This is a genomic window from Streptomyces sp. NPDC007025 (genome assembly GCF_042869455.1).
Taxonomy (GTDB): Bacteria; Actinomycetota; Actinomycetes; order Streptomycetales; family Streptomycetaceae; genus Streptomyces.
This window is the reverse complement of sequence record NZ_JBIAFT010000013.1, coordinates 172293-228267: the sequence shown is the minus strand read 5'-3', so window position 1 is coordinate 228267 and position 55975 is coordinate 172293. Positions and strand designations below refer to the sequence as shown.

The following is a 55975-nucleotide window of genomic DNA, read 5'->3' as shown; positions in this document are numbered from 1 at the left end:
CGGCGCGGAGCCGCGGGCAACCGCCGGCGTCTGAGCGGAGCCCGCCCGGCGGTCCGTCCGCCCCGTCGGACGACCGGGCCGGTCCGGCCCGCCGCGGAACCGGTTCCCGGCCCGCCGCCCGGCGGGCCGGACCGGCCGGTGCCGCCGGCCGCCACGGGCGCCGCGTTCCGGCGGGCCGGGGCCGCGGGAGCCCCGTCAGTGTCCGGTGTCGCGCTCCTCGTGCGCGGAGGGACCCTCCTCGTCCGCTCCGGGGAGCGCGGGACCGTAGAGATCGCTGTAGGACGGAAAGACACCGCCCGGCCCATCCACCCCTTCCGCGGCCCGCACGGCCTTGACCACGGCCCGGACCACCACGTCGGCGCCCGCCGCCAGTACCTCGTTGAACTCGCCGGTCCCCAGTTCGCGTGCCCCGGTGGCCAGGGCGAAGACCGTGTCGCCGTCGTGCATCAGGTGTACCGGGCGCACCGCCCTGGCCAGGCCGTCGTGGGCACTTCCGGCCAGCCGCTGCGCCTGCGCGCGGGTGAGTGCCGTGTCCGTTCCCAGCACCACGAGCGTGGTGTTCAGGGCGGGCCGCAGTGTCCCCGCCACCCGCCGGTCGGTCTCCTCCTTCGCCTCCGAGCGCAGTATCTCGGCCTCGGCGTGCTCGTCCTCGGACGGGATGTGCGGCAGACCGTCGGCCAGTTCGCCGTAGAGCACGCCCGTCGCCGGGTCCGTCGCCGACCCCGCTGCGTTCAGCACCACCAGCGCGCCCACCACCGCCCCGGAGGCCAGCCGGGTGCTCGCCGTGCCCGTGCCGCCCTTGAGGCCGCCGACGACGGCTCCCGTCCCGGCACCGACACTGCCCTCGGCCACCGGCGCCCCCGGCGGTGTCGCCGCGGCCGCTTCCACCGCCTCGCGGCCCAGCTCCGCATCCGGCCGGGCGGTCCAGCGGCCCCCGCGCCCCAGGTCGAAGATGACCGCCGCCGGGACCACCGGCACGACCTGCGCAGGGTCGGCTCCCACCCGCACACCCCGGCCCTGCTCCTCCAGCCAGCTCATCACGCCCGTGGCGGCGTCCAGGCCGAACGCGCTGCCGCCGCTGAGGACGACGGCGTGGATGCGCTCCACCAGGTTCCGCGGGTCCAGCGCGTCCGTCTCCCGCGTGCCCGGGGCCCCGCCCCGGCAGTCGACCCCCGCGACGGCGCCCTCGTGCGGGGCCAGCACCACGGTCGTCCCGGTGAGCCAGCCGTCCCCGTCGCGCTGGGCGTGGCCCACGCGCAGGCCGGGGACGTCGGTCAGCGCGTCCCGGATGCGGGTCGGCTGCTCCTGCGCGGGGTGCGGCTCCTGGCCGCCGTGAGTCTCCATGGGGCATCAATACCAGCAGCCACATGCGACGGCCGTACGCTTGAGCCATGAGCGTCGACCCGCACTCCTCCGACCGGCCCGGCACCCCGCGTGAAGCGGCGGCCTCGCTGGTCTTCGACGACCCGCTGACCCGTCCCTCCGCGGACGACACCGACCGGGGCTGGGGCGAGGGCGCGGGCAGCGGCTCGGCGGGAGCCAGCGGTGACCTCGCGCGCTTCCTGGACGAGAAGCCGCCCCACCATCTCTGAGCCCGCTCCGCCACGCCGCGGGAGCGCCGACGGGTCGCGGCCGTCCGCCGGACGCCGTGCTCCTCCGTCAGACCGTCGCCGCCCTCCGGGCCGCGGTCCCGGGCCGGGCGGTGGCCGCCCCTCGGGGAGCGGTGGTCCGCCGGGGAGCTGTGGCCCTCCGCGCGGCAGCCCCGTCCCGGACGGCCACCGTCCCGCGGACAACGGGGGCTCCGGCTGTCCGCAGGGCGGCGCGGCGTTTCCTTCGCGGTCTCCGGCGCTACTTGCGGGTGCCGGCGCCCCCGTCGCGCTGGGGGCCGACCGGGCTGTCCGCAGCGGTGACCGCACCGGCGGACGCAGGGCTCTCCGCGGAATCGCTCCCGTCTCCGCGCTGGGCGAGCAGGGCATCGCGGATCTCGGTGAGCAGCTCGACCTCGGTCTTGGCCGCCTCCGCCGGAGTGGTCTCCTCCGGAGCCGCCTTGCCCGCCCGGCGCTCGTTGAACCTGTTCATCGGCAGGATCATCAGGAAGTAGACGACCGCCGCCGTGATCAGGAAGGTCAGCGTTGCGCTGAGCACCGGACCCCAGTTGATCGGGATGCCCGAGGTCACCTCGCCCGTCGGACTGACCTCGCAGGGGCCCTTCAGGCAGGAGCGGTACTTGTCCAGGTCCTTGGTCCCGATGGCGCCGACCAGGGGGTTGATGAAGCCGTTGACGACGGCTTCGACGATCTTGCTGAAGGCTGCTCCGATGACCACGGCGACGGCCAGTTCGACCACGTTGCCGCGCATCAGGAACTCCCTGAAGCCGGTCAGTACGCCCTTCTTCTCGGGTGCGGGGGTGTCGTTGCTCAACGGACTTCCTCTTCCAGAACCAGATGACGATGCTGACTGCGAGCGGGAGACCGAGGGCGCACGGAACCGGCAGCGCCCGCGGACGGGACCGGCTGCTCGCCTGCCCTCGCGCCCACGGGTTCATGCACGGCCGGTCCCGCTGCCTCCGAAGCAGCGGGGACGACGGACGGCTCAGCACAGCGTCACCGCCAACCGGGACTTCGCCGCGGCGCCCGCGAGCGCCGCCGCTGTCCGCCGGGTGACGACGACGACGATCAGCGCCCCCTCGGCTCCGTCGCCCGAGACAGTGTCCCGGTACTCGGGCACCTGAGCCACTCGGACATGTGTGGCCACGACACGGGCGGAAGCGCTCTTGGACGTGCTCGCCAGCACATCGATCCGATCACCGGGGCTCAGCAGCCGGACCGTCGCCGCGTCGGCGATCCGTACGGGAGCCGAGACGGGGGCTTCCCGCACCTCCTCGCCCGTGCCCGTTCTCCCGGCGCTCCGCCGTTCCGCTGCCGGGCCGGAGCCCGCCGGACCGGTCCCGTCCCGTGGTGGCGGACCGCTGTCCGTCGCGGTGAGGGCGAGCGCGGCTGCACCGGCGGCGAGCGCGGCCGGGAGGAACCGGCGCCGCCCCGGCCTGCCGAGGCGCGGGAAGCGAGTGCCGTGCCCGGCCCGGACGGGCGGGAAGTCGGGCACCGGAGCGCGCAGGCAGGTACGGAGAGGAAGATCCTCCGGGAAGGGCTTCCGGGATCCGGGCAAGACATTCACCACCAGCCGGCACAGGGGAGAAGAGCCGCCTGTTCACGGCCTTCGGTGACAACCCTGGCCGCTGGGCCGGAATCCCGCCGGCAGGCCCGAAATCCTGTGGATGACCGCGCAGTTGTGGAAAATTCCGTCCCCCTCCCGGGGGACGGAAGCGGTCAGGGGAGCGTGATGCCGGGCTCCATCCCGCCCAACGCCGAGCCGCACTCGCACTTGCGTTCGTCGGCGGCGGGCAGTTCGCTCACCGCCTCGAAGAGCACCTCTCGCAGTCGGCCGATGTTCTCGGCGAAGACCTGCAGCACCTCCTCGTGCGAGACGCCCTCCCCGGCCTCCGCACCCGCGTCCAGGTCCGTGACCAGGGCCAGCGAGGAGTAGCACAGCTCCAGCTCGCGAGCCAGGATCGCCTCGGGGTGCCCGGTCATGCCCACGACCGACCAGCCCTGAGCCGCGTGCCAGCGGGACTCGGCGCGGGTCGAGAAGCGCGGGCCCTCGACCACGCACAGCGTGCCCCCGTCCACCGCCTGCCAGCCCCGGGCGCGGGCCGCCCGCAACCCGGCCTGGCGGCCCGCCTCGCAGTAGGGGTCCGCGAAAGCGACGTGGACGACCCGGGGAACGCTGCCGTCGGGAAGTTCCTGACCGTCGAAGAAGGTCTGCTGCCGGGACTTGGTGCGGTCCACCAACTGGTCCGGCACCACGAGGGTGCCGGGGCCGAACTCCGGCTGCAGGCCGCCCACCGCGCACGGCGCGATGACCTGGCGCACGCCCACCGAGCGCAGCGCCCACAGGTTGGCGCGGTAGTTGATCCGGTTCGGGGGCAGGTGGTGGCCGCGGCCGTGGCGCGGGAGGAAGGCCACCCGGCGGCCGCCGGTCTCTCCCAGGAAGAGTGAATCGCTCGGCGGCCCGTAGGGCGTCTCGACGGTGACCTCGGTCACCTCGTCGAGAAAGGAGTAGAAGCCGGAACCGCCGATGATGCCGATCTCTGCCTGTTCGCTCATGCGGTCACCCTAAGGGCGCACGCCGGATGCGGGGCAGAGGGCCGGGCTCGCCGACGGAGGCGTGCTGCCAGAGCCCCGTGCCGTCCGGCGCCGACTCCGGGGCGGGTGGCGGAGCCGCGGCCCTGGGGGGCCGCGGTGGCGGTCGGGCCGAAGCGTCGGCTCAGGCCGAAGTGGACGCCTTGCTGCCGCTCTTGCTCTCGCTCTTCCCGGAGGACTTCGTCTCCGAGGAGGACGAGGAGGAGCCGGACGACGAGGAGTCCGAGGAAGAGGACGAACCCTTGGTCTCGCCGCTCTTCGCGGTCGAGTCCGAAGAAGAGCTGTTGGCGGCCGGGCTGCTGCTCGACGAGGACTTGCGGCTGTCGTTGCGGTAGAAGCCGGAGCCCTTGAAGACGATGCCGACCGCCGAGTAGACCTTCTTGAGATGGCCCTGGCAGCCGGGGCACTCGGTCAGCGAGTCGTCCGTGAACTTCTGCACCACCTCGAGGCCCTCGCCGCACTCGGTGCACTGGTACTGATAGGTCGGCACGTTCTTCCTCCTGGCACTCTCACTTGTTGAGTGCTAACAACGCTCCATAGTGCAGCATTCCCGCGCGTCAGTCCACCGCGACTGTCGTTCGGTGACCCAGCCCACGTGCCGCGACCAGTCCGCCGTGGGCGGGGTGCAGCGCCTTGCGGAAGGCCAGCAGCACCAGCAGCGCGAGCCCGGTGCCGACCAGCGGGGTGAGGAACCCGGCTCCGGCTCCCGCACGGTCCGCGAGCTGGCCCGCCACTGTCGAGCCGGTCGCCTGGCCCAGCGCGACCGCCCCGGTCAGCCAGGTGAACGCCTCGGTGCGGGCACCCGCCGGGACGAGCGACTCGATCAGGGTGAAGCAGGTGATCATGCAGGGCGCCACACACAGTCCGGTCAGCGTGCCCAGCGCGCCCAGCGCGACCGCCCAGGGGGCGAACTGCGCGGCCAGGGCCAGCAGCGCCGCGGCCGCCACCAGCGCGGGGTAGGCGGTCAGCAGCCGGGTCTGCGGCCCGCGCTTCCACCGGACGGTACCCACCGCGACAGCGGCCAGCATGTTGCCCGCGGCGAAGACGCCGTACATCAGACCGTTGGCGCCCGGACGGCCGATCGCCTCGGTGAACGCGGTGAGCGAGACCTGCATACCGCCGAAGACCATGCCGATACCCAGCAGCGCCGCGACGAGCACCCGTGCCCCCGGCGCCGCCAGTGCGGACGGCCGGCCGTCCGCGCCCTGTCCGCGCGCGGTGTCCGCGCCCCGCCCGGCCGGGCGCCCGGCGGTCGACGGAACCGGCTGCGTACGGCGCTGCGCGGCGAAGACCAGTCCGCCCACCAGTGAGATGGCCGCCTCGGCCGCGAGCCCCGCGGCCGGGTGCACTCCGGTGCACAGCGCCGTGGCCAGGACCGGGCCGACCACGAAGGTGAACTCGTCCGTCACCGACTCGAAGGCGGCGGCCGTCGTCATCAGCGGGGATCCCTGCAGCCGCGCCGCCCAGCGGGCCCGCACCATCGGGCTGATCTGCGGAGCGGTCGCACCGGCCGGTACGGCAGCCACGAAGAGCGCCCACAGGGGGGCGTCCAGGAGGGCGGCGGCGATCAGCGCCCCGACGGTGAGGACGTGCAGGAACGCCTGCGGGACCAGGACCGCGCCCTGCCCGAACCTGTCGGCGAGCCTGCCGCTCTGCGGCGCCAGTACGGCCATGGCGATGCCGGCCGTCGCCGACACCGCGCCTGCCCGGCCGAAGGATCCGGTGGTGTGCTGGACGAGCAGGACGATGCTGATGGTGAGCATCGCGTAGGGCTGGCGGGCCAGGAAGCCCGGCAGCAGAAAGGACCAGGCTCCCTCGGTCCGCAGCAGTTGTCCGTATCCGGGACGCCGGGAGGAGCGCTCGGAGTGCCGGTTCCCGGTGTTCTCGTCGGTCCGTGCGGTGTCGGTCTCGGTGGCCGGGGATTCCACGGCCGGGCCTTTCTGCCGCCTGGTAGCGCGCTCAGGGTGACGCGCCGAGAGCTGTCCTCTCGCGCAGGACCGGGGTAGATACCCGGTCCGGTGCAAGGGTGGGCTTCCGGACCGTGGCCGCCGAGCGGTCGCGCCAGCTCTGCATCAGGCAGAGTCGGGGTGAATCTTTACCTTGTGAGGATAACGGTCGGCGGCGGTGTTCCGTAACACGAGGCGCAGACCGCGGACACACGGCACGGCCCGCGGTTGCCCTCGACGGCACGACGGCATGAGCCCTCAGCGCCGACCAGCCCGCAGCGGTGCACCGTCACCGGCGCACCGCTGTGCTTCCTCCGGAGCCCAGCCAGCCGGCGAGCTTGCCGCCGCGGCTGACCGACAGCAGCCGCCGTTCGGCCGCGTCCCGGACCCGGTCGGTCGTGACGACCAGGAGCTCGTCGCCGTGCCGCAGCACCGTGGAGGGCAGGGGGACGAAACTCTCGCCGTCCCGCACCACCAGGGTGACGGCGGCGCCCGGCGGCAGCCGCAGCTCGGTGACCTCGACGCCGTGCATCCGGGAGGACGGCGGGATGGCCACGGACAGCAGATGCCCGCGCAGCCGCTCCAGGGGCGCGGATTCGATGTCGAGGTCGGCTGCCTCGTCCCGCTCGTTCAGCCGCAGCTTCCGCGCCAGCCAGGGCAGAGTGGGCCCCTGTAGGACGGTGAAGACGACGACCAGCACGAACACGATGTTGAAGATCCGCTGGCTGCCCTTGACCTCGGCGACCATCGGGATGGTCGCCAGCACGATGGGCACGGCGCCTCGCAGCCCGGCCCAGGTGAGCAGCGCCTTGTCCTGCCAGGGCAGGCGGAAGCGGTCCAGGCACAGGAAGACGGACAGCGGCCGGGCGACCAGGGTCAGGGCCAGTCCGATCAGCACGGCGGGCCAGAAGTCCTTCCACAGCTGGTGCGGGGTCACCAGCAGACCGAGCAGGACGAAGAGGCCGATCTGCGCCATCCAGGCCACCCCGTCGGCGAAACCCCGCACGGCGGGCCGGTGCGGCAGTTTGCCGTTGCCCAGGATCAGCGCGGCCACGTAGACGGCCAGGAAGCCGGATCCGTGCGCCATGGCGCCGCCCGCGTACGCCAGGAAGCACAGGGCCAGCACGGCGATGGGGTAGAGGCCGGAGGCGGGCAGCGCCACGTGGCGCATGCCGAGTTCGCCGAGTTTGCCGACGATCAGTCCCACCACCAGCCCGATGCCGAGTTCCAGGAAGATCTGCCCCAGCAGGAAGTACCAGGTGTGGTGCTCGGAACCGAGCGAGGAGAAGGTGACGACCAGCAGCACGACGGGGGCGTCGTTGAAGCCGGATTCGGCTTCCAGGATGCCGGTGAGCCGCTTGGGCAGCGGCACCCTGCGCAGTACGGAGAAGACCGCGGCGGCGTCCGTGGAGGAGACGACGGCGCCCATCAGCAGGGATGCCTGCCAGTCGAGGCCGACCAGGTAATGCGCGGCCAGGGCGGTGACGGTCACGCTGACGGCCACCCCGAACGTCGAGAGCACGGCGGCTGCGGGCACGGCGGGCCGGATGTCGCGCCACTTCGTACCGAGCCCGCCCTCGGCGAGGATCACCACAAGGGCGGTGTATCCCAGGGTTTGGGTCAGCGCGACGTCGGAGAAGCCGAAGCCGATGCCGTCCTGCCCTATCGCGATGCCTATCCCCAGGTAGACCAGCAGGCTGGGCAGCCCGCTGCGGGAGGAGAGCCGGACCGCGACGACGGCGATGAGCAGGACGAGGGCGCTGAAGAGCAGGAGCTGGTTGAGGCTGTGGACGGTCAGGGCACGGGTCCTCTCTGGCCGGGGCTCTCTCCTTGAGTGCACGAGTCGGGTGCTCCGGACGCGGGGAATCGGCGCCGGGGCGGGGTTCCTTGAGTGGGCGAGCGGGTGCGCGCGATGGTTCTGACGGCCTCCTGACGCTTTCCTGACGTGTTCTTAACGCCTCGACCATGGCGGGGCCGCTGCTCCCGGACCGTTGTCCGGCAGCGGCTAGTTCGTTTGGGTAGCTAACAATTTACCATTACTTGAATATGCCCCGGCGGGAATCGGCTGAGGGTGACTCGCTGTCCGGGCGCGCCGACGGTCGGCCTATGGTTGCTCCGTACGGACCGGGCCCGTCCGGTCCCCCGTAACGGTCCACCCTGCCCCGCTAAGGACAGCGATGCCCGCCAAGAAGACCTCGCGACGCGCCCGCCTCATCGTGATCGTCGTCGTGCTGCTGCTGGTGGCCGGCGTCGGCGGCGGCACCTACTGGGGCATCAGCACCGTCCGCGACTCCTTCCCGCAGACCACCGGTTCGCTCAAACTCAAGGGTCTGGCCGCACCGGTGAGCGTCAAACGGGACGGCAGCGGCATCCCGCAGATCTACGCGGACAACGCGAAGGACCTCTTCCTGGCGCAGGGCTACGTCCAGGCGCAGGACCGCTTCTGGGAGATGGACGTACGCCGCCACATGACCTCCGGGCGGCTCTCGGAGATGTTCGGCGACGGGCAGGTGGAGACGGACGCCTTCCTGCGCACCCTGGGCTGGCGCCGGGTGGCGGAGAAGGAGTACAAGCAACTCCCCGAGGAGACCCGGGACTACCTCAAGGCGTACTCCGCCGGGGTCAACGCCTACCTCAAGGACCACAAGGGCTCCGCGCTCTCCGTGGAGTACGCGGCGCTGGACCTGGCGGGCGAGGACTACCAGCCCGCCGACTGGAGCCCGGTCGACTCGGTCGCCTGGCTCAAGGCGATGGCCTGGGACCTGCGGGGCAACATGTCGGACGAGGTCGACCGGGCGCTGATGACCAGCCGCCTGGACAAGGATCAGATCGAGGACCTGTACCCGGAGTACCCCGTCGACCGGAACAAGCCGATCGTGGGCCAGGGTTCGGTCGACCCCGCCACCAAGAAGTTCGACCCGAAGGCCGAGGCCGACGAGGCCGGTTCGGGTACCGGCACCGGGACGGGCACCGGCTCCGGAACAGACGCCGGAGGCACTGAGCAGCCCGCTGCGGGCGCCGGCGGCGGCACGGGGACCCCCGGGGCCTCCGGGGGCTCCGATGGCGCCCAGGGGGCCGGCGAGGCGGCTGAGGGCGCCACCACGCAGATGGGGGCGGTGGCCGACAAGCTGGACGAGATCCCCGGGCTGCTCGGGCCGAACGGCAGCGGCATCGGGTCCAACTCCTGGGTGGTGTCCGGCAAGTACACGACCACCGGCAAGCCGCTGCTGGCCAACGACCCTCACCTGGCGCCGCAACTGCCCTCCGTCTGGTACCAGATGGGCCTGCACTGCCGCTCGGTGGACAAGTCCTGCCCCTACGACGTCTCCGGCTTCACCTTCTCCGGCATGCCCGGTGTCGTCATCGGCCACAATCAGCGCATCTCCTGGGGCATGACCAACCTCGGCGCCGACGTGACCGACCTCTACCTGGAGAAGGTCCGCGACGGGAAGTACCTCTACGACGGCAAGGAGGTCCCGTACCGCACCCGTGAGGAGACCATCAAGGTCGCCGGCGGCAAGGACCGGACCATCACCGTCCGCGAGACGAACAACGGCCCGATCGTCTCGGACCGCAACAAGGAACTGCGCAAGGTCGGCGACACGGCCCCCGTGGGCAACGCGGCGCCCGACCGCGGCGACGGCTACGCGATCTCCCTCCGGTGGACCGCGCTGGAGCCCTCCAAGACCATGGACGCGGTCTTCAAGCTCAACCGGGCCGCCGACTTCTCCGACTTCCGCGCGGCGGCCCGCGAGTTCGCCGTCCCCTCGCAGAACCTCATCTACGCCGACACCAAGGGCAACATCGGGTACCAGGCCCCCGGCAGCATCCCGGTGCGCGGCAAGGGCGACGGACGTTACCCGGCGCCCGGCTGGGACCCCCGCTACCGCTGGAAGGGATACATCCCCCAGCGCGCCCTGCCGTGGGAGTACAACCCCGAGCGCGGCTACATCGTGACCGCCAACCAGGCCGTTGTGGACCGCGAGAAGTACCCCTACCTGCTCACCGACGACTGGGGCTACGGAGCGCGCAGCCAACGGATCGACGACCTCGTCCAGTCGAAGATCAAGGACGGCGGGAAGATCTCCATGGACGACATGGAGACGATGCAGATGGACAACAGCAGCGAGATCGCCAAGCTGCTGGTGCCCTACCTGCTGAAGATCGAGGTCCGGGACAAGTACGTCCGGAACGCGCAGAAACTGTTGGAGGGCTGGGACTACACCCAGGACTCCGACTCGGCGCCCGCCGCCTACTTCAACGCCGTCTGGCGCAACCTGCTCAAGCTGGCCTTCGGTGACAAGCTCCCCAAGGCGCTGCGCGTCAAGGGCGACTGCCTGTACGTCGCGCCCTCCGACGACTCCGGCCCGGTCGACGACCTCAGCGGCAACCAGCGGCTGGTGCGCGAGTGCGGGCAGCGCTCGGCGGACTCCGCGCAGCCCGACGGCGGGGACCGCTGGTTCGAGGTCGTGCGCAAGCTGCTCAAGCAGTCGGACAGCGAGTGGTGGAAGACCCGCGACACCTCGGTGCGCAGGGGCGACAAGAACCGCGACGACCTGCTGGCGCACGCCATGAAGGATGCGCGCTGGGAGCTCACCTCCAAGCTCGGCAAGGACATCGACACCTGGAGCTGGGGCAGGCTGCACCGGCTGATGCTGAAGAACCAGACGATCGGCACCAGCGGCCCCGGATTCATGCAGTGGCTCCTCAACCGCGGCCCCTGGGACCTGGGCGGCGGTGAGGCGGCCGTCAACGCCACCGGCTGGAACGCGGCCGGCGGATACGACGTGATCTGGGTGCCGTCGATGCGGATGGTCGTCGACATGGGCGACCTGGACAACTCGCGGTGGATCAACCTCACCGGCGCCTCCGGGCACGCCTACAACGCGCACTACACCGACCAGACCGACAAGTGGGCCAAGGGCGAGTTCCTCAAGTGGCCCTACAGCGAGAAGGCGGTCGACAAGGCGACCGAGGACCAGATGGCGCTCACGCCCTGACGTGTCCACAATGGTGGCCCGGCACGCACCGCGCGTGCCGGGCCACCGTCGTGCGGTCGGGGCGGTCGAGGGGGCCGGCGCCCCGCCGTGGCCCGACGGTGCGCTGGGCCCGCCCGGTCCGCCTGGCCCACCCGGGCGGGTCGCCCCGGGCCGGTCGCCGGCCGCGGGGTGGCCCGGTCAGCCTTCCGCGCCCCCGAAGTGGTGCACGCCGCTCGGGGTCACGGCTGTCGCCACCCGCCGGTCGTGCTCCTCGCCGTCGATACGGTCGACCAGTTCGCCGTCGTACAGCAGCACCGCGCACACCGGCTGCGCGCCGCAGGCCGCCAGCCGGGCGAGCACCCTGTCGTAGCAGCCCGCACCCCGTCCCAGCCGCAGTCCGCCCCGGTCCACGGCCAGCCCCGGCAGCAGGACCGCATCGGCCTGTGCGACCGCTTCGGGGCCGAGCCGCGGTCCGGACGGCTCCCGCAGTCCGCGCCCGGCCGGGACGAGCGTCCCGGGGCCCCCGTGGACCGCCCAGTCGAGGTCGTCGTCCTCGCGCAGCACCGGCAGCAGCACGCGCACGCCGCGTGCGCGCAATGCCTCCAGCAGCGGACCGGTGCCCGGCTCGCTGCCCACTGACGCGTACGCGGCGACGGTCGCCGCGGTGGAGAGGCCGGGCAGCTCCAGTACATGCCGGGCCAGCGCGTGCGCGGCCGCATCCAGGTCACCGGGGGTCAAGGTTTTCCTCACCCGCAGGACAGCGCGGCGCAACGCGTGCTTACTACCGTCGCCGACAGTCTCCGGCTCGCCCATGGAGCGTCCTTCCCTTCCGCGCGCGAAACGCAACAAACCCAACAAACGCGATAAACGCCGTGGACGCTTATCTTTCCCATCAAGTGACCGGTTATGGTGCGGGACATGACTACTCCCCGCTCACGGATCACCAAGGCAGTCATCCCCGCCGCCGGCCTGGGCACGCGCTTCCTGCCCGCGACGAAGGCCACACCCAAGGAGATGCTCCCGGTCGTCGACAAGCCCGCGATCCAGTATGTGGTCGAGGAGGCCGTCACGGCCGGTCTCTCGGACGTGCTCATGGTCACCGGACGCAACAAGCGTCCCCTCGAGGACCACTTCGACCGCAATTACGAACTGGAGCAGGTCCTGCGGGACAAGGGCGACGACGGGAAGCTCGCCCGGGTGCAGGAGTCCAGCGACCTGGCCACCATGCACTACGTCCGCCAGGGCGACCCGCGTGGCCTGGGCCACGCCATCCTGTGCGCAGCCCCGCACGTGGGGGACCAGCCCTTCGCCGTCCTCCTCGGCGACGACCTGATCGACCCGCGCGACCCCCTGCTCGCGCGGATGATCGAGGTGCAGGAGGAGCGCGGCGGCAGCGTCGTGGCGCTCATGGAGGTCGATCCCGGCAGCATCCACCTGTACGGCGCCGCGGCCGCCACCGCCACCTCCGACCGCGACGTGGTGCGGGTCTCGGACCTGGTGGAGAAGCCCCCGGTGCAGGAGGCGCCCAGCAACCTGGCCATCATCGGCCGCTATGTGCTGGACCCGGCCGTCTTCGAGGTGCTCGGCAAGACCGAGCCCGGCAGAGGCGGCGAGATCCAGCTCACCGACGCACTGCAGACCCTCTCCAGCGACGAGTCCGTGGGCGGCCCGGTGCACGGCGTCGTCTTCGACGGGCGCCGCTACGACACCGGGGACAGGGCGGACTACCTGCGTGCCATTGTCAGGCTTGCGTGCGAACGTGAGGACCTGGGCCCGGAGTTCCGGGAGTGGTTGCGTGGATACGTCACCGAGGAGATGTAAGTCGTGAGCAAGACCTGGTCGGTCGAGGAGCACCTGGAGGACATCCTCCGCAGCGTCCGCCCGCTGGACCCCATCGAGTTGAACCTGCTCGACGCGCAGGGCTGCGTCCTGGTCGACGACGTCGTCGTCCCCGCCGCGCTCCCGCCGTTCGACAACAGCTCCATGGACGGCTACGCGGTACGGACCGCCGATGTCCGGGGTGCCAGTGAGGAGTTCCCCGCGGTGCTCAGCGTGGTCGGCGACATCGCCGCCGGGAGCTCCGGACTGCCCGTCGTCGTCTCCGGTGAGGCGGCCCGCATCATGACCGGCGCGCCGCTGCCGCCCGGCGCGGAGGCCGTCGTCCCGGTCGAGTGGACCGACGGCGGCACGGGCGGCGGCCCCGCGGACGCCATGGCCGCGCACAGCGCCGCGCCGGAGGGCGCCTCGGGCCAGGTGCGCGTGCACCGTCCGGTCGCCGCCCGTCAGCATGTACGGGCCAAGGGCAGCGACGTCGAGGCGGGCACTGTCGCGCTCAGGGCCGGCACCGTTCTGGGGCCCGCGCAAGTCGGTCTGCTGGCGGCCGTCGGGCGCGGCTCGGTGGTGGTGCGTCCGCGCCCCCGGGTGGTCGTCCTCTCCACCGGCAGCGAACTCGTCGCACCGGGTGAAGCGTTGGGCCCCGGACAGATCCACGACGCCAACAGCTTCGTGCTGACCGCCGCCGCACGCGCGGCCGGAGCCATCCCCTACCGGGTCGGTGCGGTGGCCGACGACGCCGAGACGCTGCGCGCCACCATCGAGGACCAGCTCATCCGGGCCGACCTCGTCGTCACCAGCGGCGGAGTGAGCGTCGGCGCCTACGACGTCGTCAAGGAGGCGCTCTCCCAGGTGGACGCCTTCCGCGGCGGCGAGGAGGAGGACGGCGCGGACGATCCGGCGCGCGACACGGTGGAGTTCCGCAGGCTGGCGATGCAGCCGGGCAAGCCCCAGGGGTTCGGTCTGATCGGGCCCGACCGCACGCCCATCCTCACTCTTCCCGGCAACCCGGTGAGCGCCTATGTCTCCTTCGAGTTGTTCGTCCGCCCGGCGCTGCGTCACCTGATGGGCCAGAAGCCCGTCCGGCGCCGCACCGTGCGCGCCCGGCTGGCCGGGGGCACCGCGCTGACCTCTCCGGAGGGGAAGCGGCAGTTCCTCCGCGGCGACCTCACCCCGTCCGCCGAGCGGGACGGCCTGGGCACGGTCCGCGCGGTCGGAGGCTCCGGCTCCCACCTGATCGCCGCCCTCGCGCACGCCGACGCGCTGATCGACATCCCGGAGGGGACCGGCCGAGTCGCCCCCGGTGACGAAGTGACCGTCGTTCCCCTGGACTGACCGTGGCAGGACGCGGCAGACCGCGCACCGGCCGCTGCCGGTACCGTGTCCGGGCACAGCACAGGACCGGGAGAACCATGACCAGCGCTCAGCAGCACCTCACCCACGTCGACGCGTCCGGGGCCGCGCGGATGGTCGACGTGTCCGAGAAGGACGTCACCGCGCGCTCGGCCCGTGCCACCGGGCGGGTGCTCGTCGCACCGCAGGTGGTCGCGCTGCTGCGGGGCGAAGGCGTGCCCAAGGGAGACGCTCTGGCGACCGCCCGGATCGCCGGGATCATGGGCGCCAAGAAGACTCCGGAACTCATCCCACTGTGCCACCCGCTCGCCGTCTCCGGGGTCGAGGTCGACCTGTCGGTCGCCGACGACGCCGTGGAGATCGCCGCCAGGGTGCGGACCACGGACCGCACCGGTGTCGAGATGGAAGCGCTCACCGCGGTCACGGTCGCCGCACTGACGGTCGTGGACATGGTGAAGGCCGTGGACAAGTCCGCGGTCGTCACGGATGTCAGAGTGGAGGAGAAGGCGGGTGGAGCGTCGGGGAACTGGGCGCGGCAGCCGCGCGCCGACGAGGTCGGCGAGGAGGGCGTATGAGCGGTCCCGGGCACCGCGGGAGCGGGTCGGCCCCGCACGGCCGCGGAGAGGAGACCGCTGCCCACCGTCACGGGGACGGGACCACCGTGCACGACTCCGGTGGCGAGGTCACGCCGCACGCCCACCGTGCGTCCCACGGCCCCGCCGCGAGCGCTGCCGCGTCGGTGCGGCCGTACCGCGCGCTCGCGGTGACGGCCTCCAACCGTGCTTCGGCGGGCGTCTACGAGGACAAGGGCGGGCCGCTGCTCGTGGCGGGTCTGGAAGCCATGGGGTTCGCCGTGGACGGGCCGCAGGTGGTGCCGGACGGCGAGCCCGTCCGCGAGGTGCTCCGGGAGGCGGTGGCGGCGGGCTACGCCGTCGTCCTGACGACCGGCGGCACCGGCATCTCCCCGACCGACCGGACTCCCGAGATGACGCGTTCCGTCCTGGAGCGCGAGATCCCCGGTATTCCGGAGGCCATCCGTGCCGAAGGGGCGGCGAAGGTGCCCACGGCGGCGCTCTCGCGCGGTGTCGCGGGGGTGGCTGACCGCACCCTCGTCGTCAACCTCCCGGGCTCCACCGGCGGTGTCAAGGACGGGATGGCCGTTCTGGCCCGCCTGTTGCCGCATGCCGTCGACCAGATCCACGGCGGCGACCATCCCACCGAGCCGGGCCGTCCCACCGAGCCGGACTCCCCGCGGCGGTCCGGCGGGCACAGAGGGGACGACGCCCGCTGAACGCCCCATGGCCGGTCGAGCTGGCGGACGGTCCCACGACCCTCCGCCCCATAAAGTCGCGCGACCAGCGCGCCTGGCGGGAGGTCAATCAGCGCAACCGGGACTGGCTGCGTCCCTGGGAGGCCACGATTCCGCCCGCGCCGCCCGGCCAGCTGCCGCCGCGTCGCCCCACTTTCCGCCAGATGGTGCGGCATCTGCGCACCGAGGCGCAGGCCGGCCGGATGCTGCCGTTCGTGGTGGAGCACGAGGGGCGGCTCGCCGGGCAGTTGACCGTGGCGGGTATCACCTGGGGCTCCATGTGCTCCGGCCATATCGGCTACTGGGTGGACCGCGCGGTGGCGGGACGGGGCGTCATGCCCACGGCGGTGGCGCTGGTCGTGGACCACTGCTTCCGCACTGTCGGATTGCACCGTGTCGAAGTCTGCATCCGCCCCGAGAACCTCCCCAGCCGTCGCGTGGTGGAAAAGCTCGGCTTCCGGGAGGAAGGAATCCGGCCGCGCTATCTGCACATCGACGGCGCCTGGCGCGACCACCTGGTGTTCGCCCTGACAGTGGAGGAGGTCCCGGAGGGCCTGCTGACCCGCTGGCACCGGTCGAGGCCCGGCCACTCCACTGAAATAAAATAGACGTTCGATTTGTGGGGTCGGTCGGGGAGACGGGATTCCCGCGCCCGCGCGTTCCGGCCATTTCTCGGCCGATTCCGCATAGTCCCGGGCCGTCGGTCATAAAAAAGTTCGACGGATCGGCCAGATCGTGCAACACGCCGGGCTGTTTGGCAGATGGGCTCACGTAATCCCCTCTACCGTGTGAGGGTGAGCAGCAGTGGCCTCATCTACGCAGTCATCGTCGGGGCCTGGGCCGCCTACTTGGTGCCGATGTGGCTTCGTCGCCAGGACGAGTTGAACGAAGCCCGTCCGACGGAACGCTTCAGCACCGCCATCCGGCTGCTGTCCGGCAAGGCCGGTATGGAGCGCCGCTACGCCAGAGAGGCGGAACGGCGCCGCGTCCGCGAGGGGTGGGCGGCCGACGACCCGTACGCACGGAGAGCCGGCGCCGAGCACGAGCCCGGCTCCTCCGCCGCGTACGGCTCCGGCGGTGACGCGTACCGGAGCGACCCGGACGCCGCCACCGAGCAAGCGGTGGACGTCCGGGCCTTCGCCGACCCCAAGACCATGGTCGGCGCCCCCGGCGCCGAAGCGCTGACCGAGGTGCACGCTCACCCGGAGGGCCGGCCCGCCGGAACGGTCCGCCCCGGCAGCCGGAGCGGCCATCCGGGCACCGCCGCCGCGCACCGCGACCACGACGTTCCGGAGGACGCGGCCGTGGCGGCAGGGTCCGGGACGGCTCCGGCGCGGTCACCGGGCCGCCCCTCGGAGCAGTCGGGGGAGGCCCGGTACGACCAGCAGGGCGCCGACCGGACCGGACCGGACCGCTCCCGCACGAGCGCGGCCGAGCGGGCGGGGACGGCACGCTCTCGGACCGCCGACCCGCGGACCGCGCAGGGAGCGGGACGGCGGGCCAAGCAGGCCAAGCGGGCCAAGCTGCTCGCGCGGCGGCGGCGCACGACGATGCTGCTCTTCCTCGCGTTCACGGTGGGCACGGTCGTGGCGGCAGTCCGCGGACTCGCCCTGCTGTGGGTGCCCGCCGTCCCCGCCGTCCTGCTGAGCGTCTACATCGTCCATCTCCGCGTCCAGGAGCGCCGCCGCTTCGCCTTCACCATGGACCGGCGCCGGGCCGAAGCGGCGGCGCGCAGTCTGCGCGCCCAGCGGCCGTACGACGACGCCGGACCATCCGAGCGCCGCCGGGCCGAGGCGCTGCACACCGACACCGAGCCGGGCCTCCCGGTGCGTACGGAGGGCGACGGCGCCACCGGCCGCCAGGGCCGGCGTCACGGCGAAGAACAGCATCCCCGTGAGGAGCGCCGCCCCCGGGCCGGCGGCCCCCCGGCGGATGTGGCGCCCCGGCGCAGACCCGAGCACAGCGGCGCACGTCCGGAAGCCCCCGCCGCTGACCGCGCGGGTGCGCCCCCGGAGGCCCGGGCCCGGGCCGAACAGCAGGAGGCGGCGGAGCGCCGCGCACTGGTCGAGCAGACCGACCACGCCGAGTGGGTCGACCAGCAGCGCGCACGGGACAGGGACTCCTCCGAGGGCGAGGGCTGGGAACCGGTGCCCGTACCGCTGCCCACCTATGTCAGTGCCCCCGTCGCACCCCGTGCGACGCGCGGCGTCGACCTGGAGGCTCCCGACGCCTGGAGCTCGGCCCGCTCCAGCAGCGTCCCCGCCGCCGAGCCGCACCCCGCCGCCGAGGACGGAACCACCGCCGACCGCGACCGCACACCCCTCTTCGACCAGTACGAAGGCGAACAGCGACCCCGCGCCGCCAACGAGTGAGTCCGCCGTTGACGGTTCCGCGGGAGGCCCGGGAACGGATTTCCTCCCGTCCCGGCGAGGGTGCTACTGTTTCCTCTGTCGCAAGGGCCTGTGGCGCAGTCCGGTAGCGCATCTCGTTCGCAACGAGAGGGTCAGGGGTTCAAATCCCCTCAGGTCCACAGCACGTCAGAACCCCTGTCGGAGTCATCCGGCAGGGGTTCTTCGCGTTGTGCGGCAGCGAAGGGTGGTGCCGCTCCCGGAGCGGGTGGAAACGCGGTCGTGGCCGACTGGGACGGTGAGGTAGAACGGCCGGCATGACGGTCTTCTACTGCACGAAGTGCGGTGCCCAGCTCACGCAGGACCTTCAGAAGCTTCCTGCTGTTCCCGACGCTTCCGTGAGCGACCGGGACCGCGACCGCAAGACCTGGCTCGCGCCCTCGACCGTGCCGCGCGGCCACTACGCCATCGACCCCGAGCCATGGGGAGCACCCTTCGTGGCTCCGGACCCCCGGCACCCGAAGCCTTCCGGAAGCCGCCCCCTCCTCATGCCGCACGACATGACCCGCACGGTGTCCGCAGGGCCCCGGAATACCGTCGTCGTTCATCCAGATGATGTGTCCACCGTCCGGTTGACCGGGGCCTCGACTGTCCACTGGGGGTGCTGTGGGCCGCTCGGCACCGGAGGTCGCAACATGGCATGTGCCTGCGGAACGCTCCTGGCCACCCTCGCGGCGGACTGCATGGGTCCCCACGAACTGCATCTCGATCCGATCCGCGTGTATGCCTACACCCCCGACCCGCCTGGGTGATCACCGGTCGCTCGGGCGCCGCAGCGATGTCCTCCGGGACGGTCACAGGAATCGGGCGCCTGCGAGCGCGCACGAGACCCCTCCCGCTCTGCTTGCTCGGGCAGGATCTCCGGTGCTTCCGGGGGTGGTTCACAGGCGGGGTGCCGGACGAGCCTGCGGGTGGCGTCCGTTCTCGCGGACGACGTGACCAGCCGGCCGGTGAGACGTGGCCCGGCCCGTCGCTCAGGGGAGGCGGCTGGTCGGTGGCCAGGGTGTTCATGGCCGGCCGGAGGACGCGGGCGGCCACCGCCGCCGGCCCGCCGGGGACGACGATGTCGCGCCACGTGACGGCAGTGGTGGCGCCGGGGGGCCGGGCCTCGTCGGTATACACGTCGGAACCCCTGGTGGGGTGCGGTGGCTTGAAGGAGCCGGCCGGTGACACCGCCCGGTGGCCCTGTGTCCCCGGTGAGCGGTGCCGTGCGGTGCGGCAGCCCGGTCCCGGGACCCGGACGGCCTCTGCTCTGGAAGGCCCGGCTTCCGGGAGGCCCGGTCAGGGGTGCGGGCGCGCAGAGGGAGCGGGGTCAGGCGTTCGTCGTGTCCTGCGGCGTGCGGGTGCGGGTGCGGAGGAAGAGCGCGGCCAGGACGGTGCCGAGGAGGACGAGTGCGGTGTTGACCGCGATGGCGGTGGCGACTCCGTGGTGGATCGCGGTGGCGGTGGTCGCGCCCGAGGTGCCGGCGGTGACGACGGCGGACATGACCGGCGTGCCCATGGTGATGCCGACCTGCTGGGACATCGACGCGAGACCGGTGGCCAGCCCCTGTTCGGCATCCGGGAGGCCGCTGGTGGCGGTGACCATGAAGCCGACGATGACGAGCATGTTGCCGACGCCGCCGAGGAATGTGGCGGGCAGCAGCAGGCCCAGCGCGGCGCCGGTGGTGGTGCCCAGGAAGAGGAGGGCGGCGGTGGCGACCGCCTGCAGCAGGCCGCCGCCGATCAGGGCGGTCAGGGTGGAGGTCCGGGCGATGGCCTTCGGCGCGACGAGTCCGCCGAGGACGGTGCCGATGCCCAGGACGCCGAAGGTGACGCCTGCGGCGAGCGGTGTGAAGCCGAGGGTCTTCTGCAGGTAGAGGGTGAGCAGGTAGACCAGCGAGGTCTCGGTGGCGAAGGCGAGGAGCCCGAGCACGTTCCCCCAGGCGACGTTGCGCCGGCCCAGGACCCTGGGCGGGACCAGCGGCTGGGCCACCCTGCGCTCGATCACGAAGAACGCGGCCAGCAGCGCGGCGCCCGCGGCGAGGCCGGCCACGGCGTGCGGGGCGGTCCAACCGTGCTCGCCGGCCTGGGTGAGGCCGTGGACCAGGGCGAGCAGACCGCCGGTGACCGTGAGGGCGCCGGGCAGGTCGAGCCGGGGCCGGGCGGCGGGTGCGGGCTCCCGGATGACGGCGGGCGCGACGAGGACGACGGCGAGCGCGACGGGGACGTTGAGGAAGAACGCCCAGCGCCAGGAGAGCAGGTCGGTCAGCACCCCGCCGAGGACGGCGCCGGTGGTGAATCCCGCGGACATGAGAGCGCCGTTGATGCCCAGCGCCTTCTGCCGCAGCGGGCCCTCGGGGAACGCCGTGGTGAGCAGGGAGAGCCCCGCGGGTGTCGCGGCGGCCGTGGCCAGGCCCTGGGCGACGCGGGCGGCCAGGAGCACCCCCGGGCTGGTGGCCAGGCCGCCGACGAGGGAGGACAGGCCCAGCAGCGCGAGGCCGGCTATGAAGATCCTCTTGCGGCCGACCAGGTCGCTGATGCGGCCGAAGAAGAGGGTGAAACCGGCGGCGGCGAGTGCGAACGAGGTGGCTATCCACTGCAGGTCGGCGAGGGGGAAGCCGAGCCCGTCGCCGATCGCGGGCAGCGCGACGTTCAGGATCGAGAAGTCGACGGCCAGCATGAACTGGGCGACCAGGAGCACGGCCAGGACCACCCTCAGCCGCCCGGTGAGCTGCCGGGGCGTGGCCGTCGGCTCCGGCACCGCCCTGACGTCGGGGGCGGCCGGCGTGGTCGACTCCGGTTTTGTTGTGGGCATGACAGGACTTCCTTCCAGGCGACCGCTGTGGTCGACGGTGCGGCGGAGGTGCGGTGCGTCAGGGGTGGGATGGCGAGTCACTGTAACGGGACTTGCGTTCCGTTATGACTGCGAAGGTAGCACGAGAAAGGCTTTAACGGAACTGTCGTTCCGATAGGGGCTCGGTGCCCCGGGAGCGCGCTGACCCGGTCGGCCGGTGCGCGGGCGGACGGTCGCCTGGGTCGCGACGGCGCCTGCCCGCCGGGCCGCAGCCACTGGGGCGGCAGTGGGCGGTCCGGACTCGGAGGGCTTCCGCCCGGGCGGTGGCCCACGAACCGCGGGGGTGCGGCGGCGCAGGGGTGCGCAGGGTCGGCGGTTCGCCGCCGGGGTCGACGATGCCGCGACCACCGGTCGGCGGGCCGTGGGGTCAGCCCGCCGACCGGTGGCGATTGGTGCCGCGCGTGGGGCGGGCGTGCCGGGAGGGATGTGTGGGGACCGGGGGGAGGTCGAGCTGTCGGACGAGCTGATGGAAGCAGAGCAGCGCCGTGATGGGCGGCAGACCGGCCACCGCGATGCCCGCCGGGGTCGGCGGGGCGTCGGCGACGCACAGCAGGGAGGCGACGGCGGCGAAGAAGAGGACGACGAGCCAGGAGTGCACCGTACGGCGGCGGTAGGCCCGGGTGCGCAGAATCGAGAGCGTGGCCGCGACCCAGGGGGCGTAGATCAGCAGCGGCCAGGCGTGCGCGACCCCCGGGGGCGCCGACTCCTGGGCGAGGTCGTAGAGCGACGGGTAGGACGCCTTGGCGCCCAGGAAGCTGACCAGGAGGACGATCATGGCGGTGAGCGTGACCGAGAAGGCGCTCAGGACCCGCCGCCAGCTCAGTTCTCCCCGCTGTTGCTGCTGCTTCGCCCGCTCCAGGGGACGTTCCTTGCGGTGCCGGGCCCGGGTGGCCGCACCGGAGGAGTCCGCCAGGCGCTCCTGCTCGACAGTGTCGAGGAATCGGGCGAGTTCGGCGTCCAGGTCCGCGTGGTGGTCGGTCTGCTCGCCGCGCTCGGGGTGCGGCGAGCCGAAACGGGTGAGCCCGAGGGTCCCGGTGTCGGTGGGGTCCAGTCGCACGGCGTTGTCGTTCCTGACCGGCGCGGCCCCCCAGGTGTGGGCCGGGTGCACATCCGGTTCAGCCGGTTTTCTCTGCCCGGGGAAGCCGGTGTCCGGATCAGGGGGTACGTAGGACGTGTACGAGTGCGACGTCTCGGTCAAGACTGAACTCTCTTCTCTGCGGGCAGGTTCAGACGACTGTGTCGAGGCCGGTCCCGCACGCGCATGACGCCCTTGGTGGTGACCGACGCCGCGTCGCCCCGGTCGTCCGCGCCGACCAGCGAGGGCGGATGACGGAGATGACCGTCTCGGGTACATCCCGGTCAACGAATGCTCCAGCCGGCGGAAACCCCTGTGTGCAGTACTCAGACTTATGAGTATGCGGTTTTCCGCACGTATGTCACTCCTGCGTGGAGCAGCGAGAAGAGGGTGAGATGTGCAGGATGTCGTTTCACCGGATTTTCGACCGCGCTATGCGGCGCGTGGTCTCCTCGTTCGCCGTGGCGCATGCGCGATTCCGCCGGGCAGGAAGAGGAGCCGGCGGCAGCTCTTCCGGACGCCGGTAGCCTGGGGCTCCGCCGTCCGAGAGAGCTGCCGCCCCATGACCGAACCGTCCGCCGCGCGTGACGCGTACACGCACGAAGAGCGAGCGCACGACGGCCGCGACGTCGGTCATGCGCACGACCGGCCCGCGCGGCGCGGGCCGACGCCCCGCGACCCCTGGGGGGCCCTGGTCGAGGTGGTGCGGTGCCCCGTCTGCGGCGACTCCCTGGCAGTGGCGGAACGGTCGCTGCGCTGCCCGAACCGGCACACCTTCGACATCGCCCGGCAGGGATACGTCAGCCTGCTCTCCGGGGCCAAGCGCACCGCGAACGCCGACAGTGCGGCGATGGTGCTGGCCCGCACGGCCTTTCTGGAGACCGGGCACTACGCGCCGCTGACCGGAGCGCTGGCTCGGATCACCGCCTCGCTCGGCCCTCCCGCGGAGGGCGCAGGGGACACGGTGCTGGACGCCGGTGCGGGCACCGGGCACTACCTCGCCGCCGTCCTGGAGGCCCTGCCCGGCGCGGTGGGACTGGCGCTCGACGCGTCGCCCCACGCGCTGCGCCGGGCCGCACGGGCCCACCCGCGCGCGGGCGCGGCCAGTTGGGACGTCTGGCGGCCGTTCCCGGTCCGGGACGGCTGCGCGGACGTCGTGCTGAACGTCTTCGCACCGCGCAACGGCGCGGAGTTCCGCAGGGTGCTCAAGCCCCGCGGGGCGCTGCTGGTGGTCACGCCGACCGGGCGGCATCTGCGGGAACTGCGCGGCGCGCTGGGCCTGCTGGAAGTCGACCCGGACAAGGCGGAGCGCCTGGAGCGCACCCTGTCCGGGCACTTCGCACCGGAGCGTACCGAGGCTCTCGAGTACCCCCTCGACCTGTCCGCCGCGGACGTGGCGAACCTCGCCGCCATGGGGCCGGCCGCGCGGCATGTCGAGCCGGAGGAACTGCGGGGGCGGGCCGCGGCACTGGGGGAACGGGTGCAGGCCACGGCGTCGTTCGGCATCTCGGTGTACCGGCCGGTTCCCACCGCCGGGTGAGCCGTTCCGCCCGCACCCGTCCGCCCCCCGGTGTGGGGAGCGGCTGACCGCCAGGCCCCCGGTTCCGCCACGCCCCCGATCCGCCGCTCCCCGGGGCCGTCGCGCTCCGGTCGGCCGCTTCCCGGTCCGCCGCGTCCCCGCCCGCCGCGCGGTGGCGTCCGCTAAGCGGCCCGCGGTGCTCCGGCTTCCCCGGGGGCGTTCGCCGCGGCCCGCTTGAGGCGATCGGGGGTGGCGGCCAGGACGTCGTCGAGCAGACCGCGCGAGGTGTGCAGGGCCTCGATCTCCGCGGTCATCCGGTCGCGTTGGGCGAGCAACTGCCCCACCAGGTCGGGGCAGGTCGGGACGAGGCGATCACCCTCGTCCCGCAGGCACGGCAGGATCTGCGCGATCGCCGAGGTCGACAGCCCCGCCGTCAGCAGGCAGCGCACCCGGCGCACCGTGTCGACATCCGTCTCGCTGTACTCGCGGTAGCCGCTGGGCAGCCGCTGCGGGCTCAGCAGACCCTGCTTCTCGTAGTAGCGCAGCAGCCGCTCGTGGACGCCGGTGCGGCGCACCATCTCCTTCATCCGCATGGCCGATCCGCCCCCTCGAAGCCGCCGGAGGCATCCCGCCCCGGACGCGGCTTGACTCTGACACTGATGTCGGAGTTTAGCTTCTGGGACATGACCGAGAAGCACACCGCGGCTGCGGCCGCATTCCCGTCTCTGGACGTACACGTACAGGGCAGCGGCCCCGCGCTGCTGCTCGCACACGGCGCGGGCGGAGGGATCGAAGCCAACTTCGGGCACGTACTGGACGATCTGGCGTCCGATCACACGCTGATCGGACCGCACTATCCGGGTGCCGGAGGCACGCCCCGGGCGGCGGAGCCGCTCGACCTGGACACGCTGGCGGACGCCGTCGTGCAGGCCGCGGTCTCGCGGGGGCACGAACACTTCACCGTGCTGGGGGAGTCCCTGGGGACGGTGGTCGCTCTGCGGGCCGCGGCGCGGCACCCGGAGCGGGTGACCGGGCTCGTGCTGACCGCCGGGTTCGCGGTGGCCGACCCGCTCCTGGAGTTCGCCGCCGCCCTCGTCACCCGCCTGGGGCGGGCCGGGGAGTGGGACGCGGTCGCGCGCGTCGCCACCCAGGCCGCGCTGTCGGACGGCGAACTGGGCGAACTCACCGCCGAGGAGCTGGAGGGCGCCGTCGCGGCGACCCGGGAGGGGCTGCCGCCGGGCATGGTGGACCACTTCGACCTGGTGCACCGGGTCGATGTGCGCGGCGACCTCGCGGGCATCCGGGTGCCCGCGCTGGTGGCGGTGCCAACCGGTGATCGCCTCGTGCTGCCCGACAGCTCCCGCAGGCTCGCCGCCGCCCTTCCGGGCGCCGCCCTGGTGGAGATTCCGGGCGGCGCCCACGTCCTGGGCGAGCAGGACCGCAAGGTGTGGCTCGGGCATGTGCGGGAGTTCCTCGCCGGGCTGCCGGAGGGCGCAGGGCGGCCCGCTCAGCAGCCGCCGCAGTTGTAGTAGGTGACGTCCCAGTGGTTGCCCTCGCGGTAGTAGATGTTGCCCGAGGCCGACTTCCACTTGGAGCCGCCGATGGAGGTGAAGGCCCCGGTGATGTAGCTGTCCAGGCAGCTCGAGAGGGACATGTCGAGCTTGTAGCCGTTCCAGTGGCTGTAGGTGCCGGAGGCGTGCCCCGTCTCCGTGCCGCCGGTCAGCCGGACGGCACAGCCGGACGCCCTCTTGAGGGTGACGGCGCCGTCCGCGGTCTGCGACCGGAGCCCCTGGAACGAGGTGCAGGTGGGGTTGTTCCGGTCCGAACAGCCGCCGCTGGACGTCCAGGTGATCCCGGCGGACCGGAAGATGGACGTCGCCTGGGAGTGTGTCAGCTTCGCGAGGAGCTGCGGGCTCCCGGCGGCCCGCGCAGGGCTCTGTGGGGGCGCGGGGGACGCCTGCGCCGCCTGCGCGTTCACCGGCGCGGTCAGCGCCAGTGCGGCGGCCGCGGCGGCGCCGAGGAGTCCGGTCCGAGCGTGGCGAGTGGGTCTCATGGGTGCCTGCCTTCCCGAGGGACGGGGTGGGGGGTGCACGACTCGCGGAGTGTCGGGGGCGGTGGTCGGGCGTCAACGTAGCGGCATGGCAGGGGCATGTAAACAATGTCTCCGACTGGTCCGGCCATTGGCGTTCAGGGTGTCCCGGGGAGCACGCTCCGGGCGCCGCGGGGAGGCGGCAGGCCCGTTCAGGGCAGCAGCTTCAGCCCCACCGCACCGCCGACGATCAGCAGCAGGCACAGCAGCCGCGCCGCGGAGACCGTGTCCCCCAGCACGGCCATCCCGTAGACCGCCGTACCGACGGCGCCGATCCCCACCCACACCGCGTACGCGGTGCCCAGCGGAATCTGCGAGACAGCGTACGACAGGCCCGCCATGCTGGCCGCGAGCGCGACCAGGAAGAGCACCGAGGGCCACAGCCGGTGGAACGTGTCCGACGCCTCCAGAGCGGTAGCCCACAGCGTCTCCAGGCACCCGGAGACGATCAGCACGCCCCACGCCAGGCCCATCCGGTACTCCCTCGCTCCGCGCGCCCTGCCGATGCCACCCGCCCGGCCCCGGTGCACCTGTCGGCGTCGCCGGTGCCCGGGGCGTCGTGCCGCCCCGTCGCCCTGTCCCGCCCCGCTAGCGCCGCCACCAGTGCGTCTCGCGGCCGCTCGCCCGCTCCTTCTCGCCCTCGCCGAAGCGTCCTGTCTCGTGGCCGGTGGTCGCGGATCCGGTGGGCGCGTCGGAGGCGTTGGGACACGACTGGGGCTTCGAGAGGATGTCCTCCTCGACCTCCTGCCGCACCGCGGCTGCGAGATAGTGGCTGACACCCGGTCCCAGCGCCTCCCGCACCGCACCGGTGGAGGTCTCCTTCACATCGGCCACCACCACCGTGCTCGCGGGCGGGATCTCCGCGGTGAGCTCCTCCAGCCCCTCGTTCGTCTCCACGACCCGGCGGGCGTCGTGGCCGCCGCCGATCAGGCCCCCGGTGGTGAAGCCGAGCAGGGCACCCCGCGGCCCGCCCACCAGGCCCACCAGCGCACCGACGAGGCTGCCGACGGCGAACCCCGCGGCGCCGCTGATGTGGTCCACCTCGCCGAGGATCTCGGCGTGCCCGTTCGGGTCCCGGCTGATCACCCGGGCCTCCCGCAGGTCGAGCGCGCCCCGGCTGTGCGCGCGCTCCAGCGTCTCCAGCGCGTGCTGTGCCGCCCCGGTTCCCCGGTCGGTGAAGTCGGCGCACACGATGTATTCCGTCATACGACCCACGATCCGCGCTCTCGCGGGCTCCGGCATCCCCAGTCCGGCAGCACCCGCGCGACCTGCGGATTCGCCCCGACGGCAGCCCTCGCGGCCCGGATCCTCGGCCGGTCCCGTCCGGTGTCGCGCTCCGCCGCGCGATCCGTACGGTGCTGCGACTGGCACCGGCGGGGTGCGGCGGGTGAGGGTGACCCCATGAGCGTCGCGTTCCTCTTCCCCGGCCCGGACTCGCTGCGGGCCGGCATGCTGCACCGGCTGCCGGACACGGCCGCCTCGGCGACCGTGCTGGCCGAGGCCGAGTGGGACCATCCGGGAGGGGTCGCGGAGCTGGACACCGCCGAGGCGCTGGCCGGGTCCGAGGTGGCGCGGCACGTGAGCCTGCTGGTCGCCGGGGTGGCCGGTGCCAGAGCGCTGGTCGAGGACGAGGAGGTCCTCCCGGCCGCCGTGGCGGGCCACGGGCTCGGCGGCTACGCGGCGGCCGTCGTCGCGGGACTGCTCACCTTCCCGGAGGCGCTGCGGGCCGTGCGGCTGCGTGCCGAACTCGTGGAGCGGGCGGCGGAGCCCCCGCACGATCTGGGCATCCGGATGGCACAGCACCTGGCCACGGTGCCGCGCCGTAACCACGCGCTGCCCTACGTGGCCGGCACCAGCGGTCTGTGTCTGCACGGCGACGCCAACGGCGTCTTCGACGACCTGGCCCGCTCCGTCGCGCTGCCGGTCCGGCACGAGGCCGTCACGGCGGCCCTGCGGGGGACCGGCGCGGACCGGTGGATCGAACTGCCGCCCGGTCGGGCACTGACCGCGCGGCTGGCCGGGGGCGGCGCCGACGCCGTGGGGCCCGGGGTGCGGGTCGTCTCGGTCGAGGAGATCGGCATCGCGCAGGTCGCCGACTTCGCCAGAGGGGTGACCGGGGACGTGACCGGGTTCGGGGATGTGACCGGAGAGGGTGCTGCGCCCGCCTGTTGACCGGGCTGTCGGACGGCCCTGCGGGCTCCGGTGCGGTCAGTCGGTTCCGCGCAGCGGCTTGACGAAGCAGCGGCTCTCCGTGTGGAACCGGTAGTGGCCGAACTTCGCCGGGGCCGGAACATATCCCGATGACGTGTACAGCGCGATGGCTTCCGGCTGCTGCAGCCCCGTCTCCAGCACCACCCGGGTGCGGCCCGCCTCCCGGGCGTCGTCCTCCAGCAGCGCCAGGATCCGGCGTGCGAGGCCCTGGCCGCGCACCTCGGGCACGACGAACATCCGCTTGAGCTCGGCGTCGCCGTCCGCGTAGTTCTCGTCCTCCTCATCCGGCCCGTGCGCGGCGTCCCGCGCGCGCCAGGCGCCGGTGGCCACCGGCCGCTGCTGCGCGTCGTAGGCCAGCAGATACAGACCGCGTGGCGGCTGGAACATCGACGGATCCAGTGGCGTCGCGTCGCCTTCCGGATCGCCGTAGCGCAGCGCGTACTCCTGGAGCACGAGGTCGCTGAGCTTCCGGGCGTCCGGGTGGTCGTAACCGACGGGAACGATCTGCATGCGGGCATCGTAGAGCGGACGGAAGCGCGAGGGGGCGGCCGGTCGGCCGCTGCGGCGGGCCCCTCCCGGCACCTTCCCTCCGCAAGAGGCAGCGCAGTGCCTTGCCCCCGGGCGGCCGGTGGGGCGCATCGGCTGGTCATGTCCCGATCACGCCTGCTCCGTGTCGTCGGTCACAGGCCGGGCAGCCCTCCGCCGAGGGCAGGCGCCGGAGGCGCGGGGCGGCGACAGCGGCACGTCGGTCGCGGGCTGCACCGGCATATGGTGCGACGGATGCGCGTACCGATGAGGAGCATGTTGTGCACAAGGTGAGCACGGTCAACGTGAACGGATTGCGGGCCGCGGCGAAGAAGGGGTACGCGGAGTGGCTGGCGGCCACCGACGCGGACGTGGTCTGCCTCCAGGAGGTCCGCGCGGAGCCCGAGCAGCTGCCCGAGGCGGTGCGGTACCCGGAGGGATGGCACGCCTTCTGGGCACCGTCCTCCGCGAAGGGCAGGGCCGGTGTGGCGCTGCTCACCCGCCGGGAGCCCGACAGTGTGCGGGTCGGCTTCGGCGCACCCGAGTTCGAGGAGTCCGGCCGGTACCTGGAGGCGGACCTGCCCGGTCTGACGGTCGCGAGCCTGTATCTGCCCTCGGGGGAGGTCGGCACCGAGCGGCAGGACGAGAAGGAGCGCTTCATGGCGGCGTTCCTGCCCTACCTGCGCGATCTGCGGGAGCGGGCGGCGGCGGCCGGGCGTGAGGTGCTGGTCTGCGGCGACTGGAACATCGCCCACCAGGAGGCCGACCTGAAGAACTGGCGCGGCAACAAGAAGAGCTCCGGGTTCCTGCCCGAGGAGCGCGCCTGGCTCTCCCAAGTCCTCGACCCGCAGGACGGCGGCTGCACGGATGTCGTCCGGGCGCTCCATCCGGATGTCGCGGGGCCGTACTCGTGGTGGTCGTACCGGGGCCGTGCCTTCGACAACGACACGGGATGGCGGATCGATTACCACATGTCCACACCGGGCCTGGCCGAGCGCGCGGTGAAGGCGTATGTGGAGCGGGCCGCCACGCACGCCGAGCGGTGGAGCGACCATGCGCCGGTGACCGTCGACTACGGGGTCTGAGCCGGCTGCTTCCAGAACCGGTCTGCGCCTCTCCCGGGCGCCCGCCGGGTGCTCGTGACACCGCGACGTGGCCGGGGCTTCGGCGGGTGCCGTGGTCTTGTGCGGCCGGTGCGGGCCGGGCCACCGTGGAGCCGGTGGGGCGAGGGCCCCGCCGTCCCCAGGGGAGGCCGCCATGGACGCTGCCGCGGAGTGCGGAGCCGAGGACGGAACGGGAACGGACGGGACGGGGGCGGGTGCCGGTGCCGTCGCCTTGCCCGCCACCCGGATCGGTGACGGTGCGCATCATGTGATCGCCGTACACGGCTGGTTCGCGGACCGGCGTGCCTATGCGCCGGTGCTCGACGTGCTCGACCGTGCCACGTTCAGCTATGCCGTTCCCGATCTGCGCGGCTACGGCGAGGCGCGGGGCATCCCGGGCGCCTGTACGGCGGGTGAGGCCGCGCGGGACGTGCTGGCGCTGGCGGACGCGCTCGGCTGGGAGCGGTTCTCGCTGGTCGGGCACTCGATGGGCGCGGCCGTGATGCAGCGGGTGGTGCTGGCGGCACCCGGGCGGGTGCGGCGGATGGTGGGGATCGCGCCGGTGCCGGCGAGCGGGGTGCCGCTGCGGGGCGAGCAGTGGGAGCTGTTCGCGGAGGCCGCGCGGCGCCCGGCCAACCGCAGGGCGATCATCGACTACACCACGGGCAACCGCCGCCCGGACGCCTGGCTGGATCTGATGGTCGAGCGGTCGGTCTCGTGCACCGATCCGGCCGCGTTCCGCCGCTGGCTGGACTCCTGGGCCCTGGAGGATTTCCACGGGGAGGTGCGGGGGTGCCGGGTGCCGGTGCGGCTGGTGGTCGGGGACGGCGACCCGGTGCTGTCGGCCGAGGTGGTCCGCACCACATGGCTGCGCTGGTACACGGCCGCCGAACTCGTGGAGCTGCCCGCGGCCGGTCACTATCCGCTCGACGAGACGCCGCTGGAGACCGTGCGGGCGGTGGAGGACTTCCTGCGCGCCGACGGGCAGCCCGGCGGGGGCCCGGACGGCGGCCCCGGCGGCCCCGGCGGAGTCCGCGTCCCGCGCGGGCGGGAGGGCGCGTGAGCGGCGCCGCCCCGGACCCCGCCCTACCGGCTTCCGGCGCCCCGGACCCCGGCGTACCGGTCTCCGACCGGGACGTGTTCGATCCGCGCCGCTACGCGAGCGGCCTGCCGCACGAGGTGTTCCGCGCTCTGCGGGACGGCGAGCCCGTGGCCTGGCAGGTGGAGTACGAGGTGCTGGGCTGGCCCGCGGGGCCGGGGTTCTGGGCGGTGACGCGGCATGCGGACGTGCTGCGGGTGCTGGGTTCGCCCGGTGACTTCTCCTCGTACGAGGGCGCCACCCAGATCCGCGATCCGGCGCCGGGGGATCTGCCGTTCATCCGCCGGATGATGCTCAACCAGGATCCGCCGGCCCACAACCGGCTGCGCACTCTGGTCAGCCGCGCCTTCACCCGGCGCCGCGTGGAGCGGTTCGAGGCCCGGGTGCGGCAGCGGGCGCGCAGACTCCTGGCGGGGGCGCTGAGGCAGGCGCGGGAGCGGGGGAGCTGCGATCTGGTGGCTGCGGTCACCGACGATTTCGCGCTGCTGAACCTCGCGGACCTGCTGGGGGTGCCCGCCGGGGACCGGGGGCTGCTGCTGGAGTGGACCGAGCGGATCATCGGCTACCAGGACCCGGATCAGGCCCGTGCCGTGCTCGGTCCGGACGGCCGTCCGGCCGATCCGCGCTCGCCGGCCATGCTCCAGGAGATGTTCGACTACGCGCGCGGGTTGGCGGCGCACAAGCGGGCGCATCCGGCGGACGATGTCATGACCGCGCTGGCACACGAGTTGACGGGTGCCGAGTTGGAGATGTTCTTCTTCCTGCTGACGGTCGCGGGCAACGACACGGTGCGCAGCGCCGCCCCGGGCGGGTTGCTCGCGCTGGCGCAGCATCCGCGTGCCCAGCGCACCCTGCGGGAGCTGGTGCGGGCCGGGCAGGTGCAGGCACAGGCGGTGGCGGTGGAGGAACTGCTGCGCTGGCACACCCCGGTGCTCAGTTTCCGGCGCACCGCGGTCCGGGATCTCGAACTGTCGGGGCGGCGGATCGGTGCGGGCGAGAAGGTGGTGGTCTTCCACGCGTCCGCCAACTATGACGAGCGGGTATTCGAAGCGCCGCACACGCTGGATCTGGCCCGTGCGCACAATCCGCACGTGGTGTTCGGTGCGGGTCCGCACGTGTGCATGGGCGCCCATTTCGCGCGCCTCCAGTTGCGCGTTCTGCACCAGGAGGCGGCGCGGCTGCTGCCGCCGTACGAGCTGCTGCCGCCGGGGGAGGGGGCCGGGCAGGTGCGCCGGCTAGTCTCCAACTTCATCCACGGGATCAAGGCACTGCCGGTCCGGCTGTCCGGTGCCTAGCCAGTCCTCCAGTTCGGCGCGTACCCGCCGGTCCAGGGCCAGGCCCAGTTCCGCCTCGACGATCTGTTTGGCGGTCGGTGCCAGCTGGGTGAGCAGGTCGTTCAGCTCGGCCGGGTCGGTGGACTGCTGCCGGGGCAGCAGGTGGGTGCGGAAGAGGCGGGCGAAGGTGGCGGCGATCTCGTCGGTCTGGGTGCGCAGTTCGCGGGCCGCGGCCAGTACATCGGCCAGCGGGATGCCCTTGGTCACCAGTTCGGCGGAGCCGTCCAGCAGGCGGCGGCTGGTGTGGACGAACTCGTCGCCGTCGACGGCCACGTAGCCGAGGTCCAGGGAGTCGGCCAGGTTCTCGGGCGTGACCTCGCCCTGGAAGCGGTCGGCGAGTTCCTCCGGGGTGAGCCGGACGGGGATCTCTTCGGAGAAGGGGGTGACCAGCGCGCTGTCCAGGCCCATGACCTCGGCGGCGGTGCGGACGTCGCGGCCCTTCTCGAAGGCGTCGAGGAGGTCGGCGATGCCGCCGAGGGTGTGGCCGCGGGCCAGCAGCGCGGTGATGCTGCGCAGCCGCGCGAGGTGGTGCTCGTCGTACCAGGCGATGCGGCCCTCGCGGCGGGGTGGTGGGAGGAGTTTGCGTTCGCGGTAGAAGCGCAGGGTGCGGGTGGTGATTCCGGCGGCTTCCGCCAGTTGGTGCGCGCGGAACTCCCGCTGCCCGGTGGTCGGCCCAGCGGCCGGGTCCCCGGCGGGTGGACCGGCTCCGTCCGTCGTGTGTTGCTCGTTCGCGCTCGCCACGCCCCCAGCCTAGGCGGACGCCGGGGACGTCCGCCTCGGTGCGACCGTCGGTAACTTTCCTCGCGTCGACCCCTACCCATGAGTATGCGACTGCCCTACTCTCAAGACTGTGCCAGTGATTACTGGCACGGTTTGGGGTCCGCAGTGCGCGAGCGCGACAGGACGCGACACCCACGACGCAGCACGTGACAGATCCGGGAGGCGGCGGCATGGCGGCCGAGCACGAGCAGGAACACGTACGGGTGGCGGTGATCGGCACGGGGTTCGGCGGCCTGGGAGCCGCAGTGCGGTTGCGCCGCGCGGGGATGACGGACTTCGTCGTCCTGGAGCGCCGGGAAGCCGTCGGCGGCACCTGGCACGACAACACCTATCCGGGATGCGCGTGCGACATCCCCTCGCACCTGTACTCCTTCTCCTTCGCGCCCAACGCCGACTGGCCGCGCAGCTTCTCGCCCCAGCCGGACATCCGCGCCTACCTGGAGCAGGTCGCCGACACCTTCGGGCTGCGCCAGCACATCCGCTTCAACACCGAGGTGCAGCAGCTGAGCTGGGACGCGGAGGAGCTGCACTGGCGGGTGGAGACCTCCGCCGGCACGCTCACGGCCGACCTGGTCGTCTCCGCCACCGGCCCGCTCTCCGAACCCAAGCTGCCCGACATCCCCGGCCTGGACTCCTTCGAGGGGAAGGTCTTCCACTCGGCCACCTGGGACCACGACTACGACCTGCGGGGCAAGCGGGTGGCGGTGGTCGGCACCGGTGCCTCGGCGATCCAGATCATCCCCGCCATCCAGCCGGTCGTCGGCGAGCTGACCGTCTTCCAGCGCACCCCGGCCTGGGTGCTGCCGCGCAACGACCGCCGCATCAGCGCCACCGAGCGGAAGCTGCACGCCCGCTTCCCCGCCACCCAGAAGCTGCGCCGCTTCGCGCTGTGGGGCGTACGGGAGCTGGAGACGCAGGTCTTCGCCAACTACCCGAACCTGCTGCCCGCCGTGGAGAAGATCTCCAAGCTGCACATGAAGCGCGCGGTCAAGGACCCCGAGCTGCGCCGCAAGCTGTCGCCGGACTACCGCGTCGGCTGCAAGCGCACGCTGCTGTCCGACGACTACTACCCGGCGCTCGCCCAGCACAACACGCACGTCGTCGACTCCGGCCTCAAGGAGGTCCGCGGCAACACGCTGGTCTCCGCGGACGGCCGCGAGGTGGAGGTCGACGCGGTGGTCTTCTGCAGCGGCTTCCACGTCTCCGACATGCCGCTCGCCCACCTGGTCAAGGGCGCCGACGGCGAGACGCTCGCCGAGGCCTGGGCCGAGGACGGGATGAACGCGCTGCGCGGGACGACCGTGGCCGGCTTCCCCAACTTCCTCTTCGTCATCGGGCCGAACACCGGCCTGGGCACCAGCTCGATGGTGCTGATCATCGAGGCGCAGCTGAACTACCTGGTCGACTACGTGCGGAAGCTGGACACCCTCGGCGGCGGTGACAAGGCCGCACTGGACGTCCGGCCGATCGCGCAGCACACCTACAACGCCAAGCTGCGCGAACGCATCGCCTCCAGCGTGTGGGAGACCGGCTGCACGAGCTGGTACCTGGACGCGCAGGGCCGTCCGGTGGCCGTGTGGCCCGGCACCACGGCCGAATTCCGCAAGGCCACCCGGGAGGTGTGGCTGGAGGAGTACGAAGTGCTGCGCCCCGGCGGCGCGGGTGCGGCCCGCCGCAAGGCGCCGCTGCTCGCGGGGAGCACGAGCCGGGGCGCGGCCACCGGCGCCTTCCACGCGGCGGAGGACATGCCCACTGCGGCGCGGAGCGGCAGTGCCGCCCCGGCCCGCCGCGACACCGCGGAGGACGTGCGATGAGCCGCATTCTGAACGGACCCACCGGGCGCTACGCGCCGCCCGCGCCCGCGCGCGAGCTGACGGCGCGCTCCGGGGACGGGGTGCGCTTCCCCGTCGAGGTGCACGGTCGGGCCGGCGACCCCGCGGTCGTCCTCGCCCACGGCTGGACCTGTTCGACGCTGTTCTGGGCGCCGGTCATCCGGGACCTGACCGCGAGCGGCCACCGCGTCGTGGTCTACGACCAGCGCGGGCACGGCCGCAGCCCGGCCCCCGCGACCCCGATGGCGTGCAGCACCGCCATGCTCGCCGACGACCTGTGCGCCGTCCTGGAGGCGGCGCTGGAGCCGGGGGAGCGCGCCGTCATCGGCGGCCACTCGATGGGCGGCATGACGATCATGGCAGCGGCGGGCCGGCAGCGGCTGCGCGAGCACGGCGCCGCGCTGCTGCTGTGCAGCACCGGAGCGCAGCACCTGACGGGGCAGGCACGGGTGCTGCCGTTCCGTTCGGAGCGGGTGCGCGCGGTCGCGCACCGCGCCCTGCTGGGCTCGGCCGCGCCGCTGGGTCCCGTCACCCCGCTGACCCGCAAGGCCCTCGCCTACGGCACGCTCGGGCCCCGGCCCGAGCGGGACGCCGTCGAGGCGACCGCCCGCATCGTGCACGCCTGCCCCACCCGGGTGCGGTCGGCGTGGGGCGGGGTGCTGGCCGGACTCGACCTGGCGGCCAAGGTGCCGCACCTGGACGCGCCCACCGCCGTCGTCGCCGGGACCCACGACCGCCTCACCCCGCTCCCGCACGCCCACCGGATGGCGGCCCTGCTGCCGGACTGCACAGGCGTGCACCAGCTCGAAGGACGCGGGCACATGACGCCGCTGGAGGAGCCCGGGACGGTCGCCGAGGTCCTGGCGGGGCTCGCCCGGGACCACCTCGCCACCGCCGGGCGCACGGCGAAGCCGTCGAAGAAGAAGGAGAAGAGCGCATGAGCAGGGTCGCACTGGAGGGGCAGGTCGCCGTCATCACGGGCGCGGCGCGCGGCGTGGGAGCGCTGCTCGCCCGGAAGATGGCGGCACGCGGCGCCAGGATCGCCCTCGTCGGGCTGGAGCCGGACGAACTGGAGCGGGTGAGCGCGTCCCTGCACACCGAATCGGCGCACTGGCACGCCGACGTCACCGACCACGAGGCGATGGCCCGGGTCGCACGCGAGGTCAAGGCGCACTTCGGGAAGGTCGACATCGCCGTAGCCAACGCCGGCGTGGCCGCGGGCGGGCCGTTCATGGACTCCGACCCGGTCGCCTGGCGCCGGGTCATCGAGGTGAACCTCATCGGCGGCGCCGTCACCGGCCGGGCCTTCCTGCCCGTACTGCAGGAATCGCGCGGCTACTTCCTGCAGATCGCCTCGCTCGCAGCGATCACCCCGGCGCCGATGATGACGGCGTACTGCGCCTCCAAGTCCGGCGTGGAGGCGTTCGCGCACAGCCTGCGTGCCGAGGTCGGGCACAAGGGAGTCGGGGTCGGCGTCGGCTATCTGAGCTGGACCGACACCGACATGGTGCGCGGCGCGGACGCGGACGAGGTGATGCGCGACGTACGGCAGCGGCTGCCGTGGCCCACCAACAAGACCTACCCGCTGGGCCCGGCCGTCGACCGGCTCGTCGCGGGCATCGAGCGCCGCTCCCCGCATGTGTACGGACAGTGGTGGTTGCGCGGGATGCAGGGCATCCGCGGCTATCTCGCCCCGTTGATCGGCGGTCCGCTGGGGCAGCGCGAGATGAAGGCCGTCGCCGCCCGGCTGGAGTCCTCCGGCGGGGTGGCCACCGGGCTCGTCGGCGCGGGCGGAGAGGCGGACGAGAAGGCCCGCGCGGAGCGCTGACACGCTTGGGGGCGCTGTCCCGGCATGCCGGGGCCGTACCGGCATCCGGACGTGCCGCGGCTTCCTGCCGCCGTCGCGGGGGCAGGAAGCCGTGGCATGCCGAGGCGGTGCCTGAGCAGTGCGCCACCGGGCCCGCGGAGATTGCCGTCGGGCAGGGGGTGGGCCGCCCGCTGGCTCAGTGGTTCTTGTCCTTCCACTCCTGGGCGCGCTGCTGGGCCTTGTCCTTCAGCTCCTGCGCCTTGTCGGTGGCGTCCTGGCCACCGCTCTGCTTGCGGTCGCCGCCGTGCTTGCGGTCGCCGCCGTGCTTGTGGTCGCCGGACGTGGACTTGCCGCTCTTGTGCCGGAGCTGCTCGGCCTTGGACTTGAACTGGTCTGCGAGACCCATCGTCACTCCTTCGGACGTGTGTACGCACGGGCACTTTCCACCCTGCCACGCGATCCCATAAGCCGCATGGCGCACAAAACCGGTATCGCCCCTGTTCCGGTCAGGGGCGCGGCGGGAGCGGGGGACGGGAGCGGTCGGGGACGTCCCCGTACCCGGGCGGAGTCCGGGCGGGGTGCCTCTCCAGCAGGTCGAGGGCGGTGCGTACGGCGGTGCCCAGCACGGAGCTGCGCCCCTCGGCCCAGTCCAGCGGAGTCCGCAGCACCTCGATGTCCGGCTCGACCCCGCGGTTCTCCACCGACCATCCGTATCCCTCGAACCACGCGGCGTTCATCGGCACCGTGATCACGGTGCCGTCGCCGAGCCGGTGCCGGCCCGTCATCCCGACGACGCCGCCCCAGGTGCGGGCCCCGACGACCGGACCCAGGCCCAGCAGCCGGAACGCCGCGATGATCATGTCGCCGTCCGAGGCGGTCGCCTCGTCCGCCACGGCGACCACCGGGCCCCGCGGCGCGTCGCCGGTGTAGGTGACCGGTTGCGCGTCGCGGGTGAGGTCCCAGCCCAGGATGGTGCGGGTGAGCTTCTCCAGCACGAGTTCGCTGATGTGCCCGCCCGCGTTGCCCCGGACGTCGACGATGAGCGCGGGCCGGGAGACCTCCAGCCGCAGATCCCGGTTGAACTGCGCCCAGCCGGAGCCGCCCATGTCGGGGATGTGCAGATAGCCGCAGGCGCCGTCGCTCAGCTCGCGGACGACGTCCCGGCGCCGGGCCACCCAGTCCTGGTAGCGCAGCGGACGCTCGTCGATCAGCGGGACGGCCGCGACCCGCCGCGGCCCCGCCTGCCGGAGCGTCAGCTCCACGGTGGTGCCGCCCGCCGCCGCCAGCAGCGGCGCGGGGCCGGCGACCGGGTCGACGGGGCGCGCGTCGACGTGGGTGAGCACCGCGCCCTCCCGCACCGGGGAGCCCGCCAGCGGGGAGCGGGCCCGGGAGTCGGAGGAGTCGCCGGGCAGGATCCGGGCCAGTTGCCAGTCGCCCTCCGGGGTGTGGATCAGATCGGCGCCCAGGAAGCCGAGGGGGCGCTGGTAGTGCGGCGGTCCCTCGTCGCGCCGCGCCGGGGTGACGTAGGCGTGCGAGGTGCCCAGTTCGCCGAGCACCTCGCGCAGCAGGTCGGCGAACTCGTCCGGGGTGGCGACGTGTTCGACCAGCGGCCGGTACTGCTCCAGGACGGCCGTCCAGTCGACACCGCTCATGCCCGGGTCCCAGAAGTAGGCCCGCACCAGCCGTCCCGCCTCCGCGTACGCCTGCCGCCATTCGGCCGCCGGATCGACGTCGTGCAGGATGCGGCGCAGGTCGATGAAGGTGGTGGTGTCCGCGTCGGCCCGCTGGTCGGCGGGGACCACCCGCAGCAGCCCCTCGTCGTTGACGACCAGCCGGGTGCCGTCGCCGCTGGGTGCGAACCAGTCGATGTCGCCGGTGAGTTCGGTGCGCTTGGCGGTGGTCGGGTCGAAGTGCTCCAGCGTCGGGCGGCCGGAGGTGTCGGCCGGGTTGGCGAAGGTCTCGCCGAGCGCGCCGGAGATCGGGTAGCGCAACCAGATCAACCCGCCCCCGGCCACCGGGCACAGCGCCCCGTACTTCGAGGCCGTCACCGGGAACGGCGTCACGCGGCTGGCGAGTCCCTCCGCCTCCACCAGCACCGGAGTCCCGCCGCCCGCCTCCTCGCCGTCCTGCCGGTCCTGCGGGTCCAGCCCGCCCGCGGCCGGCCGCCCTTCCGGGGTCAGCGCGAACGGGGAGAGCGTCGCGGAGGAGAGCGGCACCAGGTACGGGCGGCAGCCCAGCGGGAAGGAGAGGTCGCCGGTGTGCACGTCGTACACCGGATCGAAGCCGCGCCAGGACAGGAACGCCAGATAGCGGCCGTCGCGGGTGAAGACGGGCTGCTCGTCCTCGAACCGCCCGTCCGTGACGTCCAGGACCGGACACTCGCCCGCTGCGGCGCCGTTCCGATCGGCGACCTTCGCGATCCGGATGCAGGACAGCGAGCGGCCCACCCCCGGGTGCGCCCAGGCCAGCCAGCGGGAGTCGGGGGAGAAGGCCGGATCGTGCACCGGGCCGTTGGCGGACCGCACGACCTCGCTGATCGCGGGCTCCGGGACCGCCGCGTCCGGGACCGCCCCGTCCGCCCCGTCCGCCTCGTCCGCGCCGGGGGCTGCCGTGCCGTCGCCGTCCCCGCCGTCCCCGCCGGTCCCCGCGGGCTCCGCGGCGGCCTGCGGGGTCTCCTCCGGACCGGGCACGTCGACCAGCAGCAGCCGTCCGTCGTGCGTGGCGACGGCCAGCCGCTCGGCGGACGGCGCGGCGACCAGCTCCCGCACCCGCCCCAGCTGTCCGGTGGCGATCCGGTAGGCGGGCCGGGGGCGGGAGGCGCGGGGCAGATCGGCGATCTCGATCGCGTCCTCGCCCTCCGCGTCGGTGACGTAGGCGATCCGCCCGGTGTCGCCCAGCATGGTGGGCAGCCGCACCCGGACCCCGGGGGCGTCCGCGAGGGCCCGGGCCGGGCCGTCGCGGTGGGTGAGCCAGTACAGACTGCCGCGTACCCCGACCGCGCCCGCCCGGCCGGTGGGGTCGACGGCCAGCGAGGTGACATGCGCGCCCGCGGGCACCTGGTAGGGGCGGCGCCCCGCGCGCTGGCTGCCGGTGCGGACGTCCAGGCGGCGGGGCCGGGCCGCGTGCGCGAAGTCGTCGACCAGCCACAGCTCCCCCGCGCACTGGTAGACCACCCGCCGCCCGTCGGTGGCCGCGTGCCGGGCGTAGAACGCGTCGTGATCGGTGTGCCGCCGCAGGTCGGTGCCGTCCGGGTTGCAGGAGTAGAGATTGCCGACGCCCTCGTGGTCGGAGAGGAAGGCGATCCGGTCCCCGACGAGCAGTACCGAGTCCAGGTGCCCGTCGAGGCCGGGCAGCAGCCGCTCCCCCTGGAGCCACAGCCGTCCTGTGGCGCCGCCCCGGTACCGCTTCCAGCTCGCGGGCTCGTGCGGCGGCGTCCCGGTCAGCAGCAGCGTGCGGCGCTCGCCCCGCTGCTCGGCCACCGCGATGTCCGACACCGGTCCCCACGGCAGCCTGCTGCCCGGGCAGGAGGAGTCCGGCCGGCCCGCGGGCGGTCCGTCCGGGCCGTCGACCGGGACCCGGTAGGCCCAGGCCCGGTGCGCGAAGGGCTCCCCGTGCGAGGCCACCGCCAGGACGTCGCCCTCCGGGGTCCAGCCCCGCACCCGGGTGTCGGTCGCGCCCCAGTAGGTCAGCCGCCGGGACGCGCCCCCGCGGACGGAGACCAGGTGGATCTCCGGGTCCAGGCTGCGCCAGCTGACGTAGGCGATGCGCTCCCCGGCCGGGCAGAAGCGGGGGTGGCTGATCCGGGTGCGGTCCACCGTCAGCCGCCGGGCCCGCTCCGAGGGCGCCCCCGGTTCCGGGAGCCGGACCGCCCACAGGTCGTCCTCGGTGGTGAAGCAGAGCAGCTCGCCGTGCAGATGCGGATAGCGGAGATACGCGCCGTCGTCGGTCACCTTTCCCATGGTTCGGGGGTATTTGCGACCGGGCAAGTTGTGATGTGCCCCACATGTCCCGGTGCGGACTCATCCTGCGGGTGCGAGCGAGCGTCGATTGACATGAGCTCTCATAGTCGGCTCGCGGCACCTCCCCGCCGTGCACCTTCGGCTCGGTCGGCCCCGCCGTCCCTGCTCCACCGCACCGTCCCACTGTCCGACCTCGAGACCGGAGAACCTCTCTCGTGGCCACCTTCCTGTACAAGCTCGGCAGACTCGCCTTCCGGCGGCGCCGCATCGTCGCCCTGATATGGGTGGCGCTGCTGGTCGCGGCCGGCGTCGGCGCGTCCACCGCATCCACTCCGCCCGACGACGACTTCGCGCTGCCCGGCACGCAGGCCCAGAAGGCCTTCGACCTGCTGGAAGACCGCGTTCCGGAAGCCAACGCGGAGGGCGCGACGGCCCGTATGGTCTTCCGCGCCCCGACCGGCGAGAAGATCACCGCCGCACCCAACAAGGCCGCCGTCGAGAAGGCCCGCGAGGAGCTGAGCGGCGGGCAGGCGGCCGGCGTCTCCGACCCGTTCGAAAAGGGCAGCGGGGCCGTCAGCAAGGACGGCAGCATCGCCTACGCCTCCGTCCAGTACAAGGTCCCGGCCCAGGACATCACCGACAAGACCCGGGAGGGCCTGGCGGACACCGCGAAGGAGGCCCGCAAGACCGGGCTGACCGTGGAGACCGGCGGTGACGCACTGCTGGTCGAGCCCGAGATGGGCAACGCCGAGGTCATCGGCATCGGGATCGCGGCCGTGGTGCTCATCCTCACCTTCGGCTCGCTGATCGCGGCCGGGCTGCCGCTGGTCACCGCGCTGATCGGGGTGATGATCGGCATCTCCTCGATCACGGCGCTGGGCGCCACCCTCGGCCTGTCGGCCAACACCACGACGCTGGCGATGATGATCGGCCTGGCGGTCGGCATCGACTACGCGCTCTTCATCGCCTCCCGCTATCGCGCGGAGCTGACCGAGGGCCGGGAACGCGAGGAGGCAGCCGGACGGGCGGTCGGCACCGCCGGGTCCGCCGTGGTCTTCGCCGGGCTCACCGTGGTGATCGCGCTGGTCGGGCTCTCCGTCGTCAACATCCCGGTCCTCACCAAGATGGGGATGGCGGCCGCGGGCACGGTGGTCATCGCCGTCCTGGTGGCGCTGACGCTGGTGCCCGCCGCGCTCGGCATGGTCGGCAAGCGGATCTTCGGCCGCCGGGTGCGCAAGGCCTACCCCGCCACCGGGGTGCCGCCCGCCGCCGACGCGGAGGGCCAGCGTCCCAAGGCCGGTGCCCGCTGGGCGGGCTTCGTGCTGCGCCGTCCCGTCCTGGTGCTGGTCACCGCCGTGCTGGCGCTCGGCGCCCTGGCGCTGCCTGTCGGCTCCATGCAGCTCGGGCTGCCCGACGAGGGCAACCAGCCGGAGAGCACCACCCAGCGCAAGGCCTACGACCTGCTCTCCGACGGTTTCGGCGCGGGCTTCAACGGTCCGCTGATGGGTGTGGTCGACCTCAAGGGCGCCGACGACCCGAAGGCCGCGGCCGCCGAGGTGCAGAAGCGGCTGCAGAAGACGGACGGCGTGGTCGCCGTCAGCCCTCCGCAGCTCAACAAGAGCGGCGACACCGCCACCCTGACGGCCGTTCCGAAGTACGGTCCCAGCGACGAGCGCACCGAGAAGATCGTGCACGACATCCGGGACCAGTCGGACGCGATCGAGAAGAAGACCGGGGCCACGCTGCTGGTGACCGGCGCGACGGCGGTCGCCATCGACTTCTCGCAGGTCATGAACGACGCGCTGGTGCCCTATCTGGCGCTCGTCGTGGGCCTGGCCTTCGTGCTGCTGATGCTGGTCTTCCGCTCGGTGCTGGTGCCGCTCAAGGCGGCCCTGGGCTTCCTGCTCTCGGTGCTGGCGGCGCTGGGTTCCGTGGTGGCCGTCTTCCAGTGGGGCTGGCTGGCCGGACTGATCGGGGTCGAGCAGACCGGGCCGATCATGAGCATGATGCCGATCTTCATGATCGGTGTGATCTTCGGCCTCGCGATGGACTACGAGGTCTTCCTCGTGACGCGGATGCGCGAGGCGCACGTCCACGGGGAGGGCCCCGGCCAGGCCATCGTCACCGGCTTCCGGCTGGGCGCACGCGTGGTGACCGCCGCGGGCGTCATCATGATCAGCGTGTTCGCCGGGTTCATCGGGTCCTCCGAAGCCATGATCAAGATGATGGGCTTCGGGCTCGCCGTCGCGATCCTCTTCGACGCCTTCGTGGTGCGGATGGCCCTCGTGCCCGCGGTGCTCGCCCTGCTGGGGGAGCGCGCCTGGTGGCTGCCCCGCTGGCTGGACCGGCTGCTGCCGAACGTGGACGTCGAGGGTGAGGGTCTCCGCAAGGAGCTGAACCCCGACCAGGTGTCGGCCGCCACCGTTCCCCCGCCCCGCGAGCCGGAGCGCACCGGCGTGTGACCCTCGCCGGGGGCGCGCGCCCCCGGCTCTCCCCTTGCGGGACCGGCGCATCTCCTCGCCCGCCCATCCGTTCCCCTCCGGGGCCGGATGGGCGGGCGCTTTGCGTAGCTGGGTGCTTCTCGTGGGCGGGCGCTTTCGTCGCGGGCCGCCGGACACCGCGCGGCCGGGAGCCCGCGCGTCAGACCCCCCGCAGCAGCGCCGCGAAACCCTCCTCCAGGTCCAGCAGCGCCCGCTCGGTGCCGGCGGGCACCAGCTCGTAACTGTGCCGCAGGAAGCGCTCCAGGTCGGCGGTGCGGAACTCCAGCACCGCGACCCCCTCGCCGGCGTGCAGCTCGACCACCGTCCGCCCCCGCCCGCCGGGGCGGGCCCGCACGTCGCCCTCGCCCGCGGCTCCGCGCAGCCCCTCGGCGAGCAGGTCCCGGGAGAAGGCCCAGGCGACCTCCGCGCCGTCGAGGGAGATCTCGGCGGGGAAGACGATCCGCACCGCCAGCGGATCGTCCGTCTCGTAGCGGAGCGCGGGGGTCAGCGGCCGGGCCGCCGGCGGCCGGACGATCAGCTGGGCCTGCACGGTACGGGTGATGACCTTCGACACTTCTGCTCCTCCGGATCGGGGGTTCCCGGCGCGCTCGTCGCTCCGGCCGGGTTGCCCCTTCGCCCTGTCAGACGCGCAGCGGCGCCGCCCGGACACCCGGACCGGCTGGTGAGTTCTGCCACAGGCCGGAGATCAGGGGGGCGTCCCCGCCCATTCCGGGCGTCCCCGACGCCCTCTTGCGAAGGCTTTGCATCTGACCGCTATTCTCAAAAGGCTGGAGACGGCCGCTGCCAGGCCATTGCCGGGCCGTTGTGAGAAGCCGTGAGAAAGCGGAGTGCCCCCGATGCACGTACCTGATGGATTCATCGATGCCCCCGTTTCGGCCGGTACGGGAGTCGTGGCCGCCGCGGCCCTCGCCGTCTCGCTGCGCGGCGCACGGCGCGAGTTGGGCGGCGGCCCCGGCGGAGCGGGGGAGCGGACGGCACCGCTGGCCGGACTGGTGGCGGCGTTCATCTTCGCCGTGCAGATGCTCAACTTCCCGGTGGCCGCCGGCACCAGCGGCCATCTGCTGGGCGGTGCGCTGGCCGCGATACTCGTGGGGCCGTACACGGGCGTGCTGTGCGTCTCCGTCGTACTGCTCCTGCAGGGTGTGCTCTTCGCGGACGGCGGACTGACCGCGCTGGGCACCAACATCACGGACATGGGCGTGGTGACCGTCCTGGTCGCCTACGCCGTCTTCCGCGGGCTGCTGCGAGTGCTGCCGCGCCGCCGCTCGGTGGTGACCGGCGCCTCCTTCGTCGCGGCGCTCGTCTCGGTACCGGCGGCCGCGGTCGCCTTCACCGCGATCTACGCGCTCGGCGGGACGACCGACGTCTCGCTGGGCAAGGTCTTCGGAGCGATGGTCGGTGTGCACGTGCTCATCGGCATCGGCGAGGCCGCGATCACCGCCGCGACGGTCGGCGCCGTCGTCGCCGTCCGCCCCGACCTGGTGTACGGGGCGCGCGACCGGCTGGCCGCACCGCTGGAACTGCGGCCCTCGCCCCTGTCGGACGCCGGAGCGCCGGGTGCCGAGCCGCACCCGGCCGACACCGCCCCGGCCGACACCGCCCCGGCCGACACCGCCCCGGCCGACACCGCCCCGGCCGCCGCCGGGCGGCGCCGTTCGGTGCGCCCGCTGTGGATCGCCGGGCTCGTCGTCACCCTGGCCTGCGCGGGCGGGCTCAGCTTCTATGCGTCCTCCGACCCCGACGGGCTGGAGAAGGTTGCCGCCGACAACGGCATCGACAAGCAGGCGGAGGACCACGCGGCGCAGGACTCCCCACTGGCCGACTACGGCGTCGAGGACATCGCCGACTCCCGGCTGTCCGGCGGCCTGGCGGGCGTCATCGGCGTGGGCGCCACCCTCGTCGTCGGCTCGGGCGTCTTCGTCGCCGTGCGCCGCCGCAACAGCGCCGGCACCCCCGCCGAAGCCGGCGCCTCCACCGCGTCCGGCCCGCCCGCGACCGAGCGCTAGGGGAGGGCCGACATGGGTGCCGGACACGCGCACAAGCTCTACAAGCACGGCCACTCGCCCGTGCACGCGCTGCCCGCGCACTGCAAACTGGCGGCGGTCTTCTGCTTCGTCCTGCTGGTCGTCGCCACTCCGCGCGAGGCCATGTGGGCGTTCGGCGCCTACGCGGTGCTGCTGGCCGCGGTCGCCGCCGTCTCCCGGGTGCCGCCGCGCCATCTGCTGACCCGGATGGCGATCGAGGTGCCGTTCGTGGCCTTCGCGGTGCTGCTGCCGTTCGTCGCGGAGGGCGAGCGGATCACCGTCTGGGGGCTCTCGCTGTCCGAACCCGGCCTGTGGGGCGCGTGGAACGTCCTGGCCAAGGGCACCCTCGGAGTGGCCGCTTCGGTCCTGCTCGCCTCCACGACCGGGCTGAACGACCTGCTGCTGGGCCTCGCCCGGCTGCGGATGCCCGCGCTGCTGTGCCAGATCGCCACGTTCATGGTGCGCTACGCCGACGTCATCAGCGAGGAGATGCGCCGGATGCGCACCGCGCGCCTCTCGCGCGGCTTCGAGGCCCGCGGGCCGCGCCACTGGGGAGTGCTGGCCAAGTCGGCCGGTTCGCTGTTCATCCGCTCCTACGAGCGGGGCGAGCGGGTGCATCTGGCGATGCTCAGCCGCGGCTACGCCGGCAGCATGCCGCCCGCTCTGGGCGCGGGCCCCGCCGCGCGCGCGGAGTGGGCCCTCTCGGCCGCGCTGCCGGTGACCGCCCTCGCGATCTGCCTCCTGGGATGGGTGCTGTGACTTCCTCCACCGAAACGAACGCCGGCCAGGACGCCGGGACGGCCGCCGACGGCGCGGCACCGGTGCCCTCGCTCCAGGTGAGCGGCCTGGCCTACGCCTACCCCGACGGCCACCAGGCGCTGTTCGGCGTCGATCTGACCGTCCCGCGCGGCCAGCGGGTCGCGCTGCTGGGCCCCAACGGCGCGGGCAAGACCACGCTGGTACTGCATCTGAACGGCATCCTGACGCCCGGCGCCGGTTCGGTCACCGTGGCCGGGCTGCGCGCCGAACGCGCCCATCTCGCGGAGATCCGGCGCCGGGTCGGCATCGTCTTCCAGGACCCGGACGACCAGCTCTTCATGCCCACGGTCCGCGAGGACGTCGCCTTCGGCCCGGCCGCCGCCGGACTGCGCGGCGCCGAACTGGAGGCCCGGGTGCAGGAGGCGCTGGAGCGCGTCGGGATGGCCGGACACGCCCACCGGGCGCCGCACCACCTCTCGTTCGGCCAGCGGCGCCGCGTCGCGGTCGCCACCGTGCTTGCCGGCCGTCCGGAGATCCTGGTGCTGGACGAGCCGTCCTCCAACCTCGACCCGGCGGCCCGCCGCGAGCTGGCCGACCTGATCCGCTCGCTGGACCTGACGGTGCTGATGGTCACCCACGACCTGCCCTACGCGCTGGAGCTGTGCCCCCGCTCGGTGGTGCTCAGCGACGGGGTGCTGGTGGCCGACGGCACCACTCAGGAGCTGCTCTCCGACGCCGAGCTGATGCGCGCCCACCGCCTCGAACTGCCCTTCGGCTTCGACCCGCGCTCGGTGACGGCGCCGGTCGCCTGAGCGGGTCCGGCACCGGTCGCCCGAGTCGGCCCGGCCCCGGTGTCCGGGGCCGCACCGGCGAGGCCGCCCCCGGCGCACGGCACCGTGCGGCGCGTAGGACCATGGGGGGCGCGGCGCCACAAAAGCGCCCCCAGGCGACAGGAGCGAAGGAAACGTGGCAGAGGTCGTTCACACAGCGGTGGCCGAGCACGGCGCGGAGGTGGCGGTGCACGGCACGGTGGCGGACGGGTACGAGCCCGTCCGGGACGCCTTCGTACGCAACTTCGCGCGGCGCGGCGAACGCGGCGCGGCGCTGGCCGTGCACCGGGACGGCCGCAAGGTCGTCGATCTGTGGGGCGGCAGCACCGATCCGGCCGATCCGGCCGCCGCACCCTGGGAACGGGACACCGCCGTCCTCGTCCGGTCGGCCACCAAGGGGCCGGCGGCGGCCGTCCCGCACCTGCTGCACCAGCGCGGCCAGCTCGACCTGGACGCGCCGGTGGGCGCGTACTGGCCGCAGTTCAAGACGGCAGGCAAGGAACGGCTCCTGGTCCGCCACCTGTTGACGCACCGCGCCGGACTGCCCGCGCTCGGCACTCCGCTCACCCCGCAGGAGGCGCTGGAGCCGGGGCGTGCGGCGCGCGCCCTCGCCGCGCAGACCCCCGAGTGGGAGCCGGGAGTCGCGCACGGCTACCACCCGCACACCTTCGGCTGGCTGCTGGGCGAACTGGTGGCGCGCGCCAGCGGCGGCCGCAGCCTGGGACGCTGGTTCGCCGACGAGGTGGCCGCACCCCTCGGGCTCGACCTGTGGATCGGACTGCCCGAGCAGGTGGCGGCCGACGGCCGGGTGGCCCGGGTCGCCGAACAGGAAGCACCCGCGCCGGAGCCGGGCGCGCTGCGCACCCGGCCCAAGCGCGCGGTCACCGCCGCCTACGCCGATCCGGACTCCCTCACCCGCCGCGCCTTCGGGGCCCTGGCTCCGAAGCCGGACGAGAACGACCCGGCCTACCGCGCCGCCGAACTCCCCGCCGCGAACGGCATCGCCACGGCCCGTTCCCTGTCCGCCTTCTACGCGGCGCTGCTGGGCCCGCTGGACGGGGACGCCGCCGAGCAGCGCTCCCGCGCGGCCCGGCGGGGGCTGTTCACGCCCGCGACGCTGGCCCAGGCCCGCGCCCTGGACGCGGACGGGCCCGACCGGGTGCTGGTGGTCAACACCCGGTTCGGGCTGGGATACATGCTGCACGGCTCGGCCTGCCCGCTGCTCGGGTCCGGCTCGTTCGGCCACCCGGGGCGCGGCGGCTCGCTCGGCTTCGCCGATCCGGAGACGGCCACCTCCTTCGGCTACACCACCGGTACCCTGCACCGCTCGGTCACCAGCGATCCCCGTCCGCAGGCCTTGATCCGCGCGCTGCGCACGGTCGTCGCACAGCCGTGACCGAGGGGCGGGACGTGGCGGTCAGAACCGTCGCTCCCGCCACGCGCCGCGGGACCGCCGGCTCACACGAGGCAGGCGCCCGGCGCCGGGCCGGTGGTGGCGCGCGCCCCGCGGCAGGTGCCGGAAGCGGTGAGGGCGTGTGCGACGCGGGTCGCCGAGTCGGGGTCGGCCACCAGGAACGCGCAGGTCGGGCCGGAGCCGGAGACCAGCGCCGCCAGCGCCCCCGCGGCCAGGCCGGTCTCCAGGGTCTCGGCCAGCGAGGGGCGCAGCGAGAGGGCGGCCGGCTGGAGATCGTTGCGCAGGGCCGCGGCCAGCGCCGCGGCGTCGCCGGTGCGCAGTGCCGCCAGCAGCTCTCGGGAGGCGGCCGGTTCGGGGATGTCGGCGGCCGAGGAACCCGTCCCGGCGGCCTCCCGCAGCCGGTCGCACTCCCGGTAGACGGCCGGGGTCGACAGCCCGCCGTCCGCGACCGCGAACACCCAGTGGAAGGCGCCGCCGACCTCCAGCGGGGTCAGCACCTCGCCCCGGCCCTCCCCGAGCGCGGCGCCGCCCGCGAAGCTGAACGGCACGTCCGAGCCCAGCTCGGCGCAGAGTTCCAGCAGTTCCTCGCGCGGGGTGTCCAGCCCCCACAGCCGGTCGCAGGCCAGCAGGGCGCCCGCCGCGTCCGCGCTGCCGCCCGCCATCCCGCCCGCGACGGGGATGTCCTTGGCGATGTGCAGGTGCACATCGGCGGCCAGCCCGTGCCGTGCGGCCAGCAGCGCCGCCGCGCGGGCCGCCAGGTTGGTGCGGTCCTGCGGCACCAGCGCTGCGTCCGGCCCGGAGACGGTGAGCAGCGGCGCGTCGGCGCGGGTGGCGCTGACCGAGTCGTACAGGCCGACGGCGAGGAACACGTTGGCCAGGCCGTGGAAGCCGTCGGGGCGCACTCCGCCGACCGAGAGCTGCACATTGACCTTGGCCGGGACGCGGACCGTGACCGTGTCGGGGGTGCTGGCTGCGGGCTGGGTCACGTGCTGCGCTCCTCGTGCGGGTTCTGGTCGCCGGGGGTTCGGCCGGGCCGTTGCGGCGGTCGGTCGCGGCGCGGGCCGTGCGCGGCGACGGCGGCGAACTCGGTGACGGTCAGCGACTCGCCGCGCGCCTGCGGGGACACCCCGGCCGCGCGGAGCGCCTCCTCGGCGGCGGCGCCGGAGCCCGCCCACCCGGAGAGCGCGGCCCGCAGCGTCTTGCGGCGCTGCGCGAACGCAGCGTCCACCACGGCGAACACCTCCGCGCGCGGTACGCCGGCCGCCGGCGGGTGCGGGCGCCGCACCAGCGAGACCAGCCCGGAGTCGACGTTGGGCGCGGGCCAGAAGACGTTCCGCCCGATCGCTCCGGCCCGCTTGACCTCGCAGTACCAGGCGGCCTTGACCGACGGTACGCCGTACACCTTCGAGCCGGGCGGCGCGGCGAGCCGGTCGGCGACTTCCGCCTGCACCATCACCAGGGTCCGCTCGATGCTCGGGAAGGCGGCCAGCAGGTGCAGCAGGACCGGGACGGCCACGTTGTAGGGGAGGTTGGCCACCAGTGCGGTCGGCGCCGGGCCGGGCAGCTCCTCGATCCGCAGCGCGTCCTCGTGCACCAGGCGGAAGTCCGCGGCCCGCTCGGGCAGCCGGGTCCGCACGGTCGCGGGCAGGGCCGCGGCCAGCGCGTCGTCGATCTCCACGGCGGTCACCGCCGCCGCGATCTCCAGCAGCGCCAGGGTGAGCGACCCGAGCCCGGGGCCGATCTCCAGCACCACGTCGTCCGCGCGGACCCCGGCGGTGCGCACGATGCGGCGCACCGTGTTCGGGTCGATGACGAAGTTCTGCCCCCGCTGCTTGGTGGGCCGCACTCCGAGGGTCTCCGCCAGCTCCCGCACTTCTGCGGGGCCGAGCAGCACCCCGCTGCCGGAGGCGTCGGGCGTGGCGGACGGGTCGGAAGGGGCAGCGCTCACCGCGCCAGTTTACGGCCGTGCGGGGTGCGCCGGACCGCCGGGCGGTCCAGCGGCCCCGGCGGACGGCTGCGGGCGGCTGTGGGCTTCGGCAGGCCGGGGCGGTGCCGGCGGCCGGTGGCGGTGCCGTCGCGACCGGGAGGCGGCTATTCCGGGAAGACGGCTTCCAGCAGCCGGTACAGCTCCGCGCGTTCCTCGCCCGAGAGCCTGTCCAGGGCCTGCTGGGTGCGGTGCATCGTCTCGCGGACGGTGTCGATGGTCCGCGCGCCCTCTTCCGTGAGGACGACGTTCTTGATCCGCCGGTCCTCGGGGTTGACCTCCCGCCGCACGAGGGCCCGCTTCTCCAGGCGGTCCACGATGCCGGTGATGTTGGACGCGTCACAGGCCAGGCTGGCGGCCAGGGAGCGCATCGAGGCGGGGGAGCGGCGCAGTACGCCCAGCGTCTTGGCCTGGCTGGCGGTGAGGTCGGACGCGGCGGACGCGGCCGTGAAGTCGGCGACGTGCGCGCTGAGTACATGCGCGAGCAGCTCGATGAGCTGGGTCTTGGTGGGGTGCGCTGGACCGGGTCCGGGGGCACCAGTGGCGTCCGGCATGCGGTCACAGTACTCCGCAAAGCTTGACTATCTCAATTGCCTGGGGCTACCTTCGGGCACTTACTTGAATTTCTCAAGCATGTAGATACTCAAGCATTGGCCTCCGGGCACACCGGTACGGCCTCACTCCCGGGAACACCTATGACCTCCACACACCCTCCGTCCTCCGCGCCCGGCCCCGCCGGATTCGGGCTCGTCCTGGTCCTGGGCCTCGCCGCCATGGTCGTCTCGATGATGCAGACGCTGGTGGTGCCCATCCTCGGCGTCATCCAGCGCGATCTGGGCACCAGCACCTCCGGCGTCAGCTGGGTCACCACCGCCACCCTCCTCTCCGCCGCCGTCTTCACCCCGCTGCTCGGCCGCTTCGGCGACCAGCACGGCAAGAAGCCGACCCTCGTGGGCGTCCTGGTGCTGCTGGCCGCAGGTTCCGTGCTGGCCGCGACGACCGACTCGCTGAGCCTGCTGATCGTGGCGCGCGTGCTGCAGGGCGCGGCCACCGCCATCTTCCCGCTCGCGCTGTCCGTGCTCCGCGAGGAGATCCCGCACGAGCGGCTGCACACCGCGATGGCCCTGGTCAGCGGCACGCTCGCGTTCGGCAGCGGCCTGGCGCTGGTCGGCGCCGGACTGCTGACGCAGGGCGCGCACCCCGACTACCACCGGGTCTTCTGGCTGGCCTGCGGCCTCGCCGTCCTCGCACTGATCGGGGTGCTGCTCGTCGTGCCCGCCTCGCGGCACCGCACCGGCGGACGTACCGACTGGCTCGGCGCCGCCGCCCTCGCCGCGATGCTGGTCCTCCTGCTGCTCCCCATCTCCCAGGGGCACGAGTGGGGCTGGACCTCCGGTCGTACGCTCGCGCTGTTCGCGGGCTCCGCCGTCACCGCCGGGCTGTGGGTCCTGATCGAACGCCGGGTCCGCGAGCCCATGGTCGACATGCGGATGTTCGTCCACCGCCCGGTGCTCTTCACCAACATCGCCGGGCTGCTGGTCGGCTTCGCGATGTTCGCGCAGTTCATCGGAGTGTCCTATCTGGTGCAGATGCCCGAAGAGCTCACCGGGTACGGCTTCGGTGCCTCCGTGCTGCGCGCCTCCGTCGAGTACCTGCTGCCCACCACACTCGTCTCGCTCGTCGCCGCACAATTCGGCGGCATGCTGGTGAGCCGGATCGGGGCGCGGCTCACCCTCGTCGCGGGCGCCGCGTTCGGCGTCACCGGCTTCGCCTGGCTGACCCTCCAGCACGACAGCACCCCGGACGTCATCCTCGCGGGAATGGTCGTCGGCGTCGCCATCAGCTTCGGCTACGCGGCGATGCCCGCCCTCATCGCGGCGGGCGTCCCGCACCACCAGAGCGGCATCGCGAACGGCATCAACTCCATCTCCCGGTCCGTCGGCAGCGCCGTCGCCAGCGCGGTGATCACCTCCCTGCTCGCCTCGAAGACCATCCAGCACCTCCCGGCCGGGACACCCCAACTGCCCGAGGAGAGCCAGTTCACGCTCAGCTTCGCGCTCGCCGGGGGAGCGTTCCTCCTGGTGGCCCTCGCCGCCCTGGTCGGGCTGGCGACCCGCCGTGCGGGCGCGCAGGAAGCACCCGTCCTCTCCGGCCCGGGCACCGGGAGCGTGCCGGAGCCGGCCGCCGCCCGGGCGCCGGCCCGCTGACGAGGCCCGACGCGGCCCCGGGAACCCCGCCCAGCACACCCAGCAGAGGAGACGACATGTCCCACCAGGAAGCCGACCGCGCCGCCCGCAGCCTTTCGCGGCCGTTCGGGGTCCGCGGACTCCACGTGCCCAACCGGATCGTCATGGCGCCCATGACCCGGCAGTTCTCCCCGGGCGGCGTCCCGGGGCCCGACGTGGCGCAGTACTACGCGCGACGGGCCGCCGCCGGAGTCGGGCTGATCGTCACGGAGGGCACCTACGTGGACCACGCCTCCGCCGGCACCAGCGACCGGGTGCCGCGGTTCCACGGGGACGACGCGCTCGCCGGCTGGTCGGAGGTGGTGGAAGCCGTGCACGGAGCGGGCGGGAAGATCATCCCGCAGCTGTGGCACGTGGGCGTCACCCGGACCCCGGGCGCCCCGCCCGTGCCGGACGCCGAGCCGGTGAGCCCCTCGGGGCTGTCCTTGCGGGGCGAGCCCAAGGGCCGCGCCATGACGCAGCAGGACCTCGACGACGTCGTCGCCGCGTTCGCCACCGCCGCGGCGGACGCCGAACGCCTCGGATTCGACGGCGTGGAACTGCACGGCGCCCACGGCTACCTCATCGACCAGTTCCTCTGGTCCTCCACCAACCGCCGCACCGACGCCTACGGGGGCGGCATCGCCTCCCGGACCCGCTTCGCCGCCGAGATCGTGGCCGCGTGCCGCAGCGCGGTGTCCGACTCCTTCCCTCTCTTCTTCCGGCTGTCCCAGTGGAAGACGGACAACTACGAGGCCAAGCTGGCCGAGACGCCGGTGGAGCTGGACACGCTGCTCACTCCGCTGGTCGAGGCCGGAGCCGACGCCTTCCACGCCTCCACCCGCCGCTACTGGCTGCCGGAGTTCGACGGCTCCGACCTCAACTTCGCCGGATGGGTGAAGAAGGTCAGCGGCAGGCCGGCCGTCACGGTCGGCTCGGTCGGCCTGGACGGCGAGTTCTTCGACCTCTTCCGGGGCAAGGGCTCGGGCGCCACCGGCATCGGGCAGCTGCTGGACCGCCTGGAGCGGGACGAGTTCGACCTCGTGGCGGTCGGCCGCGCGCTCCTCGCCGATCCCGAGTGGGCCGTCAAGACCCTGACCGGAAGGACCGCCGACATCGCCTCTCCCAGCGGGGAGGCGCTCAAGACGCTGCGCTGAGGGCCGGCCCGGCTGTGGTGGCCGGCCGCCCGCCCACGGCCCGCGGCCGGACGGCCGCGCCTCAGTAGCCGAAGGCGCGGGCCGTGTTGGCGGCCACGTGGCGGGCCAGCCGCTCCTCGTCCAGCTCCTTGGTCCGCGCCATGGCGCGGAGCGTCACCGGGATCAGGTAGGGCGCGTTGGGGCGGCCGCGGTAGGGCGCGGGAGTCAGGAACGGCGCGTCCGTCTCGACCAGCAGCAGTTCGGGCGGGACCACCGCGAGGGCGTCGCGCAGCGGCTGGGCGTTCTTGAACGTGATGTTCCCGGCGAAGGACATGAACCAGCCCTTGGCGGCGCACAGCCTCGCCATCTCCGCGTCCCCGGAGAAGCAGTGGAAGACGGTCCGCTCGGGGGCGCCCTCCTCCTCCAGGATGCGCAGCACGTCCGCGTGCGCCTCGCGGTCGTGGATGACCAGCGCCTTGTCCAGCCGCTTGGCGAGTTCGATGTGGGCGCGGAACGAGCGCTGCTGGGCGCCGACCCCCTCCGGGCCGGTGCGGAAGTAGTCCAGGCCGGTCTCGCCGACCGCCAGCACCTGGGGGAGGGCGGCGAGCTTCTCGATACCGGCGAGCGCCTCGTCCAGCGCTTCGTCGCCGCCCTCGTCGCTCAGCCGGGGAGCCTCGTTCGGGTGGAGCGCGACGGCGGCCCACACGTTCTGCCACGCTGCGGCCGTCTCGGCGGCCCAGCGGGAGCGCTCCAGGTCGCAGCCGACCTGGACGACCGTCGTCACGCCCACGGCGGCGGCCGCGGCGAGCGCGTCGGCGACGTCCGGCTCCTGCATGTCCAGGTGGGTGTGGGAGTCCGCGACCGGGAACGCGAGCGGCTCGGGCGGTGGCGGAGGTGCCTGTGCCGCCCGAGCCTTCGCGGTGTTCGTGGCCGCGGCCCCGGCCGCGGAGTGCGCTGCGTCGTCAGGGGTCGCGGAGGGGGACATACCGGCGATCATAGAACCCGCCGTCCCTCCGGTCCGCACCGAGGCGGAGCCCGGCGGGGGCCCCGGCTCGCGACCCGCGGCGCACGCCCTCAGTGGTGCGGGCGCGCCGCCTCGGCCTTGGAGACCCGCCCCGAGCGCATGATGCGGACGACATGTCCGTCACAAAAGCGGCACGTGGGCTTGGTGAGCGGCGAGGGGACGCGCTTGCCGTCCGCGTAATACACGACCAGGGGCCTGCCGTCGGTGTATTCGAGGTGCTGTATCTCGTAGTCCTGCTCCCACCCGTGCCCGCACTTCATGCAGGCGAACGAGTACGCCTCGTGCACCGTCTCCCGAGTCTGGTCGGCCAGGTCCGTGCTGTTGCCGCTCTCGTGCTTCATGGCAGCTCCTTCCTTCGGGCGGATACGCCCACTGCCAGTGCACTCCTCGCGGCCGCCGTCCGAAAGGCGGGACCCGGGGTTCTTTCTCTTCGTTTGTGGAGATTTTGGCCGAGCGTCAAGATGGCGGGCTTCCATGGGCATTCCCTTTGCGTATCCGCAAAAGTCCTTTACTCATATTTACCGCTCAATCGCGGATTCCCGTGCTCACCCGCGCGCCCGCCACCGCTCCCGCCGCGCACATCCGCAATTCGGCGCCCTTTTCCACGCCCGGCGCGCGTGCACCCGCGCCCCCGCGCTCCCCGACGCCGCCCCACCGAACGGTGGCCGCACCCGGTGCGGCCACCGCGGGCTATCCGCGCGGTCCGGCGTTCTTCGCGGCGACCACCGCGTCGAAGACCTCCCGCTTGGGCACCCCGGCGCCGCGGGCCACCTCCGCGATGGCCTCCTTGCGCTGCTGGCCCGCCGTCTCGCGCTCCGCGACCCGGCGCGCCAGTTCCGCCGCGTCCGCCTCGCCCGCCGCGGGCGGCTCGGCCCCCCGGACCACGACCGTGATCTCCCCGCGCACGCCCTCCGCGGCCCACTCGGCCAGCTCCGCCAGCGGGCCGCGCCGCACCTGCTCGTAGGTCTTGGTCAGCTCCCGGCACACCGCGGCCTCCCGCTCCGCGCCGAACACCTCGGCCATGGCGGTGAGCGTGGCCCGCAGCCGGTGCGGCGCCTCGAAGTACACCAGGGTGCGGCGCTCCTCGGCCGCCTCGCGCAGCCTGCCCCGCCGCTCGCCGGGCTTGCGCGGCAGGAACCCCTCGAAGCAGAACCGGTCCACCGGCAGCCCCGAGACCGCCAGCGCCGTCAGCACCGCGGAAGGGCCGGGGACCGCGGTCACCCGCACCCCGTGCCGCACGGCAGCGGCCACCAGCCGGTAGCCGGGGTCGGACACCGAGGGCATCCCCGCGTCGGTCACCAGCACCACCCGGGCACCGCCCGCCAGCGCCTCGGCCAGCTCCGGGGTGCGGGCGGCCTCGTTGCCCTCGAAGTAGGAGACGATCCGCCCGCCCGGCGCCACCCCCAGCGCCTGGGTCAGCCTGCGCAGCCGCCGGGTGTCCTCGGCGGCGACGATGTCGGCGGCGGTCAGCTCGGCCGCGAGGCGCGGCGGGGCGTCGGAAGGGTCGCCGATGGGAGTCCCGGCGAGGACGAGCGTTCCAGTCACCCGTCCATCCTCGCAGCGTCACCCGTCCGATCCCGCAGCGGTGACGCGGCGGCACACGCCGCCCCGGCGGTCCCTACGATGGCCCGCGTGACGACCAGTGACACCGTGGGCGACGCCGACCGCAGGCAGGACGGGCCCGGCAGCCCGGGCTGCGAGGGCAGCGCCGGGGACGAGGGCGGCCCGCCGCCGCTCCCCCGGTGGCAGGTGCGGCTGCGCCGCTTCGGCTACGCGGCCCGGCCGCGCGCCGGTGTCCGCGAACGCCTCACGCCGCCGTTCCCGGCGCCGGATCCGCGGCTGGGCGCGGTCTTCGGACTGGGCCCCGAGGTGTCGCTGCGGC

General features: G+C 73.5%; 52 protein-coding genes and 1 tRNA gene (2 of these 53 only partly in view). 28 read left to right on the top strand and 25 right to left on the bottom strand.

From position 1 onward, the window contains the following. On the top strand, nt 1-34 hold the final stretch of the coding sequence (locus ACFYMO_RS25335) for a fructose-specific PTS transporter subunit EIIC (RefSeq protein ID WP_388549126.1). 2102 nt of this gene lie to the left of the window's left edge; only the last 34 of its 2136 coding nucleotides appear in the window; the start codon falls outside the window, past its left edge; its stop codon occupies nt 32-34. A 161-nt stretch (nt 35-195) separates the two neighbouring features. On the opposite strand, the gene ACFYMO_RS25330 is transcribed toward ACFYMO_RS25335, so the two are convergent. Then, on the bottom strand, nt 196-1344 hold the full coding sequence (locus ACFYMO_RS25330; RefSeq protein ID WP_388549123.1) for a P1 family peptidase: 1149 nt from the start codon (nt 1342-1344) through the stop codon (nt 196-198). A 47-nt stretch (nt 1345-1391) separates the two neighbouring features. Here ACFYMO_RS25330 and ACFYMO_RS25325 point away from each other — a divergent pair, with 47 nt between their 5' ends. Then, complete coding sequence (locus ACFYMO_RS25325) at nt 1392-1592, top strand: hypothetical protein (protein WP_366773660.1); 201 nt, start codon at nt 1392-1394, stop codon at nt 1590-1592. Between the two features lie 256 nt (nt 1593-1848). Here the strand turns inward: ACFYMO_RS25325 and mscL are convergent, their stop codons facing one another. From mscL to ACFYMO_RS25295, 6 genes are all read right to left on the bottom strand, one after another. Then, a complete protein-coding gene (gene mscL / locus ACFYMO_RS25320; protein ID WP_366773659.1) occupies nt 1849-2421 on the bottom strand; it encodes a large conductance mechanosensitive channel protein MscL in 573 nt (190 codons plus the stop codon). A 171-nt stretch (nt 2422-2592) separates the two neighbouring features. Further along, on the bottom strand, nt 2593-3174 hold the full coding sequence (locus ACFYMO_RS25315) for a hypothetical protein (protein WP_388549142.1): 582 nt from the start codon (nt 3172-3174) through the stop codon (nt 2593-2595). A 152-nt stretch (nt 3175-3326) separates the two neighbouring features. Further along, a complete protein-coding gene (locus tag ACFYMO_RS25310; RefSeq protein ID WP_366773657.1) occupies nt 3327-4163 on the bottom strand; it encodes an S-methyl-5'-thioadenosine phosphorylase in 837 nt (278 codons plus the stop codon). Between the two features lie 160 nt (nt 4164-4323). Next, nucleotides 4324-4689 carry an FmdB family zinc ribbon protein gene (locus tag ACFYMO_RS25305; RefSeq protein ID WP_360302250.1) on the bottom strand — a complete coding sequence of 122 codons (366 nt, stop codon included), beginning with the start codon at nt 4687-4689 and terminating at the stop codon, nt 4324-4326. A 67-nt stretch (nt 4690-4756) separates the two neighbouring features. Continuing rightward, nucleotides 4757-6127 (bottom strand): MFS transporter, encoded by a 1371-nt coding sequence (locus tag ACFYMO_RS25300; RefSeq protein ID WP_366773656.1) that lies wholly within the window; start codon nt 6125-6127, stop codon nt 4757-4759. Between the two features lie 307 nt (nt 6128-6434). Beyond that, nucleotides 6435-7985, bottom strand: a complete 1551-nt coding sequence (locus ACFYMO_RS25295; RefSeq protein ID WP_366773655.1) for a potassium/proton antiporter — start codon at nt 7983-7985, stop codon at nt 6435-6437. Nucleotides 7986-8322: 337 nt separating this feature from the next. On the opposite strand from ACFYMO_RS25295, the gene ACFYMO_RS25290 reads away from it, so the two are divergent. Next, a complete protein-coding gene (locus tag ACFYMO_RS25290; RefSeq protein WP_388549116.1) occupies nt 8323-11145 on the top strand; it encodes a penicillin acylase family protein in 2823 nt (940 codons plus the stop codon). A 177-nt stretch (nt 11146-11322) separates the two neighbouring features. Here the strand turns inward: ACFYMO_RS25290 and ACFYMO_RS25285 are convergent, their stop codons facing one another. After that, entirely contained in the window at nt 11323-11937 is a 615-nt protein-coding gene (locus ACFYMO_RS25285; protein WP_366773653.1) for a 5-formyltetrahydrofolate cyclo-ligase, read from the bottom strand. Nucleotides 11938-12042: 105 nt separating this feature from the next. Between ACFYMO_RS25285 and galU the strand changes: the two genes are divergently transcribed. From galU to ACFYMO_RS25245, 8 genes are all read left to right on the top strand, one after another. Continuing rightward, complete coding sequence (galU, locus tag ACFYMO_RS25280; protein WP_388549112.1) at nt 12043-12945, top strand: UTP--glucose-1-phosphate uridylyltransferase GalU; 903 nt, start codon at nt 12043-12045, stop codon at nt 12943-12945. 3 nt (nt 12946-12948) lie between these two features. Continuing rightward, a complete protein-coding gene (gene glp, locus ACFYMO_RS25275; RefSeq protein WP_366773651.1) occupies nt 12949-14292 on the top strand; it encodes a gephyrin-like molybdotransferase Glp in 1344 nt (447 codons plus the stop codon). A 77-nt stretch (nt 14293-14369) separates the two neighbouring features. Further along, a complete protein-coding gene (moaC, locus tag ACFYMO_RS25270; protein ID WP_366773650.1) occupies nt 14370-14885 on the top strand; it encodes a cyclic pyranopterin monophosphate synthase MoaC in 516 nt (171 codons plus the stop codon). Then, on the top strand, nt 14882-15601 hold the full coding sequence (locus ACFYMO_RS25265; RefSeq protein WP_388549107.1) for a molybdenum cofactor biosynthesis protein B: 720 nt from the start codon (nt 14882-14884) through the stop codon (nt 15599-15601). The genes moaC and ACFYMO_RS25265 overlap by 4 nt, the downstream gene beginning before the upstream one ends. After that, entirely contained in the window at nt 15598-16227 is a 630-nt protein-coding gene (locus ACFYMO_RS25260) for a GNAT family protein (protein ID WP_366773678.1), read from the top strand. The genes ACFYMO_RS25265 and ACFYMO_RS25260 overlap by 4 nt, the downstream gene beginning before the upstream one ends. Nucleotides 16228-16380: 153 nt before the next feature. Then, nucleotides 16381-17991, top strand: coding sequence for a gephyrin-like molybdotransferase receptor GlpR (gene glpR / locus ACFYMO_RS25255; RefSeq protein WP_388549104.1), 1611 nt, complete (start codon nt 16381-16383; stop codon nt 17989-17991). 84 nt (nt 17992-18075) lie between these two features. Beyond that, a tRNA-Ala gene (locus ACFYMO_RS25250) sits at nt 18076-18149 on the top strand. Between the two features lie 135 nt (nt 18150-18284). Beyond that, entirely contained in the window at nt 18285-18779 is a 495-nt protein-coding gene (locus ACFYMO_RS25245; RefSeq protein WP_366773647.1) for a hypothetical protein, read from the top strand. Between the two features lie 560 nt (nt 18780-19339). On the opposite strand, the gene ACFYMO_RS25240 is transcribed toward ACFYMO_RS25245, so the two are convergent. Both ACFYMO_RS25240 and ACFYMO_RS25235 read right to left on the bottom strand, forming a co-directional pair. Next, nucleotides 19340-20824, bottom strand: a complete 1485-nt coding sequence (locus ACFYMO_RS25240) for an MFS transporter (RefSeq protein WP_388549101.1) — start codon at nt 20822-20824, stop codon at nt 19340-19342. A 406-nt stretch (nt 20825-21230) separates the two neighbouring features. Then, a complete protein-coding gene (locus ACFYMO_RS25235) occupies nt 21231-22061 on the bottom strand; it encodes a DUF2637 domain-containing protein (RefSeq protein ID WP_366773645.1) in 831 nt (276 codons plus the stop codon). Between the two features lie 439 nt (nt 22062-22500). On the opposite strand from ACFYMO_RS25235, the gene ACFYMO_RS25230 reads away from it, so the two are divergent. Beyond that, complete coding sequence (locus ACFYMO_RS25230) at nt 22501-23478, top strand: putative RNA methyltransferase (protein ID WP_388549098.1); 978 nt, start codon at nt 22501-22503, stop codon at nt 23476-23478. 161 nt (nt 23479-23639) lie between these two features. Here ACFYMO_RS25230 and ACFYMO_RS25225 read toward each other — a convergent pair whose 3' ends face one another. Next, the gene (locus ACFYMO_RS25225) at nt 23640-24050 is read right to left on the bottom strand and encodes a MerR family transcriptional regulator (RefSeq protein WP_366773643.1); all 411 of its coding nucleotides are present in this window, start codon (nt 24048-24050) and stop codon (nt 23640-23642) included. Between the two features lie 90 nt (nt 24051-24140). Here ACFYMO_RS25225 and ACFYMO_RS25220 point away from each other — a divergent pair, with 90 nt between their 5' ends. Then, nucleotides 24141-24986, top strand: a complete 846-nt coding sequence (locus tag ACFYMO_RS25220; RefSeq protein WP_366773642.1) for an alpha/beta hydrolase — start codon at nt 24141-24143, stop codon at nt 24984-24986. On the opposite strand, the gene ACFYMO_RS25215 is transcribed toward ACFYMO_RS25220, so the two are convergent. The 3 genes from ACFYMO_RS25215 to ACFYMO_RS25205 form a co-directional block, all read right to left on the bottom strand. Next, nucleotides 24965-25510: a hypothetical protein gene (locus ACFYMO_RS25215; RefSeq protein WP_366773641.1), complete on the bottom strand. Its 546-nt coding sequence runs from the start codon at nt 25508-25510 to the stop codon at nt 24965-24967. The two genes, ACFYMO_RS25220 and ACFYMO_RS25215, sit on opposite strands and share 22 nt — an antisense overlap. 188 nt (nt 25511-25698) lie before the next feature. Then, nucleotides 25699-26019, bottom strand: coding sequence for a multidrug efflux SMR transporter (locus tag ACFYMO_RS25210; RefSeq protein ID WP_366773640.1), 321 nt, complete (start codon nt 26017-26019; stop codon nt 25699-25701). A gap of 115 nt (nt 26020-26134) precedes the next feature. Beyond that, complete coding sequence (locus tag ACFYMO_RS25205) at nt 26135-26752, bottom strand: DUF1269 domain-containing protein (protein ID WP_388549092.1); 618 nt, start codon at nt 26750-26752, stop codon at nt 26135-26137. Between the two features lie 195 nt (nt 26753-26947). Here ACFYMO_RS25205 and ACFYMO_RS25200 point away from each other — a divergent pair, with 195 nt between their 5' ends. Then, on the top strand, nt 26948-27718 hold the full coding sequence (locus ACFYMO_RS25200) for a hypothetical protein (RefSeq protein WP_366773638.1): 771 nt from the start codon (nt 26948-26950) through the stop codon (nt 27716-27718). Nucleotides 27719-27754: 36 nt separating this feature from the next. Here the strand turns inward: ACFYMO_RS25200 and ACFYMO_RS25195 are convergent, their stop codons facing one another. Continuing rightward, complete coding sequence (locus tag ACFYMO_RS25195) at nt 27755-28267, bottom strand: GNAT family N-acetyltransferase (protein WP_366773637.1); 513 nt, start codon at nt 28265-28267, stop codon at nt 27755-27757. Between the two features lie 296 nt (nt 28268-28563). On the opposite strand from ACFYMO_RS25195, the gene ACFYMO_RS25190 reads away from it, so the two are divergent. The 3 genes from ACFYMO_RS25190 (at nt 28564) to ACFYMO_RS25180 (ending at nt 31779) form a co-directional block, all read left to right on the top strand. Further along, nucleotides 28564-29367, top strand: coding sequence for an exodeoxyribonuclease III (locus ACFYMO_RS25190; RefSeq protein ID WP_366773636.1), 804 nt, complete (start codon nt 28564-28566; stop codon nt 29365-29367). A 172-nt stretch (nt 29368-29539) separates the two neighbouring features. Beyond that, the gene (locus ACFYMO_RS25185; protein ID WP_366773635.1) at nt 29540-30448 is read left to right on the top strand and encodes an alpha/beta hydrolase; all 909 of its coding nucleotides are present in this window, start codon (nt 29540-29542) and stop codon (nt 30446-30448) included. Then, on the top strand, nt 30445-31779 hold the full coding sequence (locus ACFYMO_RS25180) for a cytochrome P450 (protein ID WP_388549087.1): 1335 nt from the start codon (nt 30445-30447) through the stop codon (nt 31777-31779). The genes ACFYMO_RS25185 and ACFYMO_RS25180 overlap by 4 nt, the downstream gene beginning before the upstream one ends. On the opposite strand, the gene ACFYMO_RS25175 is transcribed toward ACFYMO_RS25180, so the two are convergent. After that, nucleotides 31720-32559 carry a MerR family transcriptional regulator gene (locus ACFYMO_RS25175; protein ID WP_366773634.1) on the bottom strand — a complete coding sequence of 280 codons (840 nt, stop codon included), beginning with the start codon at nt 32557-32559 and terminating at the stop codon, nt 31720-31722. The two genes, ACFYMO_RS25180 and ACFYMO_RS25175, sit on opposite strands and share 60 nt — an antisense overlap. 209 nt (nt 32560-32768) lie before the next feature. On the opposite strand from ACFYMO_RS25175, the gene ACFYMO_RS25170 reads away from it, so the two are divergent. Genes ACFYMO_RS25170 through ACFYMO_RS25160 form a run of 3 tightly spaced genes read left to right on the top strand, consistent with a single transcriptional unit; the run spans nt 32769 to nt 36258 of the window. After that, nucleotides 32769-34412: an NAD(P)/FAD-dependent oxidoreductase gene (locus ACFYMO_RS25170; protein ID WP_366773676.1), complete on the top strand. Its 1644-nt coding sequence runs from the start codon at nt 32769-32771 to the stop codon at nt 34410-34412. Beyond that, entirely contained in the window at nt 34409-35371 is a 963-nt protein-coding gene (locus ACFYMO_RS25165; protein ID WP_366773633.1) for an alpha/beta hydrolase, read from the top strand. The genes ACFYMO_RS25170 and ACFYMO_RS25165 overlap by 4 nt, the downstream gene beginning before the upstream one ends. Then, nucleotides 35368-36258 (top strand): SDR family oxidoreductase, encoded by an 891-nt coding sequence (locus ACFYMO_RS25160; protein ID WP_366773632.1) that lies wholly within the window; start codon nt 35368-35370, stop codon nt 36256-36258. Before ACFYMO_RS25165 ends, ACFYMO_RS25160 begins: the two co-directional genes overlap by 4 nt. Nucleotides 36259-36433: 175 nt before the next feature. On the opposite strand, the gene ACFYMO_RS25155 is transcribed toward ACFYMO_RS25160, so the two are convergent. Both ACFYMO_RS25155 and ACFYMO_RS25150 read right to left on the bottom strand, forming a co-directional pair. Then, nucleotides 36434-36643, bottom strand: a complete 210-nt coding sequence (locus ACFYMO_RS25155) for a hypothetical protein (protein ID WP_388549082.1) — start codon at nt 36641-36643, stop codon at nt 36434-36436. Between the two features lie 100 nt (nt 36644-36743). Then, complete coding sequence (locus ACFYMO_RS25150) at nt 36744-40196, bottom strand: S41 family peptidase (RefSeq protein ID WP_388549079.1); 3453 nt, start codon at nt 40194-40196, stop codon at nt 36744-36746. 215 nt (nt 40197-40411) lie between these two features. Here ACFYMO_RS25150 and ACFYMO_RS25145 point away from each other — a divergent pair, with 215 nt between their 5' ends. Further along, nucleotides 40412-42658 (top strand): MMPL family transporter, encoded by a 2247-nt coding sequence (locus tag ACFYMO_RS25145; protein ID WP_366773628.1) that lies wholly within the window; start codon nt 40412-40414, stop codon nt 42656-42658. A gap of 178 nt (nt 42659-42836) precedes the next feature. Here the strand turns inward: ACFYMO_RS25145 and ACFYMO_RS25140 are convergent, their stop codons facing one another. Beyond that, entirely contained in the window at nt 42837-43250 is a 414-nt protein-coding gene (locus ACFYMO_RS25140; RefSeq protein WP_366773627.1) for an SsgA family sporulation/cell division regulator, read from the bottom strand. A 283-nt stretch (nt 43251-43533) separates the two neighbouring features. Between ACFYMO_RS25140 and ACFYMO_RS25135 the strand changes: the two genes are divergently transcribed. The 4 genes from ACFYMO_RS25135 to ACFYMO_RS25120 all read left to right on the top strand — a co-directional run bounded on the left by ACFYMO_RS25135 (nt 43534) and on the right by ACFYMO_RS25120 (nt 47706). Further along, complete coding sequence (locus ACFYMO_RS25135; protein ID WP_388549075.1) at nt 43534-44703, top strand: energy-coupling factor ABC transporter permease; 1170 nt, start codon at nt 43534-43536, stop codon at nt 44701-44703. Between the two features lie 12 nt (nt 44704-44715). Beyond that, nucleotides 44716-45480 (top strand): cobalt ECF transporter T component CbiQ, encoded by a 765-nt coding sequence (cbiQ, locus tag ACFYMO_RS25130; RefSeq protein WP_366773625.1) that lies wholly within the window; start codon nt 44716-44718, stop codon nt 45478-45480. Then, nucleotides 45468-46292 carry an energy-coupling factor ABC transporter ATP-binding protein gene (locus tag ACFYMO_RS25125; protein WP_388549071.1) on the top strand — a complete coding sequence of 275 codons (825 nt, stop codon included), beginning with the start codon at nt 45468-45470 and terminating at the stop codon, nt 46290-46292. Before cbiQ ends, ACFYMO_RS25125 begins: the two co-directional genes overlap by 13 nt. Before the next feature lie 154 nt (nt 46293-46446). Beyond that, nucleotides 46447-47706, top strand: a complete 1260-nt coding sequence (locus ACFYMO_RS25120) for a serine hydrolase domain-containing protein (protein ID WP_366773624.1) — start codon at nt 46447-46449, stop codon at nt 47704-47706. A gap of 62 nt (nt 47707-47768) precedes the next feature. Here the strand turns inward: ACFYMO_RS25120 and ACFYMO_RS25115 are convergent, their stop codons facing one another. The 3 genes from ACFYMO_RS25115 to ACFYMO_RS25105 form a co-directional block, all read right to left on the bottom strand. Then, nucleotides 47769-48710, bottom strand: a complete 942-nt coding sequence (locus ACFYMO_RS25115; protein ID WP_366773623.1) for a 4-(cytidine 5'-diphospho)-2-C-methyl-D-erythritol kinase — start codon at nt 48708-48710, stop codon at nt 47769-47771. Continuing rightward, entirely contained in the window at nt 48707-49672 is a 966-nt protein-coding gene (rsmA, locus tag ACFYMO_RS25110; protein WP_366773622.1) for a 16S rRNA (adenine(1518)-N(6)/adenine(1519)-N(6))-dimethyltransferase RsmA, read from the bottom strand. Before rsmA ends, ACFYMO_RS25115 begins: the two co-directional genes overlap by 4 nt. A gap of 143 nt (nt 49673-49815) precedes the next feature. After that, the gene (locus tag ACFYMO_RS25105; RefSeq protein ID WP_366773621.1) at nt 49816-50262 is read right to left on the bottom strand and encodes a MarR family transcriptional regulator; all 447 of its coding nucleotides are present in this window, start codon (nt 50260-50262) and stop codon (nt 49816-49818) included. A gap of 141 nt (nt 50263-50403) precedes the next feature. Here ACFYMO_RS25105 and ACFYMO_RS25100 point away from each other — a divergent pair, with 141 nt between their 5' ends. Together ACFYMO_RS25100 and ACFYMO_RS25095 are read left to right on the top strand one after the other, a co-directional pair. Further along, the gene (locus ACFYMO_RS25100) at nt 50404-51915 is read left to right on the top strand and encodes an MFS transporter (protein ID WP_388549066.1); all 1512 of its coding nucleotides are present in this window, start codon (nt 50404-50406) and stop codon (nt 51913-51915) included. 56 nt (nt 51916-51971) lie between these two features. Further along, the gene (locus ACFYMO_RS25095) at nt 51972-53090 is read left to right on the top strand and encodes an NADH:flavin oxidoreductase (protein ID WP_366773619.1); all 1119 of its coding nucleotides are present in this window, start codon (nt 51972-51974) and stop codon (nt 53088-53090) included. A gap of 61 nt (nt 53091-53151) precedes the next feature. On the opposite strand, the gene ACFYMO_RS25090 is transcribed toward ACFYMO_RS25095, so the two are convergent. The 3 genes from ACFYMO_RS25090 to rsmI form a co-directional block, all read right to left on the bottom strand. Beyond that, nucleotides 53152-54054, bottom strand: coding sequence for a TatD family hydrolase (locus tag ACFYMO_RS25090; RefSeq protein WP_388549063.1), 903 nt, complete (start codon nt 54052-54054; stop codon nt 53152-53154). A gap of 89 nt (nt 54055-54143) precedes the next feature. Next, nucleotides 54144-54434, bottom strand: a complete 291-nt coding sequence (locus tag ACFYMO_RS25085) for a hypothetical protein (protein WP_388549060.1) — start codon at nt 54432-54434, stop codon at nt 54144-54146. Between the two features lie 349 nt (nt 54435-54783). Next, nucleotides 54784-55638: a 16S rRNA (cytidine(1402)-2'-O)-methyltransferase gene (rsmI, locus tag ACFYMO_RS25080; protein WP_388549057.1), complete on the bottom strand. Its 855-nt coding sequence runs from the start codon at nt 55636-55638 to the stop codon at nt 54784-54786. Between the two features lie 78 nt (nt 55639-55716). Here rsmI and ACFYMO_RS25075 point away from each other — a divergent pair, with 78 nt between their 5' ends. After that, nucleotides 55717-55975, top strand: the 5' portion of a protein-coding gene (locus ACFYMO_RS25075; protein ID WP_366773616.1) for a phospholipid carrier-dependent glycosyltransferase. It continues 1538 nt past the right edge of the window; 259 of the gene's 1797 nt are visible here — the first part of the coding sequence; the start codon lies at nt 55717-55719; the stop codon falls past the right edge of the window.

Excerpts from the sequence above, each read along its gene's own strand:
- ACFYMO_RS25160 (WP_366773632.1), top strand. The coding sequence starts at position 35,368 with ATGAGCAGGGTCGCACTGGAGGGGCAGGTCGCCGTCATCACGGGCGCG.
- ACFYMO_RS25285 (WP_366773653.1), bottom strand. The coding sequence starts at position 11,937 with ATGGGCGAGCCGGAGACTGTCGGCGACGGTAGTAAGCACGCGTTGCGC.
- ACFYMO_RS25155 (WP_388549082.1), bottom strand. The coding sequence starts at position 36,643 with ATGGGTCTCGCAGACCAGTTCAAGTCCAAGGCCGAGCAGCTCCGGCAC.
- ACFYMO_RS25240 (WP_388549101.1), bottom strand. The coding sequence starts at position 20,824 with ATGCCCACAACAAAACCGGAGTCGACCACGCCGGCCGCCCCCGACGTC.
- ACFYMO_RS25200 (WP_366773638.1), top strand. The coding sequence starts at position 26,948 with ATGAGCGTCGCGTTCCTCTTCCCCGGCCCGGACTCGCTGCGGGCCGGC.
- ACFYMO_RS25225 (WP_366773643.1), bottom strand. The coding sequence starts at position 24,050 with ATGCGGATGAAGGAGATGGTGCGCCGCACCGGCGTCCACGAGCGGCTG.
- moaC (WP_366773650.1), top strand. The coding sequence starts at position 14,370 with ATGACCAGCGCTCAGCAGCACCTCACCCACGTCGACGCGTCCGGGGCC.
- cbiQ (WP_366773625.1), top strand. The coding sequence starts at position 44,716 with ATGGGTGCCGGACACGCGCACAAGCTCTACAAGCACGGCCACTCGCCC.
- ACFYMO_RS25290 (WP_388549116.1), top strand. The coding sequence starts at position 8,323 with ATGCCCGCCAAGAAGACCTCGCGACGCGCCCGCCTCATCGTGATCGTC.
- glpR (WP_388549104.1), top strand. The coding sequence starts at position 16,381 with ATGGGCTCACGTAATCCCCTCTACCGTGTGAGGGTGAGCAGCAGTGGC.
- ACFYMO_RS25090 (WP_388549063.1), bottom strand. The coding sequence starts at position 54,054 with ATGTCCCCCTCCGCGACCCCTGACGACGCAGCGCACTCCGCGGCCGGG.
- ACFYMO_RS25265 (WP_388549107.1), top strand. The coding sequence starts at position 14,882 with ATGAGCGGTCCCGGGCACCGCGGGAGCGGGTCGGCCCCGCACGGCCGC.
- ACFYMO_RS25205 (WP_388549092.1), bottom strand. The coding sequence starts at position 26,752 with ATGACGGAATACATCGTGTGCGCCGACTTCACCGACCGGGGAACCGGG.
- ACFYMO_RS25230 (WP_388549098.1), top strand. The coding sequence starts at position 22,501 with ATGACCGAACCGTCCGCCGCGCGTGACGCGTACACGCACGAAGAGCGA.
- ACFYMO_RS25220 (WP_366773642.1), top strand. The coding sequence starts at position 24,141 with ATGACCGAGAAGCACACCGCGGCTGCGGCCGCATTCCCGTCTCTGGAC.
- ACFYMO_RS25330 (WP_388549123.1), bottom strand. The coding sequence starts at position 1,344 with ATGGAGACTCACGGCGGCCAGGAGCCGCACCCCGCGCAGGAGCAGCCG.
- ACFYMO_RS25195 (WP_366773637.1), bottom strand. The coding sequence starts at position 28,267 with ATGCAGATCGTTCCCGTCGGTTACGACCACCCGGACGCCCGGAAGCTC.
- ACFYMO_RS25165 (WP_366773633.1), top strand. The coding sequence starts at position 34,409 with ATGAGCCGCATTCTGAACGGACCCACCGGGCGCTACGCGCCGCCCGCG.
- ACFYMO_RS25100 (WP_388549066.1), top strand. The coding sequence starts at position 50,404 with ATGACCTCCACACACCCTCCGTCCTCCGCGCCCGGCCCCGCCGGATTC.
- ACFYMO_RS25085 (WP_388549060.1), bottom strand. The coding sequence starts at position 54,434 with ATGAAGCACGAGAGCGGCAACAGCACGGACCTGGCCGACCAGACTCGG.
- galU (WP_388549112.1), top strand. The coding sequence starts at position 12,043 with ATGACTACTCCCCGCTCACGGATCACCAAGGCAGTCATCCCCGCCGCC.
- ACFYMO_RS25310 (WP_366773657.1), bottom strand. The coding sequence starts at position 4,163 with ATGAGCGAACAGGCAGAGATCGGCATCATCGGCGGTTCCGGCTTCTAC.
- ACFYMO_RS25125 (WP_388549071.1), top strand. The coding sequence starts at position 45,468 with ATGGGTGCTGTGACTTCCTCCACCGAAACGAACGCCGGCCAGGACGCC.
- ACFYMO_RS25185 (WP_366773635.1), top strand. The coding sequence starts at position 29,540 with ATGGACGCTGCCGCGGAGTGCGGAGCCGAGGACGGAACGGGAACGGAC.
- ACFYMO_RS25105 (WP_366773621.1), bottom strand. The coding sequence starts at position 50,262 with ATGCCGGACGCCACTGGTGCCCCCGGACCCGGTCCAGCGCACCCCACC.
- ACFYMO_RS25135 (WP_388549075.1), top strand. The coding sequence starts at position 43,534 with ATGCACGTACCTGATGGATTCATCGATGCCCCCGTTTCGGCCGGTACG.
- ACFYMO_RS25325 (WP_366773660.1), top strand. The coding sequence starts at position 1,392 with ATGAGCGTCGACCCGCACTCCTCCGACCGGCCCGGCACCCCGCGTGAA.
- ACFYMO_RS25170 (WP_366773676.1), top strand. The coding sequence starts at position 32,769 with ATGGCGGCCGAGCACGAGCAGGAACACGTACGGGTGGCGGTGATCGGC.
- ACFYMO_RS25210 (WP_366773640.1), bottom strand. The coding sequence starts at position 26,019 with ATGGGCCTGGCGTGGGGCGTGCTGATCGTCTCCGGGTGCCTGGAGACG.
- ACFYMO_RS25150 (WP_388549079.1), bottom strand. The coding sequence starts at position 40,196 with ATGGGAAAGGTGACCGACGACGGCGCGTATCTCCGCTATCCGCATCTG.
- ACFYMO_RS25245 (WP_366773647.1), top strand. The coding sequence starts at position 18,285 with ATGACGGTCTTCTACTGCACGAAGTGCGGTGCCCAGCTCACGCAGGAC.
- ACFYMO_RS25095 (WP_366773619.1), top strand. The coding sequence starts at position 51,972 with ATGTCCCACCAGGAAGCCGACCGCGCCGCCCGCAGCCTTTCGCGGCCG.
- ACFYMO_RS25215 (WP_366773641.1), bottom strand. The coding sequence starts at position 25,510 with ATGAGACCCACTCGCCACGCTCGGACCGGACTCCTCGGCGCCGCCGCG.